Genomic DNA, 57,671 nt, shown 5'->3' with positions numbered 1-57,671 from the left:
GGGATTTTAAAAATCGAGATAAATATTTGAATCTCTGTCTGCAAATCTTAACTGAGCAATCTCAGATTGTCCAATCTATATTAGAGGTGTCAAAGTTGGATCTGATTCTAAAACCAAACCAAGATACCTTTTCTCTAAAAGAACTCCTAGAAGACATCTTGCCAACTTACGAAGGTATAGCTCTTGTCAATCATTTCCAATTTGACGTCCAACTGGAACCTTTAATGATTACTTCTCATCAGCTCTATCTCCAAAAAGCACTTAAAAATCTGTTAGATAACGCTTTTTGCTACACCCGTCCAAATGGGAAAATTCAGCTTCTCCTGAAAGAAGGGCAATTGAAAATTACTAACCAAGCAGAACAACTCCTTGAAGATGAACAGATTGAACAGGTGTTCCAACCTTTTTATCGTCCAGATTTCAGTCGCAATCGACAAGATGGCGGAACCGGACTCGGTCTTTATATCGTTGACCAAATTTTATCTAAACACCGACTCAACTATCATCTTAATCGTGAAGAAGATAGCATGGTTTTTACCATTGACTTTACGAATCTAATTACAGATTAGAACTTAACGAAGTTCAACGTTGTAAGTGAATCAATCATGTTATTTAGGTGCAGGATTAGTTGATAATACACTTGATTTAGATACACTTCTAGAAAAAAGTTACAAAAAAATAGATAAAAATGAGATGATGTTTAGTCCACCTTGATAATATCATGATAGACTTAAGATAAAAGTATTACAGTACTTGTTCAACTGTTGGTAGGGCAATCTCGCGTTCCTATAATAACAAACACTTGCTCTTACCATCAAAAAAGAATAAAGAGATTTTTTGATAGGAGGTTTCACCATGAAAACAATCAACTTAAAAACAATTATTTGGAGCGGATTAATTATCCTTAGCATTCGACAACTGATTCAAGAGCTTTTGGTGTTTCAAACACCACCTTTAAACACCGCCAGTACAATTTTTTCACTGATACAGCCTATTGCCCTGTTGCTCATAGGCTATGGAATTCCATTAGTCTCATTGGCTTATTTACTCAAAAAGAAAAAAGGCGTAGACCTCATTTGGTTTGGGGTTGCTGTTTTATTTGGTGCACTCGTTATCGGTCAACAATCTGGTCTTTTAAATTTTCATGTCACCAATTTACTGCATAGCCTTTTCCCAAACAATCAATTCATAACAACCTGGCAGCCTAGTATCGCACCGCCACTTGTCGAAGAGAGCCTCAAACTCCTTCTAGCCATGACCATTCTTTACCTATCTGGCCGTCAAGATGTCTGGCAAGCTGCTCTAATCGGTGGCGGTGTGGGCCTTGGCTTTCAACTATCCGAGGATTATGTGTATATTTTAGGTGCTATGATTGAAAAGACACATCGGCCACTAGAACAAGCTATACTACGATTTGAAACAGCTTATGCGGGGCACTGGCTATTAACCGCGATGTTCACCGGAGCATGCGCTCTTCTGCTTTACTATCACAAATCCGACAGACCTAAGGCGATGCCTATCTGGCTAGTCAGCCCTATCATTCTACATATCCTGTGGAACAACCCCTTTATTGATAACAACACCCCTATGAAAATTGGGATCACTGTTCTCAGTTGGGCATTATTAATACATTTTTGCCTTCAAAATCATCGCACAACCGCCCTTCCTAAGGGGAAAGTCTCCCCACTACAGGAGATGGATTAAAAAAATCACAGGGGAACTCCTCTAATGGATTACCCGTTCCTTAGAACCTGTATGTGAGAGGTTGTACCTATCTTAATATTGACTTTAGCTACTCATCGTTGACTATTTTGATAGTCGTCAGTATTTCGATACTACTTTTTCTTGCTTGGCTTTACATTCAGTGCCAAACTAAAGAACATCCTCTCAATACAGAACGTTAGATAAAAAACAGATGGTTAATAGGAACTAGTGAGACCTCTGTGGTAGGATAATAGAGTAAAAAATAAGACCGATTAGGAGAATACATACATGACAATTTTAGACAAAATCAGAGGTTCGGAAAAATTACAATACCTCAAATGGTGGGATATTTTTATCCTTACTCTCATCCTCTTCCTTCAAGCCATCCAAAGTTCATTTGCTGCCTTTTCGACATTGGAAGACAGCGCTGTTGCAGAGTTGCCCGAATTCACCAGCTCAGTGAATTGGCAGGCTTTTTCACATCAAGCATTCTTACTCTTATTAGCCTTTTTATATTTGTGGATACGGCATTTTGATTTTTCGGTATGGACATCCAAGATCCGCATAACTCCTAAAGCCGTTTTGATGGGAGTTGGTCTATTTTTGGGCCTAGCAATTTTGTTTGATCTCTACTTTATCGCCGCATCTTATCTCTTACCTCCAACACCTGTGGATTCTGTCTACTATGAAACCGAACAAATGATGCACCCTTTGCTTCAAAAACTATCTGAGATTGATCTTTCTCTCTTAGTTTACTCTGCTTTAAACGGTTTTTATGAAGAGATCTTCTTCTTGGGGATTTGTTTGACAGTCAAGCCAGAGCACAGACGCTGGGCCTTCCTCTATTCCTTATTGGTACGCTACTCCTTCCATACTTACCAAGGAAATGTCTCTGCTCTTGCGATCGGTTTTCTCTTGGGAACCATTTACTACGTGCTTTACACACGGATGAAAGAAAAAAATATGTTCCCATTTTTCCTTGCTCATGCTATTAGTGATGTTATGGGAGTTGGGATCCTCAGCTACTTTATTTTAGTCTAGCCAAAAGATAGTCCATCTATTTAATCACACGAAAGGAAAAAGAACATGACGCATAAAAAATCCGTCGCTGCTATTTCGATAGCCTATATTAGCATCATGCTAATCAGCTACTTATACACATTTCACCTGAAAGGTGTTGCCTACGGGGCTCCAGATTTCTTTAGGCATGAATTGCCTTTCTTAATCCTCTTAGCTGGTATGATGGTGATGTATGTTGTAAAGAAAGGAAAAGACCTTCCTCTCGTCACCCCTTTTCCAGCAAAACCCTCTTATTTTTTCTGGGGATTTGTGCCACTTATCCTAACTTTAATAGCTTTTTGGCTAGTAGGCTTTCAAGCTAGTTGGTCTTTTCTTCTCCCATTCTTAGCGACCTTGTGTGTCGGTATTGGGGAAGAATTTCTATTTAGGCGTGTGATTTTAACCTACTTCTTGAAGCATTTCTCTATCCATAAAGCTGTTGCTCTATCATCGATTTGCTTTGGGTTGTTTCACGCCATCAATGTCTTTGCAGGTAGTGATGTAAAAACTGTCCTACTACAGGTCATGGTTACCACTCTTTCTGGCTTTTACTATGCTTATCTCTATCTTTTTGCACAAAAGATTGCTTGGAGCGCTGTCGATCATGGGATATGGGACTACCTTGTTTTTAGCGGACCTGTTCAACATCATTCCTTATTTGTCACCGCTATCCTACTGCAACAAAGTTTACGGTTTGTTCTGGCCCTTTTTATGGCCTACCGTGTCAGCAAGCTCATTCGTAAAACCACATGCTAGATAAGGAGATCATAAACTATATGACTTATGAAAACATTATAGAGGCTAAAAAAGAGTCTCGCTACAATTTCAGCTGGTGGCTCGCTCCTATCATCGGTTTTGTACTCTTGCTTATCAGTGAAACACTGGGGCTCTTATGGGCAGAAATAACAAGACTTCTGACAGGAATAGAGAGCCAGATTTTAGAATTGTTCAGTTTCGCCTTTATCGCAAGTGCTCTTCTGTTATGGGCAAGAGTAGTTGAAAAATCTCCCTGGGCGGGACTGGGGATGTTCCGCAAAAATTTTTGGAAACAGTTTTCTCTCGGCTGGCTCTTAGGTGCAGGGTTACTGTTATCTTGTGTTGTACTGATGATGGTTTTGGGAGCTGTCAGAATTACTTCTTTTAACTTCTCGCCTAGTTTAGCCGGACGATTCCTTGTTCTCATTCTCGCTTGGTCCGTCCAGTCCACGACTGAAGAAATCCTCTGTCGTGGTTGGCTTTTTACTTCCCTTTCTACCAGGTATCCTATTTATTGGTCTATTTTTGTCTCAGCTTTCTTTTTCACCATTATTCACATTGGCAATGATGGTTTGAGTCTGATTCCTCTTCTGGATTTGTTTGCCTTTGGTGTCTTAGCAGCTCTGTGTTTCATCAAACTCGGCAATCTCTGGGTCATTAGTGGTATCCATGCTGCATGGAATTGTTTCCAAGGAAGTGTCTTTGCCTTTCCTGTCAGCGGAACGTCCACTGGTGCTGCCTTTGTAGATGTCAGCCTCCACGGTTCCGATTGGTTATCTGGGGGGCCGTTTGGTGTCGAAGGGAGCCTGATCAGTATTCTGGTCCAATTCATCCTCATTATTTGGTTGGTCTTTGATTTGTTTTATAAAAATCCTAAAAGTAAGCAAAATTTGTAAAAGTCAATCATTTCCTATAGTCTACCAACCCTCATCATATTACAAAGAAAAAAGAGTTTGGGATAAGACTAGTTTCTAAATAAAAAAATGAGGCTGTGACAATAATCTGAATACTAAAACAAAAAACTCTAAGCAGGCAACGCTGCTTAGAGTTTTTTGTCTTTCATTCCGATGAGTAATGTGGTATGATTGATGTGTTCCATAAGATACTTTCTAATGAGTTGTTTAAGCGCTTTTCATTATAAGTCTTATGGGACTTTTTGATACTCAAAAAGCCCTATAATCTCCATAGTGGATTTACCCACTACAGAAATTATAGAGCCAAAAGAGTTATCATCTCGATTTTGGGCGTAAGGTTTATTCACCTATTATGATGTTTAAGTATCTCTTGTTGAAAGATATTTATAAGCTATCAGATGTGATGTGGTGAAACGTTCCTTCTCAGATATGGCCTTTAAATTTTTTCTTGGTCTAGCTCCCGAGGATTCTGTGATTGAGCCATCATCTTTGACAAAATTTAGAAAGCTTCAAATGAAAGATACGAAACTACTGAACTTATTGATTCAGAAGTCTGTTCAAGTTGCTCTTGAACACAATTGGATTTACCAGCTGTTTCTCAAAAGTTCAATTACCTTAAAGAAGCTGTCGACGATGACCTAGAACACTTGGAAGCTTCTGTTAAGGAAGAGGCTAGGGTTGGGCACAAGACCTCAGATACTTCTTTTTATAGTTATAAAAGCCATATTGCTATGACGGATGAACGGATTATTACTGCTTGTGTCGTCACTTCTGGCGAACAAAGTGATGGGAAATATTTACTTGAATTATATGCCAAAACCAAGGAGAATAGTGTAGACATAGAGAGTGTTATTGGTGGTGCAGCTTATTCAGGAAAGGATAATATTCAGCTGGCTCGCAAAGAAAAGATTCATTTAGTGTCAAAACTGAATCCTTCTGTTTCAAAAAGGTTACTGTAAAGAAGAGGATTCGTTTGAATTTCATAAAGACGCTGGGCTATTTGTCTGTCCAGAAGGATATATGGCTATTCATAAAGCAAGGACAGGGAAGAAAAATCAAAAGAATAATCAAATCATTACGCATTATTTTGATATAGAGAGATGCAAAATATGTCCTTCCAAGGAGAGATGTTAGAAGGAGGGGCTAATTCTAAAACCTATTAAGATGCTTACTTTTTCAGTGGGCTCCGTACTTCCTAGCTTTCTTTGTATTTCTGTTTGAGAATTTTACCTGGCTAAGTCCTGATGGCTGTAGCAACTAAATAGAGAAGTACAATAGCAGAAGAACTGAATTCGTTTATCGATAGATTGATAAAGACAAAAAGAACGGGACAACATGGGAATTCCACTTGCTGTCTGGGGAGAAAATCCAACCATTAATTAAGTCAAAAAAATAAGAGGAATAAAAAGGTAGAACTGAAGAAACTGGTTAAAATTCTCAAAGGTAAAGTAAGGGTTTATTAAGAAGGTAGCTATGATGAAACAGGAGATGATATTTATCGCCAAGAGCTAAATTGGTCGTGTTTCCTGTTGTTTCTTTAAGAACCTCCCAATTAGTGTACCGACATCACCAAATCCCAAAACAAAACCCAGTGTTGGAAACCAAAGAGAGCAAAGGATTGGGAAAGAACAGCGAGAAAATAAAGTGAGTCAATCCAGTTATTCCTAGAAAGAGAAGAGGGGATTATACTATATGTCATGATAATGCCACATCCAAACAATAAAATTGCGATAAAAACTGCTGTGCAAAAAAACGGGGACAGTCCCCAAAATGAAAGCGGGATAGCAAAGGTGAGCGTTAGAACCATGAGGGTTCCTTTTTTTCTATTCTCATTATAAAAGAGAAAAGTGCTTACAAAAAATAATTACTCACCCTGTAACATGAAAAAAAATCAGAAGTTTGATATAATGAAAACAATAGCATCAAGGAGAAATGGCATGAAGAAAATTTTAATTGTAGATGATGAAAAGCCGATTTCGGATATTATTAAATTTAATATGATTCGGGAAGGTTATGAAGTGGTAACCGCTTTTGATGGGCGGGAAGCTTTAGAAGTGTTTGAAGCAGAAATGCCAGATATTGTCATTTTGGACTGGATGTTACCCGAGCTAGATGGGCTAGAGGTGGCACGTACCATCCGTAAAACGAGCAATGTGCCTATCTTGATGCTGTCTGCCAAGGACAGTGAATTCGACAAGGTGATTGGGTTAGAAATCGGTGCAGACGATTATGTAACGAAGCCTTTTTCTAATCGTGAATTACAGGCGCGTGTCAAAGCACTCTTACGGCGTAGCGAGTTATCTGAAACTCAGGTGGATTTAGAGACACCATCAGGGACGGAGATTGTTATTGGAGATTTGGTCATTTCACCGGATGCCTTCGTGGCCAAAAAACATGGCGAAGAACTAGATTTGACGCATCGAGAGTTTGAACTGTTACATCATCTCGCAAATCACTTAGGACAAGTCATGACACGTGACCATTTGTTGGAAACAGTGTGGGGCTATGATTATTTTGGAGATGTGCGGACTGTTGATGTGACTATCCGTCGCTTGCGTGAAAAAATTGAAGATGTCCCAAGTCGGCCAGAATATATTTTGACCAGACGGGGAGTTGGGTATTACATAAAGTCAAATGATTAATCAATTACGTTATTTAGTCACAACGACAGAGTTTTGGTTTGTTGCTATTCTAGTAGGCTTTGTGGTAGCTTTGTCATTTATGCTGATTGAGAATTACCGTGACAATAAACAAATCAAGATTTTAAATCAGAAGGTCAAGGAACTGATTGCAGGTGATTATTCAGATATATTGGATATGCGGGGAAGCCCTGAGATTACAGACATGACCAATTCGCTCAATGATTTATCAGAGGTGATTCGCCTGACTCATGATAGTTTGGAACAAGAAAAAACCAGACTGTCTTCTATCTTGGCTTACATGAGTGATGGCGTGATTGCAACCGATCGTATGGGTCGGATTATCATGATTAATGGTATGGCTCAGGAGCAGTTGGATATTGCTGCAAAAGAAGCAGAGCATCAGAATTTATTAGAAATTTTGGAGCTGTCAGATGACTATAGTTTTCGGGATTTGTTGGCGCAGACACCTGAAGTTGTGATTGATCATGAGGATAAGAATGGAGAGTACCTTCATTTACGAGCCAATTTTGCAACCATTCGGAGTGAGAGTGGATTGATTTCAGGTTTGGTAGTCGTTTTGCACGATATGACTGAGCAAGCCAAGGAGGAGCGGGAACGTCGCCTCTTTGTATCTAATGTCAGTCATGAATTGCGTACGCCACTAACCTCTGTCAAATCCTATTTGGAAGCATTAGATGAAGGTGCTCTGAATGATGCTGTGGCGCCTAGTTTTGTCAAGGTGTCCTTGGATGAAACCAATCGGATGATGCGAATGATTTCAGATTTGCTTAGCTTATCTCGGATTGATAATCAAGTGAAGACAATGGAAGTAGAGTTAATCAACTTCACGGCTTTTGTCACCTTTATTCTCAACCGCTTTGACCAGATGAAGAGTCAAGATAATGATAAAGAATATACCATTATCCGTGATTATAAGATTACTCCGATTTGGGTAGAGATTGATACGGATAAGATGACACAAGTGCTGGATAATATTTTGAACAATGCTATCAAATATTCACCAGACGGCGGTAAAATTACCTTTAGTATGAAGACGACGGATACACAGTTGATTGTATCGATTTCAGATGAGGGACTAGGAATTCCTAAAGAAGATTTGCCGAAGATTTTTGACCGCTTTTATCGGGTAGATAAGGCACGATCACGTGCGCAGGGCGGTACAGGTCTAGGACTCGCCATTGCCAAGGAAATCGTCAAGCAACATAAGGGCTTTATCTGGGCGAAGAGTGAGTATGGACATGGTTCTACCTTCACCATCGTGCTACCATATGCGAAAAATGTAGCAGTAGATGATTGGGAAGATGAGACAGAGGAAGAATAGGAGAAGATGACAGAAAAAGGTTTTCAATATAGTATTTTAGCTTCGGGTTCCAGTGGAAATTCTTTCTATTTGGAAACGGAGAAGAAAAAAATTTTGGTAGATGCGGGTCTGTCAGGTAAGAAGATAACCAGTCTCTTGGCTGAAATTAATCGTAAGCCTGAGGAGATAGATGCCATCTTGGTGACGCATGAACATAGTGATCACATCCATGGTATCGGTGTTTTAGCTCGGAAATATGGGATGGATATCTATGCCAATCAAGCGACATGGCAGGCCATGGACAGCAAAGTAGGAAAGATTGACCTTGCACAGAAACATATCTTCGAACGCGGAAAGGTGATGACGTTTGGAGATTTGGACGTCGAATCCTTCGGTGTGAGTCATGATGCAGCCGATCCGCAATTTTATCGTTTCATGAAGGATGATAAAAGCTTTGTCATGCTGACGGATACGGGTTATGTCAGTGATCGGATGGCAGGGATTGTGGAAAATGCAGATGCTTACTTGATTGAGTCGAATCATGATATCGAAATTTTACGAGCAGGTTCGTACTCTTGGAATCTCAAACAACGGATTCTATCTGATAAGGGACACCTATGCAATGAGGATGGTGCGGATGCCATGATCCGTTCAATGGGCAATCGGACAAAGCGGATTTACCTAGGGCATTTATCTAAGGAAAATAATATCAAAGAGTTGGCACACATGACCATGGTCAATGAATTGACGCAGGCAGGGCTTGGTGTTGGAGTGGATTTTCAAATTTACGATACCTCACCTGATGCTGCAACAGCATTGACTCGGATTTAATGAATACCAGGAAGCAATTGAGCCATGAGTCATCATGGCTTTTTGGCTCTTTATTTGTTTGATTTGGGAATCAATTTGGACATTGAAATGTGGGAGGCAAAAGATGAGAAATGACAAAACCGCATGAGTAAAATAGTATTTTGTGTTATAATGAAAAAGAAATTTTCTAGGACGAGGAATGGATTGTGGTAAAGAAAGATTATTCACGTGTTGGCAGAGAAGATAATATGATTCCCCGCAGATTGAATATATTATTTTCAATTGTCATTTTATTATTTTCAATCTTAATTGCGCGGTTGGCGTATATGCAGATTGTAGATCAGGAATTTTATACTAAAAAATTGGCAACAGCTAGCCAAAAAACGATTAAAAATAGTTCAGTCAGAGGGCAAATATATGACGCCAAGGGTGTTTCTTTGGTTGATAATCAGGTGGTACAAGTCATTTCATTTACGCGAACTAACACGATTACGGCAGAAGAAATCAAGAAAATTGCACAGCAACTCCTGCAGTATGTGACGGTTTCGGAGGTGCGTTTATCGACGAGGGACAAGGCGGACTACTATCTCGCTGATCCATCTGTCTATGCGGAAGTGGTGAGAAAACTTCCAAAGAAAAAGCACTTTGATGCCGACGGTAATTTATTGGCAGAATCCATTATTTATGCGAATGCAGCAGAGAGTTTAACGGATGACCAATTGAACTATTCAGAAGAAGAAAGTAAGGCTATTGAACTATTTTCACAAATGAATGGTGTGCCTTATTTTGAGACAGTGCACTTAGTAACAGATCCACTGACTGCAGAACAAATCGCCATGGTGGCGGCAAATGAAAAATCACTCCCCGGCATTTCTACAACAAATGACTGGAAACGAGTGGTGTTACCAACTTCTCTTGCTTCTATTATTGGGACGGTGACCTCAGAACAAGCTGGTTTGCCTGAAGAAGAAGCTGATGAGTATTTAGCAAAAGGTTACTCCTTGAATGATCGTGTTGGAACAGCCTACCTTGAAAAACAATACGAAGAAATGTTACAAGGGCAACGAGAAGTCAAAGAAATCTACCTTGACCGTGATGGCAAGATTGAAACCATCAAGACGATTCAGGAAGGTGATAAGGGAAAAAATATTAAACTGACCATTGATTTGCAATTTCAAAATAAGGTCAATGAGATTTTAAAACGTCATTTTGAGAGTGAACTTGCTAAAGGAAGTGCTTTGTATTCGGATGGTGTCTATGCAGTTGTGATGAAGCCAGAGGATGGTTCTGTGTTGGCGATGGCAGGTTATAAGCATGAGAAGGGGTCACCAAGTATTGCAGAAGATTCGCTTGGAACGATTACAAGTAACTTTGTTCCAGGTTCAATTGTGAAGGGAGCTACCATAACAGCTGGCTGGGAGTCAGGCGTTCTTGAAGGCAATCAGGTATTAACAGATCAGCCGATCCAGTTTGCGGGTTCTGCCCCAATTACTTCTTGGTTTACGGCTTATGGGAATCGGAACATCACAGCGATAGAAGCTCTGCAATATTCTTCAAATACCTACATGGTGCAGATTGCTTTGAATATGATTGGACAACCTTATGTACCTGGAATGTTTCTTAGTGAGACAGATGCAGTCACCAGGTCAATGGATCAGTTACGCGCAACTTTTGGTGAGTATGGCTTAGGGGTTTCAACAGGGATTGATTTACCACAGGAATCAAAAGGTTATATTCCTAATGAATATAGCATCTCCAATTACTTGACCAATGCTTTTGGGCAGTTTGATAACTATACCCCGATGCAAATGGCACAGTATGCTGCGACAGTGGCCAATGGAGGGACGAGAATTTCTCCACATTTGGCAGAAGGAATCTACAGTAATAAAGAAGATGGAAGTCTTGGGGAACAGGTCGAAAAAATTACTGGAAAACCAATGAACCAAGTAAACATTCCAGCTGAAAATATGGAGATTATCCGTGAAGGATTTTATCGTGTTGTCCACGGTACAAGTGGTTTAACGACAGGAACCGCAATGGCGAATGCAGCATTGTCAATCAGTGCCAAAACAGGGACTGCCGAAACTTTTGTAACGACTTCCGATGGTCAAGTCTTGCCTGCTGTCAATACCAATATTGTTGCCTATGCTCCAAGTGATCATCCACAAATTGCAGTAGCGGTTGTCTTGCCGAATTTGACAGATTTGGAGTCTGCAACCAGTAAGTCTATTATGACGGAAATCGTCAACCTCTACCATTCACTTTACCCTAAAAATTAAGGAATTTTATGTTATATCCAACCCCTATTTCAAAATTGATTGAATCGTATTCAAAACTTCCCGGTATTGGGATTAAAACGGCGACTCGTCTAGCTTTTTATACCATCGGTATGGAGGATGAAGTGGTCAATGAATTTGCTAAAAATTTGCTCGCAGCTAAGCGAGAACTAACCTATTGTACGGTCTGTGGGAATTTGACAGACCTAGACCCTTGTGCCATCTGTCAAGATGAGACGCGTGATCAAACGACGGTTCTTATTGTAGAAGATAGTCGAGATGTGTCTGCTATGGAAAATATCCAGGAATACCACGGTCTCTATCACGTTTTGCATGGTCTCATTTCTCCTATGAATGGCATCGGGCCAGATGACATTAATCTAAAAACACTGATTACACGACTGATGGACAGCGAAGTAGACGAGGTGATTGTGGCCACTAATGCAACGGCAGATGGTGAAGCGACAGCTATGTATATTTCACGTGTTCTCAAGCCTGCAGGTATTAAAGTGACGAGATTGGCACGTGGTTTGGCAGTAGGAGCAGATATCGAATATGCAGATGAAGTGACCCTTCTGCGTGCGATTGAAAATCGAACGGAACTCTGAAGAAAAAGCAAGGATTTCTTGCTTTTTCTTTTCTTTTATTGGAAATATGGTATAATATCCCTAAAAAATAAACGTTTGGGAGGAAGGATATGTTCTCTTCATTTTTGCCTATCATCTTCATTGTGATAGTGGTTGTCCTTGTGCTAGCTATTTTCCTAGCAGGTTTTGTGTCTGCATCGCCAGGTGAAATCAAGGTGATTTCAGGGCCTCGTGGTCAGCGGGTCATTCAAGGGAAGACTGGCTGGAAAATGCCGATTTTGGAACGTGTGGACTCTATGACAGCAGGGATGATTTCAGTGGATGCGAAGACAACAGATTTCGTACCGACCAATGACTATATCAATGTTAAAGTAGACGCTGCTGTTAAGGTTAAAATCGGGACGGACCGTCCGGAGCTATTCCAATCTGCGACTCGAAACTTCCTCTATAAGAAACAGGAAGAGATTGCGGATGAAGTACGTGATACCTTAGAAGGTCACTTACGTGCCATCATCGGTCAGATGAAATTGGAAGCTATCGTAACCAACCGTGCTAGCTTCTCTGAAAAGGTGCAAGAAAATGCAACCAAAGACTTGGAAGAAATGGGTCTGGAGATCGTTGCCTTCAATATCCAAGGTTTGATTGATGAAAAAGGAGTCATTGAAAACCTCGGGATTGACAATACAGAGCAAATTCGTAAGGAAGCTGCAAAGGCGAAGGCCCGTGCCCAACAAGAAATCGCAGAGCAACAAGCTGCTTCTGATAAATTAGCCAATGATGCCCGTGTGGCGGCTGATTTGGAAATTGCCCAAAAGCAAACGGAACTGGCAAAACGCCAAGCTGCTTTGAAAGCCGAAGCAGACACTGAAACTGCCAAAGCCGATGCCGCCTACTCTATCCAACAACAAATTCAACGTAAGGATATTGAGCGTGAAACAGCTGAAGCCAACATTGTCAAGCAAGAGCAAGAAGCGCTGGTCAAAGAGCAAGAAGTAAAAGTACGCCGTCAATCCTTGGAGGCAGAAATCAAGGCCCAAGCTGATGCGGAACGCTATGCTCAGGAGCAAAAGGCGCAAGCGGACCTCTTCAAACGCCAAAAGGAAGTAGAAGCGGAAGCTTATGAACGGACGCAACAAGCCCAAGCCGATAAGGAAGCTATGTTAGCTGAAGCTGACGGTATCCGTGCTAAAGGGGAAGCCGAAGCAGCAGCCATTGCAGCCAAGCTAAAAGCCGAGGCAGAAGGTCTTGAAAAAAAAGCTGAAGCTATGGCGAAAATGAACCAAGCTGCCGTCCTTGAAATGTACTTCAATGCGCTTCCTGATGTGGCGCGTGCGGTTGCAGAACCATTGGCACAAATCGATTCGATCACCATGTACGGTGAAGGAAATTCTGCCAAGATGGTAGAAGACATTACCAAGTCTATGACGCAAGTCCAAGCTGGTTTAAATGATGCAGTAGGGTTAGATGTCAAACAATTGATTAACACTTTGGTAGGAATTAAAACCAGCAGTCCTATCATTGAAAATGCGGTAGAAAAAGGAGTTAAAGACGCCATCGAATAATATTGGTGGTCATATGATTTACAACCAAAACACGCTATCTAATGTTGAAAAGATGGCGTGTGAAAGAGCTAGAAAATAAGCTTGTTCTCATTCTCTAAAGTGAGTGATAGATTAAACTAACAATTAAAAGAGCTAAAAACAGTCTCGACCTCATTAAAATGAGGTCGAGACTGTTTTATTATCTATTTTATAAGGAGTGGTTCAGTCAGACTACTTTTTTACTCAAGAGTAGCAATGTCCACCTTAATGAATAGCAGTTTCTATATCAATAGTAAATCATAATCAACAGATATTAAGTTTTTGAAATAAGTTTGATATACTTACTTTATCTCACAGGTTTGCTACTTATTTTTTGTCAAAAATATTTGAAGAGTTTTTACGACAACCATCAAACTAACGAATCCAATTGCTGAAAGATACATTAAACTATCAGGTTGACCATTTGTCAAGAAAGCACCTAAGCCATTTATTACAACTGGCGAAAGAAAAACTCCCATATTAATGCTCAATAGAGCTACTGTTGTTGCTAAGTTAATAGAATTTTTTTCTGCAACCTCACTAATCCAGTTATATCCAAACGGAACAGCTAATCCAAAACCAATTCCGTTAATAATTCCAGCTAAGTAAATTAACATTAAATTAGTTGTCATGCCCATCATTCCAAAACCAACGGCTAAACATAACAAACTGAGAGGGTAAAGATTTTGTCCAATTTTAGATTTTAAATAACCATAACCAATTGATACTGGGATGCCAATCAGAGTGAAGATACCATAGATTGTCGATGCATCACTTGCTGTACCGATTTCTTTACTGACGACTAGCTGAGGCATTTTATAACTCATTGGAACCAAAAAAATAAAGAAGAGAAATAAAACTGCTGCAATAAGAAAAACTGGGAGAGTTAATTTTTGTTTGGTTACAACTTTTTCTTCTGAAGTAACCTTCTCAGGAATTACTTTTTTATCAGAAGGAACAAATACTGCAAAAAGGATAATAGCTGGTATTGCTAAGAAATAGATTGAAAAGGCTGCTTGCCAGCCAAAAGTTAATAGATAACCAAGAGCTAGTGAGCAGAGTCCACTACCGACACTTCCCATCGCATTTTGAAAACCGAGCATGGATGATAACTCATCACCCTCAAAATAATCAGCAATCATACTGACTGCCAAAGAAGCAAATAGTCCCATTCCAATACCTAAAAATATACGAGAAATGAGAATTTGGAAGTAGCTCGTTGCTATCATGGGAAAGACCCCACTTATAAGAGCAAGTAGTAACCCTATTAAAACGGTTGTCTTTTTATTTGTCAAACGAATAAGGAATGGACTTACTAATAAACCAAAGAGAGTTCCAAAATTGGGAATTGTTCCCAACGTTTCAATTGCAGCAACGCTTTCATTTGGAAACGATTTATACATGGCTGGAAAAGCTGCTGATACAGCCTGAGCTAATGCTGATAAAAGGGAAATTGAAAGTAAAGATACTTTAAATAAAGAAGAGTGTTTTTTCATGTCATCCTCCTAATTATGAGTGATAAATTGTACGATAAATATTTCGTCTGAGAATCGGTTCTGCAAAATGAAGATCTTGCATCATAAAGACAATCGTCATATTAGTTACTGGATCAATTACCACAAAGTTACCTCCAGCACCGTCCCATCCGAATTCTCCAACATTCCCACTAACGCCAAGAACCTTCGCCTCATTTGGAGTTACAAGAATTCTTAGTAAATTATGATAAGTATAACCAGGAATGCCACTTCCAACAGGTTTTTCATGTCGTTCAGAATAAAATGGATCTTCATCTGGTATTTGGGTCATTCTTCTGATTGTTTCTTCTTGAAGTAACTGACCACCAGAATATTTTCCAAAATGTAATAAACATTGTGCTAATTTACTGAAATCTTGGGCGGTTGAATACAAACCACCACCACCTGATAAGAATTGAGGGTCAACAGTATGCACATCATAAGTAAAGGGTAATGTCAAATAATTCATCACATTGGTCTCTAATCCTACCCTATCGAAAAGTTCTACAAACTGTAATTCAGGGTGGCGCCTTGTGATGACACTTACTCTGTCCAATTTCTCTTTCGGAACAGAAAATCCTGTATCAGACATACCCAAAGGATTAAAAATTTGTTCTTTAAAAAATTGACTCAACGTTTGTCCAGTAACAGTCTCAATCACACCACCTAGAATGTCTGCTGAAATACCATAACTCCATTGGGTTCCCGCTTCAAACTCTCCAGGAACAGATGCGACTAAATTCATCAATTCTTTAGTCGAGTACTGTATTCCTGATTGCATTTTCAGAGTTACCTCTTGCTCGAATTCTTTCATTCTGATAGCGCTCGGTGAGTCTAATCCAGGATAGGTCATGCCAGAAGTCATATCCAGCAAATCTATTATGGTGATTTCTTTACCAAGGGCTAATTCTCGATTTTTATCATAGTGAACATGATTTTTAAATGCAGGCAAATAGTCTGCCACAGAATCTGTCAATTGCAACAAACCTTTTTCAATTAGTTTGTAAACAGCAACAACTGTTACCACCTTCGTCATCGAGTAAATCCTATAAATACTATCGAGTTTATCGTGACCAAAACCTGCATTCAAGACTATTTCATCATCCTTGATAATTTGAATTGATGCACCAGCAATAACTTGGTTATCAACAGCATTTTGAATATGTTGTTGAACAGTCTCCCATTTTGTCATGAGTGAACCTCCTTTTGTAAACGTTTTTACAACTTTATTGTAAGCGATATATGCTTTAAATAAAGGATATTTTCATAGGAAATTTGGGCGTACAGTCCGATGATTTTTCATAAATTAAAAAAATCACAATTTCTTTGAGAAATTGTGATTGAATTGTGTTGATTAAAATAAAAATTAGTCGTTGAAAGAGAGATACTAATCAAGTGAGAAATATTATCCTGCGATGGCAGTTCCTATTATACTATATTTTGTAACTGATATTTTTCTTACAACATATTAGTTATGCGATTCGTGTGATATAATCTTTTTCTCAAGAGATCTTGTGAATAGATGAGTGAGTGTAATAATTGATGATAGATGATTCTTTGAGTTTTTTAAATCTATCATGATTTATCTTCTGGGTTAGATATTTCAAGCAAATTTTTAACAGTTAGTCTATTTTCTGATATAGCTGACGAAATTGCTTTGCCGTCAAACCAAAATGTTGAACAAGCTGGCGGTTCATTGTTCTTAGACCAGAAAAACCATGTCGTTGTGCAATCTCTGTTTGAGTTAAAGACAGATTAAGTAAATCCTTTCTAGCTTTTTGGCAGCGTATAAATGCTACGTATTCTCCAAGAGTCATTCCAAGATTTTCTTTTAGCATTTGTGCAGTATACCCTCTTGAGAGGTGTAATAATTGAGCAATATCTTCAAGTGAAATATCACTATTATAATAAACATCTACAAAATCAACAACTGCATGGATACGGGTCACCATTTCATCGTTTAAAGCTACTTTTGCCAAAGGAACGCTCTTTGTAAAAAAATATTTCAGAAGATAATTTAAAATCTCTAAAATGATTACATGGACCTGGATACGATAAAAATCTATTTTCTTTTCATAAAGATAATAGATCGTCTCCATTCGTGGAAAGAGTTCTGTGCGATAAATATCCCATTGCTCTTTTGTGAAGTTTTCTTGATAATTTAATATGAAACTTCCTTTCTCAATATCAGGATACAGACTTTTAACAAAATAAAAAGGATATTGTATCGAGACTGCCGTCGTTCTCCAACAGATGTCAAGCTCTGGTTGAAATGTGGAGACATACTATTTGCCATCCAAATTCGTCCTGTCTCTGCTTCAAATATCTTACCAGATACTCCAATCTTACTCAAAGGCCACTCAAGCATAGCATTTACTTCTATTGATCTATGCCAATGAGGAGGAGTATTTGCAGGCATTTGATTATTATGAATGATAATTTTTACAGGTAGAAAATCATCTGTAACAATTGTTTCATGTTTCATTTGTACCTCTTTCAAAATTTGGATTCTGTGAGAAAGGGAGCACAGCTATTTAATACTGAATAATTTTAGGACTGGTTGCCTTGTACTGAATTTATTATAAGTATAACATACTTTTACATTCTACCAATTTTTTGATATTTAAATTGAATATCTTTGTTGTAAACTAGTAACTTTAGATTGCGATTTTTTCTGTATTTAACTTTCATTTCTTTGTAATGGCCTCGAGCTTTTTGGAGAATTAATAGGAATAATAAAACAGCGTGTTTTTCTTTGTCTGTCTTTGAATCTTCCTTCCTTTTATGGTATGATAGACGAAGAATAAATGAGACAAGAAAAGAGACGTTATGAAACAGACCTTGATTTTATTATACGGTGGACGTTCAGCAGAGCGGGAAGTGTCCGTTTTGTCAGCTGAGAGTGTCATGCGAGCAGTCAATTATGATAAATTTTTGGTAAAAACCTATTTTATCACGCAGGCAGGAGACTTTATTAAGACACAAGAATTTACCAGTCAACCAGCTGCTGCTGAAAAACTCATGACCAATCAAACGGTTGTTGTAAGTCAAAAAATACAACCGAGTGCTATCTACGAAGAAAATGCAGTGGTTTTCCCTGTGTTACATGGTCCGATGGGAGAAGATGGCTCCATCCAAGGCTTCCTAGAAGTATTGAAAATGCCCTATGTTGGGACAAATATTCTCTCTTCTAGCGTAGCTATGGACAAGATTACCACCAAGCGTGTTCTTGAATCAGCTGGTGTTCCTCAAGTAGCCTATACGGTGTATATTGAGGGAGAAGATTTGGAAGCGAAAATTACAGAAACAGCTACAAAACTGACCTATCCAGTCTTTGTCAAACCTGCCAATATGGGGTCTTCAGTGGGGATTTCTAAGGCAGAAAATGATGAAGAATTGCACACATCAATTGCACTTGCCTTGAAGTATGATAGCCGAATTCTGATTGAGCAAGGGGTTGTTGCACGGGAGATTGAAGTGGGAATCCTTGGAAATCAAGATGTGAAAACCACTCTACCGGGTGAAGTTGTAAAAGATGTGGCCTTTTATGATTACGATGCCAAATACATTGACAACAAGATTACGATGGATATTCCAGCCAAGATTGATGAAGCCATCATGGAGCAAATGCGAACCTATGCCAATCAAGCCTTTCGTGCACTAGGCGGATGTGGTTTGTCACGCTGTGATTTCTTCCTAACCGAAGATGGACAGATTTATTTGAATGAGCTCAATACGATGCCTGGTTTTACTCAGTGGTCGATGTACCCTCTTCTTTGGGAAAATATGGGACTTTCATACAGTGACTTAATTGAAACATTGGTTGATTTGGCGCAAGAAATGTTTGACAAACGTGAGAGTCATCTGATATAAAAAGAAAAAACACCAGAGGTGGGATGTGCCCATCTGGTGTTTATTATTTTATTTAGAAATACCGACTAACTTACGGAGTTCGGGAATCCGTTGTAGTTGTGGAATAATCAGCATTGTTAAGATCACACGAATTGGAATTTCAAAGATTTTTAGCCAACGACCAGCGATAAACTGAGCGATAATTGGTGTTCCATAATAGATTTGAATCAAAAGAGGAGTAAAGATGAAGGTTCCAATGAGCATAATGACGATGGTAGCAAGGCTGACGTGAACCCAGTCTTCTTTATTGTGCCAATCCAATTTTTTATCATGGAAAAAATAACCATAGAAAAATCCTTGGACAGCTTCCATCAAAGTCCACCAAATAATAAAGATTCCTGAGCCTCCTAATAAATTATCAACAATGTCGTAGAGACCAAGTGTGATAAAGGACCAAATAGGACCCGCTGCCATCCCAATCATGGTGTTCACAATAAATGTTAAGCTCACCACCAATTGCTGAGGGATAATGGAAATCGAAAACTTTCCGACGATAAAGCTAAGAGCAATTAGCATGGCTAATGTAACCAAGCGCTGCACACTTAACTTAGGGAATGAAAAAATAGTTTTCATGAAAAAAGCTCCTTAAAAGAATTTGGAGCTGTTTACTCAAGACTTCTTGAGAACAGCGGATGCAATGATTCACCGCACCAAAGGTTTCGTTGTATGACAACATCCCATTCATACACACTTAACGCGAATCATTTACTCTGTGCCGGGAAATTCCTGCCTTTTCATTATACCATAAGTTCTATTACAAAAATAGTCCAAATAGATCGAATTATGCTATAATAGTATGGATACTGCTCTGGTATCTTAAGATGACAATGAGAATAGGGAAATCATGAATGAGAAACCATGCGATGCTGACTCAGAAAAAGACCCCATTCCATGATGATAAGGAAAGAAAAAATGAAAGTTACACTACATGAAGTCGCCAAAGTTGTTGGTGCTAAGAATATCATTTCGGATTTTGAAGATGTTCCCCTGCGACAGGCTGAATTTGACAGCCGAAAAATAGAAGCAGGAGACTTGTTTGTACCACTCAAAGGAGTGCGCGATGGACATGAATTTATAGATACAGCTTTTGAAAATGGGGCAGTCGCTACCTTATCTGAGCACGAAGTGGAAGGTCATCCTTATTTGTTAGTGGATGATTGCCTCAGTGCCATGCAAAAGTTGGCTCAATATTACTTAGAAAAACTGAATGTAGATGTGATTGCCGTGACAGGTTCTAATGGTAAGACAACCACTAAGGACATGATTGCAGCAGTACTTGGAACAACATATAAAACATACAAAACACAAGGGAATTATAATAATGAAATTGGACTGCCTTATACAGTCCTTCATATGCCAGACGATACTGAAAAACTGGTTCTTGAAATGGGACAAGATCATATGGGAGACATTCATCTGCTTTCACAAATTGCCAAACCAAGAATTTCAGTTGTGACCTTAATTGGTGAAGCACATCTGGAATTTTTTGGAAGCCGTCAAAAGATTGCACAAGGGAAAATGCAGATTGCAGATGGAATGGATTCCGATGGGATTTTGATTGTGCCAGATGATCCAATTATCGAAGAATTTTTGCCTGATAATCTAATGGTGATTCGGTTTGGCGGGGATGAGGAGATCCAGGTCTTTGATTTAGAAGAGAAAAAAGATTCGTTGACCTTCCGTACCACTGTATTGAATCGTCCGATTACCCTACCAGTCCCTGGCAAATACAATGCCATGAATGCTGTAGTTGCAGCCTGTGTAGGGAAATTGCTAGCGATTGAAGAAGCTGATATTTTAGAAGCTTTGGCGATAATAGAATTGACTCGTAATCGGACAGAGTGGAAAAAAGCAGGAAATGGAGCAGACATTCTTAGTGATGTCTATAATGCCAATCCAACAGCTATGCGCTTGATTTTAGAGACTTTTTCAGCCATTCCAGCCAACAAAAATGGAAAGAAAATTGCTGTATTGGCCGATATGAAAGAGTTGGGGGCAGATTCTATTCAACTTCATAATCAGATTCTATCTAGCTTGTCATCTGAGGAAATTGATACTCTAGTCTTTTATGGAGATGATATTGCAGAATTAGCTCAATTAGCCATCCAAGTCTATCCACAAGGACAGGTACGATATTTCAAAAAAACAACAACTGAGGATCACTTTGAAGAGATGACTCACTTTGTTCGTGAGATCCTGCAACCAGAGGATCAGATTTTGCTCAAGGGATCAAATTCGATGAATCTCGCGAGACTAGTTGAGCAATTAGAGGATTAGATTGCTATTAAGGAGAGTAAATGTCAGTATTCTTTTCATTTTTTACCAATCAAGAAAGTAGTCCTCCTGATGTGACTCCTGCACTCATTTTTTCCTGTTTTGCCGTGCTATTGCTGCTAACGTATACCAGTTTACGTTTTTATCGTCATAAAGTATATCGCTCTTTCTTCAAGGGTGTGCAATTGTTGCAAATGAGTTTGCTCTATAGTTGGTACCTATTAATGGCATTCTCGTTGACAGATAGTTTGCCGTTTTACCATTGTCGAATGGCTATGTTTGCCATTGTGTTTCTTCCGGATCGTCATCCCTGGAAGCGATACTTTGCTCTGATTGGTTTTGTCGGTTCTATTTTGAGTTTTGTTTCACCTGTTTTTGACAATTATCCTGTTGGACATGTGACGATTTTTAGTTACATTATTGGTCATTTTGCACTATTTGTTAACTGTCTTGTGTATCTGTTACAAGATGATGAGGAACAATTGACTCTCGAGGGGATTGTTCTCGGGACCTTGTCGTTAAATACCTTTTTGTCTATCGTCAATGTAGTGACGGGAGGGAATTATGGCTTTCTCCGTGTTACGCCATTAATTGGGGGAGTATCCGCTCCTGTAAGATTTGTGGCTGTTTCTGCAGTATTGATCTTGTTAGTTTCTCTCTTAAATCATTTTTTTGCCATCAAAGGCAAGCAAGTTCGAGAGTCTGTAATGAAGAAAATTGCTGATATGCGATAAAAAAAGGTATCTGCTTTCTTATCATTGAAAAATCCTTTCTTTTCGGCTATAATGGAAGAGTTGTGAAAGCAGCTCTTTTTGCTGTTTTATCGAAATAGGAGTATAGATAGATGTAAGAACGATAATAGATAGATTCGAAAAATGAACTTGTAGGAAAAGAGAAAGAGGAGACTATGACATTACAAGACGAAATTAAAAAACGCCGTACCTTTGCCATCATCTCTCACCCGGATGCGGGGAAGACGACCATTACTGAGCAGTTGCTCTACTTTGGTGGAGAGATTCGTGAGGCAGGGACGGTAAAAGGAAAGAAAACAGGAAACTTTGCCAAGTCTGACTGGATGGATATTGAGAAACAACGTGGTATCTCTGTTACTTCATCTGTCATGCAGTTTGACTATGCTGGTAAGCGTGTCAATATCTTGGACACACCAGGACACGAGGACTTCTCAGAAGATACTTACCGAACCTTGATGGCGGTGGATGCTGCTGTCATGGTGGTTGACTCAGCTAAGGGTATCGAGGCACAGACTAAAAAACTCTTTGAGGTTGTGAAACACCGCAATATTCCTGTCTTTACCTTTATTAACAAACTGGACCGTGATGGACGTGAGCCATTAGATTTGCTGGAAGAATTGGAAGAAGTGCTTGGCATTGCTTCTTATCCAATGAACTGGCCGATTGGTATGGGGAAATCATTTGAAGGTCTTTATGACTTGCACAACAGTCGCTTGGAACTTTATCGTGGGGACGAACGCTTTGCAACGATTGAAGAAGGGGATGATCTGTTTGGAAGCAATCCATTCTATGCGCAAGTACTGGAAGATATTGAACTGCTACAAGAAGCTGGAAATGAATTCTCACAAGAAGCCATTTTTAATGGAGAATTGACTCCTGTCTTCTTTGGGTCAGCCCTTACCAATTTTGGAGTGCAGACTTTTCTTGATACCTTCTTGGAATTTGCGCCAGAACCTCACGGTCATAAAACGACAGAGGGAGAAGTGATTGACCCGCTCAATAAAGATTTCTCAGGCTTTGTTTTCAAAATCCAAGCCAATATGGACCCTCGTCACCGTGACCGTATTGCCTTTGTGCGCGTGGTATCAGGTGAATTTGAGCGTGGTATGGCAGTTAATCTTCCTCGTACAGGAAAAGGGGCGAAGCTCTCTAACGTGACCCAGTTCATGGCAGAGTCTCGTGAAAATGTTGAAAATGCTGTCGCTGGAGACATTATTGGTGTCTATGATACAGGAACGTATCAAGTGGGTGATACCTTAACAGTTGGTAAGAATAAATTTGAATTCGAACCCCTACCAACCTTTACACCAGAAATCTTCATGAAAGTTGCAGCCAAAAATGTCATGAAACAAAAATCCTTCCACAAAGGAATTGAACAATTGGTACAAGAAGGAGCAATTCAGCTCTACAAAAACTATCAAACAGGAGAGTACATGCTTGGTGCGGTGGGTCAACTCCAATTTGAAGTCTTCAAACACCGCATGGAAGGGGAGTACAATGCCGAAGTCGTGATGACCCCAATGGGTAAAAAGACGGTACGTTGGATTAAGCCAGAAGACCTTGATGAGCGCATGAGTTCAAGTCGGAATATCTTGGCGAAAGACCGTTTCGATCAACCTGTATTCCTATTTGAAAATGACTTTGCCCTTCGTTGGTTTGCGGACAAATATCCAGATGTGGCATTGGAAGAGAAGATGTAATCAAATAATTGAAAAAAAGAATTTTGAGCATTTCAAAATTCTTTTTTTGTTTGACTTGTGGCACAAAACCATAGTTGAATTCTTACATGTTCCTTTCTTTTTGGTAAAATAAAGAAAAAAGGAGTTCAACGATGGGAATTTTTTCAGGGTTATTGGGCAATGCCTCACAAAAAGATACCGATAAGGTGGAGGAGCAATTACGGGATATTTTAATTCCTGGCGAACAGGTGGAATTAGCCTTTTCTTTGGTTCGTGATTTAATCGTATTTACCGAAAAACGGCTGATTTTGGTAGATAAGCAAGGGATGACGGGTAAGAAAAGTGCCTACAAGTCTCTGCCTTACCGCTCCATTTCTCGTTTTACAGTCGAGACATCCGGACATTTTGACTTGGATGCAGAATTGAAAATTTGGATTTCCTCTGCAGTTGAACCAGCTGAAATTCTGCAATTCAAGAGTGACCGCAACGTAGTCGAAATTCAGCAAGCCTTGGCAGCAGCTGTTCTGAAATAGTTGATTTGAGAGAGGAAACTCTCTCTTTTTTATGAAAACGTGTTTATCATGAAAACAGTTGCTGTGCCTATCTTTTTCAGAGGCTTTGTGTTACACTAGATAAGTTGTTACTCAATGACAAAAAATGAAAGCGTGATAAGACAGCTTCGCACTGTCTTCTAGAAAAGGAAACAAATTGAAATTTACTGAATTAAATCTATCTGCTGAACTGTTAACAGAAGTTGTAAATGCTGGCTTTACAGAGCCATCTCCCATTCAAGAGCAAACCATCCCATTGGCACTTGCTGGAAAAGATGTGATTGGACAAGCACAGACTGGAACAGGAAAAACAGCAGCATTTGGATTGCCAACTTTGGAAAAAATTAACACTGAAAACCAAGCTGTTCAGGCCTTGGTGATTGCACCAACACGTGAATTAGCGGTTCAAAGTCAGGAAGAGCTCTTCCGTTTTGGTCGTGCTAAGGGCGTCAAAGTTCGTTCTGTATACGGTGGTTCTTCCATCGAAAAACAAATCAAAGCCCTTCGTTCAGGTGCCCATATCGTTGTTGGGACGCCAGGTCGTCTGTTGGATTTGATTAAACGTAAGGCGTTGAAATTAAACGCTGTTGAAACACTCATCTTGGATGAAGCAGATGAAATGCTTAACATGGGCTTCTTAGAAGACATTGAAGCCATTATCCAGAGTGTACCGGTGGAACGTCAAACCTTGCTCTTTTCTGCAACTATGCCGGATGCGATTAAGCGCATTGGGGTCAAGTTCATGAAAGAGCCTGAGCATGTGAAGATTGCGGCGAAAGAATTGACGACAGACCTTGTAGAACAATTCTATCTCCGTGTAAAGGAAAATGAAAAATTTGATACCATGACCCGTCTCATGGATGTGGATCAACCGGAATTGTCAATTGTATTTGGTCGTACGAAACGTCGTGTGGATGAATTGACGCGTGGTCTTAAAATCCGTGGCTTCCGTGCAGAAGGTATTCATGGTGACCTTGATCAGAACAAACGTCTCCGTGTCCTCCGTGATTTCAAGAGTGGTAATCTCGATGTTCTTGTGGCAACAGATGTAGCGGCACGTGGTCTGGATATTTCAGGTGTCACTCATGTTTACAACTACGATATTCCACAGGATGCTGAAAGCTATGTTCACCGTATTGGTCGTACAGGACGTGCTGGCAAGACAGGTCAGTCGATTACCTTTGTCTCTCCAAACGAAATGGGCTACCTACAAATTATCGAAAATCTCACTAAGAAACGTATGAAAGGCCTTCGTCCAGCAACAGCAGAAGAAGCCTTCCAAGCCAAGAAAAAAGTGGCTTTGAAGAAGATCGAACGTGATTTTGCCAATGAGTCTATCCGAGCGAACTTTGCGAAATTTGGGAAAGATGCGCGTGAATTAGCAGCGGAATTTTCTCCAGAAGAGTTAGCCATGTACATCTTAACACTGACTGTTCAAGATCCAGAAATGCAAGAAAAAGTAGAGATTGCGCAAGAAAAACCATTGCCGTTCAAGTACTTTGGAAATAAATCTGGCGGACGTGGTGGCAACCGTGAACGTCGAGGCAATCGAGACCGTCATGACCGTGGGGGTCGTCGTGGTGGAGACCGTAAGCGTGGAGATCGTGACTTCAATCGCCGTGACAGAGATAGTCGCTTCAAAAACGATAACCGCCGTCAGGACAATAAAAAACCTCACAAGAACACCTCAAGTGAGAAAAAAACAGGCTTTGTGATTCGTAACAAGGGCGAAAGATAAGAAAAAAACAGGTACAAAGTGCCTGTTTTTAGTTTGTATATAAACCTAAATTAAAAAGCTAGAAAAGATAAGAAAGGAAAGTATCAAGAACAAGACTTTCTGTGGTATGATAGCGGGAAAAAGGAGTTCCTATGATTCGGTATCAAGAAGAAAAGAAATTAGAAGTCGCAAAAGTTCTTCCACTCTATCATGCGGTTGGCTGGACGAATTATACAGAAAATCCAGATATGTTGGATCAAGCATTGCAACAGAGTCTCTATGTGTTAGTAGCTTATGATGGGCAGGATGTAGTTGGATTATTACGCGCAGTTGGAGATGGTGTATCCATTTTATTCATTCAAGATATTCTTGTACTTCCTTCCTACCAACGGCAGGGGATTGGACGTCAGTTAATGGATGATGTGTTGGAAAAATATAAAAATGTTTATCAGCTTCATCTTTTGACAGATCAATCAGAGAAGATAGCTGCTTTTTATCGTGCTCTTGGATTTCAACCGGTCGAAGAGATTAGGTGTACTGCTTTTACATATGTAAAAAGGAATGATTGACAAACAAATCTGATCAACATTTGAATAACAGTTTAGAAATGGACCATCATTGTTAGATGGTTTTTTATATTTCAAATGAAAACGTTTCATCATCTTGCAATATTTAGGGAACGTAGTAAGATAATAGTAAAGCATGGAAAGGAGATTTCAGATGAAGCTATATGTCCAATTTATGATTATTTTGTTATTCTCAATTGTTGGTGAGGTGATCTCAGTCCTCTTTCATTTACCAGTTCCTGGCAGTATTATCGGACTGATTTTGTTGTTTATTGCACTTCAATTAAAGATCATTCGCTTGCGGCATATTCATACAGTTGGTACCTTTTTGTTAGACAATATGACCATTCTATTTCTACCAGCAAGTGTCGGTGTGATGCAGTATGTGGATGTAATTGTTCCTAATTTATTTCCACTTGTATTAATTGTTTTAGGGGCATTGATCATCAATCTAATGACGATGGGACTGGTTGTTTCCTGGATAAAACATCAATTTGAAGGAAATTACGAAGGATAGGAGGAGAAAATGGAAACAATTGTTAGCAATCCAATGTTTGGCTTATTCGTGTCCATTTTGGCCTATTTGATTGGTTTATTGGTATTTAGACGCTTTCCGCATCCAGTGACGACTCCGCTCTTAGTAGCGACTGTTGTCCTGATTATGTTTCTTAAGGTTTCGGGCATTTCCTATCAAGATTATTACAAGGGTGGGGCTTATTTAAATAGTCTGATTGTTCCTTCAACGGTGGCTTTGGCAATCCCTCTGTATCGGAATTTTCATCTGATGAAACACCATTATCGTAGTATCTTATTTGGTACCTTGGTTGCCACAGTGATCAACACAAGCTATACAGCCTTGATTGCGAAATGGTTTGGTCTAGATTACTTTTTTGCGATCTCCTTATTTCCAAAATCAGTGACAACAGCTATGGCAGTTGGTATCAGTGAAAAGATGGGAGGATTGATAACCATCACATTAGTAGTAGTTGTTGTAACTGGTGTACTAACGAGTGTGATAGGTCCTTCATTTTTAAAATGGTTAAACATTGACGATCCTGTCGTTATTGGATTGGCCTTAGGTGGAACAGGTCATGCTGTTGGGACAGGAGCAGCCTTGAAATATGGACAAGTAGCTGGAGCTATGGCGGGTCTAGCTATTGGAGTGACTGGTATGGTATATGTTTTTATTAGTCCTATTATTGCGCAGCTGATTTTACAGTAGGAATCTGATGGTGAAAAGGCAATGGAAGAGAGGAAGATGGTATCTCTTCTCTTTTTCTATAAAAAAATCTCTGCTATTTCTGCTTTGTAATAACAAAGCAGAAATTAGTGATATTGCGCTTCGAATTTTGTCTGAATATTTCTTAAATATTCAGCATATTTTTCATATTGCAGTTTTTTAATAGCATCACTGATTAAGTCTTTATGGAATTTCTTGAGATTGATAGAAAGGTTTATGACAATATGTTGGGGATTATGCAAGTAGGAATCGAGATAACTGTGGTATTGTTGGTCACAAAGCAAAATTGCTCCTTCCTTATCTATACTTTCAGGAATGATGTCAGTATGTGTGTTTAGGATATGGATTTGGCATAACTTATCTGAAAAGTTTCTCTGAAGAATAGATTGGATGGAAAGGAGGTCAGCTATATTGTTTTGGCAAATATAGACAGGAATTGGTTTCAAGTTTGACTTTATGATTTCTTGCAATTGCAAGGTCAGAAGAGAAAGGGAGTTTGGATTTAAATGACTACCGATATGATTTTCAGTCATCCAATCCAAGAGGAGCGTCTGAATAATTTTTCGCAGTACAGGATTTTCGAGATCATCTTGAGGAGTGAAGAAGTAGTAGTTTGGTATTAGTCCTTGTAAATCAAATAGAAAGTTTTTGGCTGTAAAAACAACGGCTGAACGAAACATACGGGAATACACAATGTCTTTACCAAATAAATTCTGATACCTTTTAATTAATCCCTTTGCCCGACTAGTGGAGCTGATTAAATCATACAGAGAATCTCGTGAATAATCTCTCCACTTATCTTTGCAAAAAGCACTATGTGATATGCAGTAAGATAGCATAAAATAATCCAAGTCATCTTTTGAAAATTGTGTATTGTATGCTGGCTCGATGATTTGTGTTGTTAAGTCACATAATTGTTGATAAATAAATATCTGTTTTAATGAATTAAATAAAGCTGTTTTGGGGATGTTGACATTTTCGTTTTTTCGTTTCAATCCTATAGCAATCAATGTAGCAAAAAATAAATAATCATCAGGTGTTTTTTCCAAAGACGCTCGAGTTAAACAATCATTAGAAGCGACAATCAATTCCAAAACAATATCAAGGCTCCCATCATGGAAATCGTAGAGTTGGTATCCGTAACGATAGTCTAACAATGCAATTAAGCACCGGATGCGGTATTCAGGACCAACAATTCTATTTTTACGTAAGGACAATCCGACAATCTTCAAAAATGATTCGCACTTTGCTTTTAGACGATAGGCAGTTGCGCGAGAGATGTAATGTTTCAGGGCGAATGCAGAAAAACTTTCTTTCTTTGGGCTTGCAAAATAAGATACTAACTTTAAAAATGAAGATTGCTGATAGATTTTATGGTAGTACTGTAGCTTGTTAATAGCGATTATATCTTCAATATAGACATAATCGGTCCGTAAGTTGATAGTGAGTTCGGAACCAAATAGGTCCTGAAGCGACAAAAGAATCTGTATGGCAGTTTTATCAGATAGTTTGGTAATATTCAACAATTCTTTGATGGATAGTTCTTTAAATTCTAGCAAGGCATTCAGCACGGTCACCTGGTTCTGAATTTTATCTTCCAAGTAACTATTCAACATCTCTCTTATCCTCCATATATGTCATTGTGCATTAGCCATTTTTCCATAATTTATCCATATTGTCAATTATTATTTTTTATAATTTAGATTTTCAAGAAAAATGTCAGAATATTTAGAAAAAATCTCTGGAACGACTTTAAAATAATAAAAAAATGATACAAGAATCACTTGTCGAAAAATTTTATTATCGCTACAATAAAAGAAGTAAAATATAATAGGTACATTGTACCGGATTGGAGAAAATATGTCGAAACGTAAAATATCGATATTTGTTAAGTTTTCTAGTATTTTTGCTGTTTTTCTAACAGTATTAGGACTAGGAGTATCAAGTACGTTAAGGGCAGATGAAAAAGATCATTATGGCGTTGTTGGTGGATATGAAGCATATTCGATTAAGAAAGATTTGTATGAAAGAGGACAGAAACTTCTTACTGGAAATGAGATGATATATATACGAGGAAATCAGTCGGCTAAAGTAATAGAGAATTCTATTATTGCTTACTGTTTTAATGCAGAATTATCTGTACCAGATATTGATGTAACAGGGGATGGTAAACCTTTTTCTGATGAAAATGTTGGTGAAAATGGCTTTTTCCCAACCTATACAAAAGTAGCATCAAATGAAAAATTGTTTACTAAACTAGCTAAGAAGCCTAAGTCTGATGCGAAATTGATGGAAGCTGTTCTTAAAGTTGTGTATAATGGTTACCGTGAAGGAAATGATACACGTATTCAAGAAATTCGTGATGCCTTTAAAAATTCTGGAAGAGCTGAATTAAATTCTATCAGTGATGAAGAATTGTATGCTGCAACGCAAAAAGCAGTTTGGTATTATACGGATAGCACCGCAAAACAAACAATAAACCCGAAAGATTTAGCAATAGATGAGATTGGAAAAGCAGCAACCATGGATGAAAAAGCATGGTATGTCTATCGTTTTTTGCTCGGTGATAAGAATGTTCCAGATAGTCCTTTAAACAAATTAACTTTAAAAGACTATCCAAAAGAATCGATTCTTGATTTGTATCAACCAAATCGCGTAAGTTCCATTGGAACTAACTATCAAAATCTTTTGTCGGCTAAGTTTGTAAAACCGACAACAGGTAACTATAAGAGCTTTGAACTAACAATCAAAAAAATCGCAACAGATACCAATAAAGAGTTAGCAGGAGCGGAAGTTAATGTTAGCACAAAATCTGGTACAGCTCTTTATAGTTGGAAAACTGGTGAAAGTAACCAAAACAATAATGTAAAATTTTATCTTCCTGAAGGTGAGTATATTTTCGAAGAAAAATCTGCACCAAGTGGCTATTTAAAAGCTAAACCAATTAATTTTAAGGTTACTCTAACTGGTGAAGTCATAGTGGATGGAGAACCCAAGGCAGACAAAACGATTGTGATGGAAGATAAGCCCACGAAACATTTTACGATTAAAGTAACGAAATTATGGCAAGACAAAGTTGGACAAGAAGTTCCAGCAGATACAAAAGATTTTCTATTGGCAACAATAAAGCTAAAGGCGAACGGGGAATCGGCAAAAGATGTATCTGGAAACGAAGTTGAACCAATCACATTGACTAGGGTAAATCAGTGGTCTGGTGAGTTTAATAACTTGCCAGTTACCGATGAGCAAGGTCAAAAAATTGAATATACGTTTGAGGAAGAGAGTGATCCGAATTATTCACTCGTAGAGAATCCAACGATAACAGTGGATGGAGCTACGGCTAACCAAGATGTTAAAGAAGTTACTTTAACAAACAAAGAAAAAGGTAAAGAAAAATCAACCATTTCAGCAACGAAAAAATGGGTAGGACTTAAGCCAGCCGGTGAAGCCTCAACGGTTACATTGATTTTATTGAAAGATGGTCAAGCAGATCCAGAAGTTAAAAAAATCAAAGAGGGTGAAAGTGCAACTTGGACAATTGATAAAGCTGATCTAGATAAGTATTCTGTAGTTGAAGTTAACGAGAAAAATCAACCATCTCAAGACAATATTATCGTTCTTTTTGGAAAAAAATACGATGTTGACGTTAAGGAAAACAAAACAGCGGACGGTAAATCATACATTTTCACAAATACATACCATGTTCCTAAAATGACATTGAAGGTCGAAAAAAATTGGAATGAACGACCAGAAAATGCTCCTGCTGTTTACTTTAAACTTGTACGCAAAGTAAAAGGTGTAGATAAGTATGAAGATGTTGATCAGAAAGAATTACTAAAAGGCGAAAAAACAGTAATTTTCTCTGGTTTAGATGTGACTGATTTATCTGGTGTTGCTTATGAATACAAAACGATAGAAGTCAATAAAGATGGATCAGTGTGGGAACATAGTGCTGATGGATATAAGTCTGAAAAAACTAAGAAATTAGATGTTTCAAAACCATATGGTGTTGGGAATGACACTGAAGTATGGACAAATACATATACTAAACCAACCGCTAAAGTTGAAAAAACAGTCCGTTTCAGTAAAGTTGCTGTTAATAGTACGGAAGAACTTGAAGATGCTCATTTGAAAGTAGTTGAGGGGACAAGCGATAAAGGTAAAGTTGCTATTGATTCTAAAACAAAAGAAGCATTAACTTGGATTTCTGGACAGAATCAAAAAGAATTTACTCTGGAAGCTGGAACCTATACAATGGTAGAGACGCAAGCGCCAGCTGGATTCTTGATTGCAGATCATATTACATTTACAATTGATGCAAATGGTCGTATTACTCGTGCAGATCAAGTCGCTCTTGAAAATGACACGATTGTCATGAAAGATGACTACAAGCGTCACTCAATCGAAATCAGTAAACAAAATCTTGGTAGTCAAGAATTAGAAAATGCGGAAATTGAACTCTTCAAGTCAACTGCTGATGGAAAGAGAGGTACACGTGTTGATAAGTGGATTTCTAAAAAAGAGGTTCATCAACTAACACTTGAAGAAGGGGACTATATCTTTGTAGAAAATACAGCGCCAGCTGGTTATGAAAAAGTTTCAGACATTCATTTTAGTGTCAAAGATGGTAAAGTGACTGTAACTAAAGTTGGTAATTCAACTGAAAAGGATGAAATTTCTAAAACAGCTAAAGTTGATAATCAAAAAGATAATAAGCTAATTGTCATTGACCAAGCTAAAAAACACAGTATCGATATTTCAAAAGTTGGTCTTGGAGGTCAAGAATTAGTTGGTGCCGTGATTGAAATCCGCGATGAAAAAGGAAAAACTATCACAGATGCACGTACCAATGAACTTCTTCGCTACACTTCAACTGATCAAGCAAAAACAGTAAGCTTGACTGCAGGAACCTACGTCTTCCATGAAGAAACAGCTCCAGAAGGGTACAAAGTTGTAACAGATATTACCTTCACAGTAGATGACAATGGCAATATTGAAGTGACTAAGAATACAACAACAGGTAATGCCGAAGTGAAAGATGGCAAGCTTGTTGTGACAGATGAAGTTACTAGTCACCCAGTTGTGTTTAGTAAGGTTGCTTCACTTGGTGGTGAAGAATTGCCAAATGCACAAATCATCATCTACGAAGAAGAAGGACGTAAAGAAGTTACTCGCTTTACTTCAACAACAAAAGCGCATGAATTTAATTTGCCAATGGGAACCTACATCTTCCATGAAGAAGTAGCACCAGAAGGCTATCATGTCGTGACAGATATTACCTTCACAGTTGATGCCAAAGGTAAAGTAACTGTTACAAATGTCAATGGGAATACAGTAGAGGTTACTGACAATAAATTGCAAGTAGTAGATACTGCGAAAGTAGTTGAACCAAAAGCATCTGATGTTCATTTCAGTAAGCAAAATCTTGGTGGTGAAGAGATTGTAGGAGCTCAGATTGAGATTCATAATGCTCTTGGTGAAGTGATTAATAAGTGGACATCAACTGGCACTGTTCAAACTATTTCTCTCCTTCCAGGAGTATACACTTTCCATGAAATTGCTGCGCCAACAGGATATGTGAAAGTGACAGCTATTACTTTTGCTGTTGGTCAAGATGGTCAAGTGTATATTTTGAATGGTGATGGTAATAAAGTGTCATCTGATAATAATACAATGACAGTTATTGATGAAGCTGTTGCACAGCCACAAGAAGCACCGAAAGGTTCTTTAATGATTCAAAAAGTAGATGTAACAACAAATGTTGTTTTAGAAGGTGCGGTCTTCTCTGTGACAGGAATGATTACAGAAACAACTTCTACAATTGATTCGAGCGAAATTGATTTAGAATTGACTCGTTTAAACGAAGAAATTACTTCACTTCAAGATCAATTAACTACGTTGCAAAAAGCTGAAGAGGTTGATGAAACACTGGTAAATGAATGTCAAATTGAGTTAGGTCTTTTGAATAATAAGGTTGCTGATTTACTTGTTCAAAAAGGCAATCTGAAACCAGAAGTCACTTCAACAGTGGTCGCTAAAGACTTTGGAACTGTTACAACAGCGAAAAATGGTCAGGCTATGCTGTCAGAATTACCAGATGGTGAATATACCATTACAGAAATTCAGGCTCCAGTAGGTTATGATTTAGATGCAACTCCTCGTAAAGTTGTCATTAAAGATGGTCAAACAGACGTTGCTAATAATATTGTAGTTGTGACCAATACGAAAACAGTTGTTCCAGAAGTGAAATTTGATATTTCAATTAGTAAAGTTGATCTAGGTGGTGCTGAGTTAGCAGGAGCACAGATTCAACTGAAACAAGGTGATACAATCGTTCACGAATGGATTTCGACTCATACAACTCACGTTGTAAGCTTGTTAGCAGGTCGTTATACTTTCCATGAAGTTACGGCTCCAACAGGTTACAAAGTTGTAACAGATATTGAATTTACAGTTGATGAAAAAGGTCAAGTTGCCATTATTTCGGCCAAAGGTGACGAGGCGAAAATTGTAAACAACACGTTGGTAGTAACAGACCATAAAGTGCCAACAGATGGACCTAAGAATACTCCAAAAGATGATCCTAAGGATGGTCCAAAGGATGAACCGCAAGATGAACCAAACGACAGAGATAAAGTTACTTCTCAAGTGACAATTCCAGGTCAATCAACTTCTACATCGAAAAAAATTCTTCCAAAAACAAATTCAACCGAATCAATGGAGTACCTTGTCGCGGGGGCTATACTATTGATGATAACACTAGGTCTTTTCTACAAAGGGAAGAAAAAGCATCATGTTTAATTTATACATGTAGAAAATATGATTTTCAGGAGCAATAGCAGTAGCTGTTGCTCTTTTTTATGAGTAACAAAAGTACGAGGAGATCAAGCCTACATTTTACAGTTTCTATACAAAATTATCATATACCGAATGCAACTGATAAAATGGACAATATAGTGCAATCTTTTGGAGAATCTAATTAAGATAATGAGAGAGAGGTTCTAAGGAAATACAATAGTAAAAAACCACCACACAATTAATCTCTCGTGTGATAGTTAATATAATCCAGTTTCTGCTGGCGTGTCTTGCGTTTTTTAAAGAGGGCTTCGGCTCGCATGGCTTCCTGCTTATTGGGAAATTCTTCTTGATAGAGAAGGGTGACAGGTAAGCGAGCACGGGTGTATTTGGCCCCTTTTCCAGCATTATGAGTCGTTAGACGACGTTTGACATCGGTTGTATAGCCAGTGTAAAGCGTGCCGTCCGCACATTCCAAGACGTACATATAGGCCTTATTTTCCATAATAAATCTCGTGTATTTCCTTAGTATAATCGCCATTTTCTTCGTGGACAACTAGTGGTGGAAGGATTTTTAAACCATCGGTTGAACCGTCTTTGATGGCTTCAACAAGCAGCATATTGGCTTCCTTGCTGGCCTTGGGATAGACAAATTGGATACGTTTTGGGGCAAGTTTGTATTGTCTTAGTGTATCTAAAATATCTAAAAAGCGGTCAGGGCGATGAACCACAGCAAGGCGGCCATTAGATTTGAGAACCTGCTGGGCTACGCGACAAATACTATCCAAATTCGTCGCGATTTCATGACGAGCTAATAGGTAATGTTCACTCTCATTGAGATTGGACTCTTCATCGACTTTAAAATAAGGCGGATTGCAAAGGATGAGGTCAACCTTGGAGTGTCCAATATGCTCAGGTAGATGTGACAAGTCATCATTGATGACGGATACTTGATGTTCCAATTGATTGAGCTGGATGGAGCGACGATTCATGTCTGCTAGACGTTCCTGTAACTCTACTTGGATGATGTCAGTCTTTGTCATGGTCGAAGCAAAGAGTCCAACAGCTCCATTTCCACTACATAGATCCACAATCAATCCCTTTTGAGGCAATCTAGGAAAGCGAGATAGGAGCACACTGTCAATGGAATAGCTGAATACCTCACGATTTTGAATAATCTGGACATCGCTTGAAAAGAGCTGGTCAATCCGTTCGCCAGCTTGTAATATTGTTTGAGTCATAGGATTATTATAGCATATTCAACTGTGACAATGGATAGAAAATTGGCAGGAGAAGTTAGAAATATGATATAATAAGGTATTCTGACAGAGGAGAGAAGCATGTTTTATACCTATTTACGAAATCTATTAGTCGTTGTCCTATGGGCAGTAAATGGCAATATCCACTACCATGATCGTGAAAAGATGTTACCGAGTGATGAGAATTATATTCTGATTTCCCCACATCGGACCTTCTGGGATCCCGTTTTTCTTGGTTATGCGGCAGCACCCAAGCAATTTATCTTTATGGCGAAGAAAGAACTCTTTAAGGACAGAGGTTTTGGCTGGTGGATTCGCAAGTGCGGAGCTTTTCCGATTGATCGTGAGAACCCAGGGACGGCAGCCATAAAATATCCAGTGAAAGTGTTGAAAAAGAGCAATCGTTCTTTGGTAATGTTCCCATCGGGAAGTCGTCATTCGACTGAAGTTAAGGGAGGAGTAGCCGTCATTGCCAAGACTGCAAAAGTCAAAATAATGCCAGCTTCTTATATTGGACCAATGAAGTTGAAAGGTCTCCTTGCAGGCCAACGAATAGATGTTGCTTTTGGAAATCCAATTGATATTTCAGACATCAAGCGTTTGGATGATGCGGGAATGGCCGAAGTGACAAGACGGATAGAAACAGAGTTTAACCGTCTAGATGAGCTCAACAAATCCTTCCAAACTGGGAAACAGTTTGCAAATCCGTTAACATTGATTTATCGCTTGCCCGTTCTTTTATTGGTTGCGATTGTCTTGGGATTGACCTACCTTTTTAGCTTTCTAGCAAGCTTTGTGTGGAATCCTGAAGCTGACATTAATGAATTGTAAAAAGTCAACCTTTGTTGGCTTTTTTTATCGACTTCACAGATAGTTCTATTCAAAGATTTATAGTGGGTATGTCCTAGAAAAATGTTTATTTTATGTTTGTTAAATAAACAAATATTGTTGCCTCTTTATATAAAATGAGATATAATATTTGCGAAAAGGGGGTATATCCATGAATAAATTTCAACGACTCGAGGAAATTACAAAATTAGTCAATAAAAAAGGGACAGTAAGAATTTCTGAAATTATGGAGTCCTTTGGCGTTACTGATATGACAGTGAGAAGAGATTTGCTTGAATTGGAAAAGCAAGGATTACTTAAAAAAATTCATGGAGGTGCTCGTAGTAATTCAGCTTTCCAATATAGAGAAATTCCCCATGAAGAAAAACATACTCATCATATGCAGGAGAAACAGCAGATTGCAAAGTTGGCTGCAAGCTTAATTGAAGAAGGCGATACTCTCTTTTTAGGACCTGGAACGACGGTTGAAAGTTTTGCAGAAGAAATTACAAATCTTAGTCTAAGCGTTGTAACAAATTGTTTACCTGTTTTTAACATACTTCTTAATAAAAAATCTGAAACATTTAAAGTATTTTTGTTAGGAGGAGAGATGCGTCGTGTGACGGAGTCTTTTGTTGGCGAGATAACAAATACGAGCCTTGAAAAAATGCATTTTAGTAAAATGTTTTTTAGTGCAAATGGTATTCGAGGAAATGATGTAATGACATCAACTGTAGAAGAAGCATATACGCAACGTTTAGGACTGAGTCGCTCAGTTGAAAAATATTTGTTACTAGATAGTTCCAAAATTGGAAAAGAAGATTTTTCGGTTTTTTCGAACTTATCTGATTTAACGGCAGTTGTAACGGATAAAAATGATGAAGAAAAAATTGCACACTTAGCAAAGTGGATTGAAGTGATTAATTGAGTTTTAAGAATGATTGGAGACAGTGTTTGAACTGTCTCTTTTTTTATATAAATAAACAATAATAAAACAAAATTAGATAAAAAGTGTTGACATTGTGTTTTATAATGTTTATAATATGGTTGTTCCAAATAAAAAACAACATTTTTTAAACAGAACTCTACGTAGATAATCATTTCTAAAAAGGAGAAATCAAATGGCAGTTATTATTGGTGCAGATGCACAGGGACTAGAACTAAAAGATGTCATGAAAAACTATCTTTTAGAACTCGGAAAAGAAGTAGTGGATGTCAGCAATCCAGAAAAGGATTTTGTAGACAATACCTTGGCGGTTGCAGCGGCTGTCAACCAGTCAGAAGATAATCTGGGGATTATGGTGGATGCCTACGGAGTAGGACCATTTATGGTAGCAACAAAAATCAAAGGTATGGTGGCCGCAGAAGTGTCAGATGAACGGTCAGCCTATATGACACGCGGTCATAACAATGCCCGTCTGATTACGGTGGGATTAGAAATTGTGGGTCCGGGGGTTGCCAAAAATATCGCCAAGGGATTTGTTGAGGGGGCTTACGATGGTGGTCGTCACCAAATTCGTGTCGATATGCTCAACAAAATGTGCTAAGTGGAAGTGAGGAAATCAGAATGAAAATTGCAATTGGTTGTGACCATATCGTTACCTATGACAAAATCGCAGTCGTTGATTATTTAAAAACAAAAGGCTATGAAGTGATTGATTGTGGGACCTACGACAATGTTCGTACCCATTATCCTATCTTTGGTAAAAAAGTGGGAGAAGCAGTAGCCAGTGGTCAAGCAGATCTTGGTATCTGTATTTGTGGTACGGGTGTAGGAATTAACAATGCCGTTAATAAAGTACCAGGTATTCGTTCAGCACTCGTTCGTGACATGACTTCTGCCATCTATGCCAAGGAAGAACTCAATGCCAATGTTATTGGTTTTGGTGGAAAAATTACAGGTGGTCTATTGATGACTGATATTATTGAAGCTTTTATCGATGCAGAATATAAACCAACTGAAGAAAACAAAAAACTGATTGAGAAGATTATGCAGGTTGAAACTCATAACGATCATCAAGCTGATGCTGATTTCTTTACAGAATTCCTTGAAAAATGGGATCGTGGAGAATACCACGACTAAGGAGTGTGTGCGATGATTCTAACGATTACCATGAATCCGTCTGTAGATATTGCCTATCAATTAGAGACCTTCCAACTTGATACTGTGAATCGAGTAAGGGAAACACATAAGACACCGGGCGGTAAGGGGCTCAATGTGACACGTGTCTTGGCACAATTAGATGACAGTGTAGTGGCTAGTGGTTTATTGGGTGGTAAAATCGGTGAGTTTATCCAAGTGGAATTGGACAAGGTTGCTATCCAACATGATTTTTATCCGATTGCAGGAAATACGAGAAACTGTATCGCTATCTTGCATGAAGGACAACAGACAGAAATATTAGAGCAAGGACCAACAATCTCTGAGGCAGAAGGAGAGGGTTTCTTGAAGCATTTTGAAACACTCGTGCAGGAAGTCTCTATTGTCTCCATTTCTGGCAGCCTCCCCAAAGGACTAGCAACAGATTTCTATCTTAGGATGATTGCCATCTGTCAAAAGTATCAAAAACCTGTGGTTTTAGACTGTTCGGGAGAGGCTTTATTGTCAGTATTAAAAGGCGATTATAAACCAACGGTTATCAAGCCGAATACGGAAGAATTATCACAATTATTACAAAAGGAAGTGACAGAGGATGTGGCGACTTTAAAGGAAGCTCTCTCTAGAGACATCTTTTCACATGTTGATTGGATTATCGTCTCCTTGGGTGCTAAAGGTGCATTTGCCAAGCACGGAGACACCTATTATCGTGTGACGATTCCAAAGATTGAAGTGGTAAATCCAGTCGGTTCAGGAGATTCAACTGTAGCTGGGATTACATCAGCCTTGTTCCATGGAGAATCAGATACTGAACTACTCAAGAAAGCCAATTGCTTGGGTATGCTAAACGCTCAAGAAAAGCAGACAGGACATGTCAATCTAGCTAATTACGAAAACTTATTCAACCAAATTAAAGTAGAAGAGGTATAAGATGGCACTAACAGAACAAAAGCGTCGCTATATGGAAAAGTTGAGTGATGAAAATGGCATTATCTCAGCCCTAGCCTTTGACCAACGTGGAGCTTTAAAACGCTTGATGGCGCAACATCAATCAGAAGAACCGACCGTAGCCCAAATGGAAGAGCTAAAAGTCTTGGTGGCTGAAGAGTTAACTCCCTTTGCATCGTCTATGTTGCTCGACCCAGAATATGGTCTGCCTGCCACAAAAGTCTTGCATCATGATGCTGGGCTCCTTCTTGCCTATGAGAAAACGGGTTATGATACCACCAGTACTAAACGCCTTCCAGATTGCTTGGATGGCTGGTCTGTCAAACGCCTGAAAGAAGAAGGTGCAGATGCGATTAAATTCTTGCTTTACTACGATGTGGATAGCGATGAAATCACCAATTGTCAGAAACAAACTTATATTGAGCGTATTGGTTCTGAGTGCGTGGCAGAAGACATTCCTTTTTATCTAGAAATTTTAGCCTACGATGAAACCATTTCGGATGCAACAAGTGTAGAATATGCCAAGGTGAAACCTCGTAAGGTCATTGAAGCCATGAAGGTCTTTTCAGCAGAACGTTTTGGTATTGACGTCTTGAAGGTAGAAGTGCCAGTCAACATGAACTTTGTGGAAGGGTTTGGAACTGGAGAAGTCGTATACACCAAGGCAGAAGCGNCAGCATACTTTAAGGAGCAAGATGGGGCGACCACTCTTCCTTACATCTACTTGAGTGCTGGAGTGTCTGCGAAATTGTTCCAAGATACCTTGGTCTTTGCCAAGGAATCTGGTGCCAACTTCAACGGTGTCCTTTGTGGTCGCGCTACATGGGCAGGTAGTGTGAAAGATTATATTGAAAAAGGGGAAGACGCTGCTCGCGAATGGCTTCGTACCACTGGATTCCAAAATATTGACGGATTAAACAAGGTCTTGAAGGAAACAGCAACACCGTGGACAGAAAAAATGTAAACAAAAATGAACAAAAAATGAACAAAAAGGTTAAAAATGTTATATTTTTTTAAACAGAAAAGGTTTACAAAGCAGAAAAAATTTGCTATAATCTATTTATCAATTGAATAAGGGTAGATCGTGACTATTACGGATAGGCGAGACTACAAATGGACGAGGGATAGGATTATCCTAGGTTTGTTTGTGGTCTCTTTTCTTTGCCATGAAACCATAAGAAAAGGAGGAATCACATGTATCGTGTTTTACAGGCACTCAATAATAATGTCGCTCTTGTAAAAGATGAGCACGATCAACAATTTGTTGTTATGGGTTTAGGTATTACCTTTCAAAAAAGAAAGGGGGACCTAATTGTTGAGAGCAAAATTGAGAAGATCTTTTCGCTCAAGAACACAGAGTCTAAAGAAAACTTTATGACTTTGCTGAAGGATATTCCACTGGATTTTGTCACTGTGACCTATGATGTCATTGAAACCTTATCTAGTAAATATGACTATCCTGTTCAAGAATATCTTTATGTGACATTGACTGATCATATTCATTGTGCCTACAAAGCAGTTCTAGAAGAGAATTATCAAGAAAGTAGACTTCCTAATATTTCGCAAGAATATAGTATTGAATATGTCATTGCAAAAGAAGCTCTTGCTATTTTTCGGCAGAAATTATTGAATGAATTACCAGATGATGAAATAGGACGAATAGCTCTTCACTTTATTAATGCTAAAAGTGTTGCAGGTGTAGAGAAATCATCAGAAGCTAGTATTACTCGGTCAGTAATTAGTAAGGTACAAAAAGAATTAGAAAATTCAGGAATTAGTAGAACTAAAGAAAATAGTAATTTTTATGATCGGTTAATGATACATTTAACCTATTTCTTACAGTATCTTAATCGTAGTAATAGCCATAATGAAGCTCTATATGAAATGAGAAAACATATTCAATTAGCGTATCCAGAAGCTTATCATGTTGGTAGTAAAATTTACGATATTATTGCAACAGAAACGGGAGTTGCAATAGAAGAAAGTGAAAAGTTCTATATCATTTTACATATTCAACGTTTACTCTAAAAATAATATAAAGGAGATTTTACTTATGAATAGAGAAGAAATCACACTATTGGGCTTTGAAATTGTATCATATGCTGGTGAAGCTCGTTCTAAATTGTTGGATGCCTTGAAGGCTGCGCAAACTGGTGAGTTTGATAAAGCAGAAGAACTGGTCGAGTCTGCAAATTCTAGTATTGTAGAAGCACATCATGCTCAAACTAGTTTACTGCAAAAAGAGGCGACAGGTGAGGATTTAGCTTTCAGTGTCACCCTAATGCATGGTCAAGATCATTTGATGACAACATTGTTGCTAAAAGATTTGATGAAACATATGATTGAACTATATAAGAGAGGAGTAAATTAATGAATAAACTTATTGCTCAAATTGAGAAAGGAAAACCATTTTTCGAAAAAATTTCTCGCAATATCTACTTGCGTGCCATCCGTGATGGTTTCATTGCAGGGATGCCAATTATTCTCTTCTCAAGTATCTTTATCCTAATTGCTTATGTTCCAAATGCGTGGGGATTCAAGTGGAGTGCAGATGTTGAGACGCTTTTAATGACCCCCTATAATTACTCAATGGGTATTTTAGGATTATTTGTCGCTGGTACAACTGCAAAAGCGTTGACTGATTCTATGAACCGATTATTGCCAAGCACTAACCAGATTAACTTCATTTCTACTATGCTAGCTGCGATTGTTGGATTTTTGTTGATGGCAGCAAATCCAGCGAAAGACGGTGGATTCTTAACAGGATTTATGGGAACAAAAGGGTTACTTACTGCCTTCATTGCCGCCTTTATCACTGTTAATATTTATAAAGTATGTGTGAAAAATAACGTGACGATTCGTATGCCCGAAGAGGTTCCACCGAATATTTCACAAGTTTTTAAAGACTTAATTCCATTTACACTTTCTGTTGTATTACTCTATGCTATTGAGTTGATTGTGCATAATACTTTGGGTGTTAATGTTGCAGAATCTATTGGTAAACTTTTAGCCCCCCTTTTCCAAGCGGCAGATGGTTATGTTGGCATTACCATTATCTTTGGTGCTTTTGCCTTCTTCTGGTTTATCGGGATTCATGGACCATCCATTGTGGAACCTGCAATTGCAGCTATCACTTACGCTAATGCAGAAGCAAATTTGCAACTGCTTCAGGCTGGTGAGCACGCAGATAAGATTTTAACTTCTGGTACTCAAATGTTCATCGTTACGATGGGCGGTACGGGTGCAACTCTTGTTGTTCCATTCATGTTCATGTGGTTGACCAAATCAAAACGTAACCGTGCTATCGGACGCGCTTCAGTTGTTCCAACATTCTTCGGGGTTAATGAACCAATCCTGTTTGGGGCACCACTTGTTTTGAATCCTATTTTCTTCATTCCGTTTATCCTAACGCCAATTGCCAATGTCTGGATTTTCAAATTCTTCATTGATGGTTTAGGCATGAATAGCTTTACCGCAAACTTACCTTGGACAACTCCAGCACCTCTTGGTCTTGTCTTGGGAACGAATTTCCAAATCTTGTCATTTATCTTGGCTGCAGTCTTGATTGTTGTTGACGTAGCTATCTATTATCCATTTTTAAAGGTTTATGATGGGCAAATTCTTGAAGAAGAACGTACAGGAAAATCTTCAGATGACTTAAAAGAAAAAGTTGCTGCAAACTTTAATACAGCTAAAGCAGATGCTATTCTTGAAAAAGCAGGTGTCACCGAAGCTAAAGAAATCACAGAACAAACAAATGTCCTTGTTCTCTGTGCTGGTGGTGGAACCAGTGGTCTTTTGGCAAATGCATTAACCAAGGCAGCTAAAGAGTATGGCGTGCCGGTAACAGCGACAGCTGGTAGTTATGGTGCTCACCGCGAAATTTTACCAGAATATCAATTAGTAATTCTAGCACCTCAAGTGGCTTCCAACTATGAAGATATGAAACTTGAGACGGAAAAACTGGGAATCAAACTGGCTAAGACCGAAGGAGCTCAATATATCAAATTGACTCGCGATGGTCAGGGCGCTTTAGAATTTGTTAAACAACAAATGGAAAATTAAGAAATCATTTAAGGAAGGATGGAGGCAACTCAATCCTCCCTTTTGTGTTTTAGATAAAGAGGATGATTACATGACAAAAACATTACCTAAAGATTTTATCTTTGGTGGCGCGACAGCCGCCTATCAAGCAGAAGGAGCAACAAAAACAGATGGGAAAGGACCAGTTGCTTGGGATAAGTACCTAGAAGATAATTACTGGTACACAGCTGAGCCAGCTAGTAATTTTTATAATCGCTACCCTGTTGATTTGAAATTAGCTGAAGAATTTGGGGTCAATGGGATTCGGATTTCGATTGCTTGGTCACGTATTTTTCCAACAGGATTTGGCCAAGTAAATGCCAAAGGCGTTGAGTTTTACCACAAACTCTTTGCAGAATGTCACAAGCGTGGAGTTGAGCCCTTTGTGACTTTGCACCATTTTGATACGCCTGAGGCGCTACATTCAAATGGGGATTTCTTAAATCGTGAAAATATTGACCATTTTGTAAACTATGCAGAATTTTGCTTCAAAGAATTTCCAGAAGTAAATTATTGGACGACCTTTAACGAAATTGGTCCAATCGGTGATGGTCAGTACTTGGTCGGTAAATTTCCTCCAGGGATCCAGTATGACTTGGCTAAAGTTTTTCAATCCCACCACAACATGATGGTTTCTCATGCGCGTGCGGTTAAGCTGTTTAAAGATGGTGGCTATTCTGGTGAAATTGGGGTTGTTCATGCCCTGCCAACTAAATATCCTTACGATAAAAATAATCCAGCAGATGTTCGCGCAGCTGAATTGGAAGATATTATCCATAATAAATTTATTCTTGATGCGACTTATTTAGGTCACTATTCAAAAGCGACTATGGAAGGTGTGAATCGTATCCTTTCCTTAAATGGTGGTCAACTAGATTTACGTGATGAAGATTTTGTAGTTCTAGAAGCAGCTAAAGATTTAAATGACTTCCTTGGCATCAACTACTACATGAGTGACTGGATGCAAGCCTTTGATGGCGAAACGGAAATCATTCACAACGGTAAGGGGGAAAAGGGTAGCTCTAAGTACCAAATTAAAGGTGTCGGACGTCGTGAAGCACCAGTTGATATACCAAAAACTGACTGGGACTGGATCATCTACCCACAAGGACTATATGACCAGATTATGCGTGTTAAACATGATTATCCAAACTACAAAAAAATCTACATCACAGAAAATGGTTTGGGCTATAAAGATGAGTTCGTTGATAACACGGTTTATGACGATGGGCGTATTGATTATGTGAAGAAACATTTGGAAGTGATTTCTGATGCGATTGCGGAGGGTGCAAATGTCAAAGGCTACTTTATCTGGTCCTTGATGGATGTATTCTCATGGTCAAATGGCTATGAAAAACGATACGGCCTCTTCTATGTAGACTTTGAGACTCAGGAGCGTTATCCTAAGAAGAGTGCCTATTGGTACAAGAAAGTAGCAGAAACTCAAGTTATTGAATAGAGTAGAGAAGATTTCCCTACGGTTTTCCGTTATCTTAAAACCATTTCCTTGCGAAGTGAGAATGCTGGTCAATACCTACCAGATGATATCCGAGAGTTGATAAGTGAAAAATGGCAAGCAGAAAAACAGTTTGCACTACTCTATAGCAGTACAGAACATAAGAAAACTATGCTAAAGGGAAGAAGTACAGCGGCATATTTTGCCATGGCTTTCTCAGACGATCATAAACTATTGATTTATAGGAAGCAACAGACTAATCGAGAAGATGTCAATGGCAATGCTGTCATCTTTATCCAAATCTTTGGCTCTAAACGGGCTTATTAAGAAACTATTGTAAGAAACTGGTAAATCTTAAGGATTTGCTGGTTTTTTTGTTTTATTCTTGACAACAGTTATATACTGTTTATATAAAGTGAGGTGGAAAAATGAAACTCATCATCAGTACACATAGTAAGGTTCCGATTTACGAGCAAATTGTGGACCAGATCAAGAAATTGATTCGACAGGGGAAGTTGATTGAAAATGACATTCTACCTTCTGTTCGAACTCTGTCCAAAGAGCTAAAAATCAGTGCGTTGACGGTGAAAAAAGCTTATGATGTCTTGGAAGAGGAAGGATTTACAGTCACAGTACACGGGAAAGGAACCTATGTTGCTGCTGTCAGTCAAGAATTGTTGTTAGAGGAACAGAAGCAAGAGATAGAATTTGCCTTGGAACAAATCGTAGAAAAGGGTAGGCGCTATGGTTTAGCTGATGAAGATTTGCAATCCTTATTTCAGTTAGTGATGGAGGAGTAAGTGATGATTAAATTAGATAGATTGAAAAAACAATACAAAGATTTTTCACTAGATTGTTCATTGGAGGTCAAATCGGGATATATTACGGGTCTAATTGGAGCAAACGGCGCAGGAAAAAGCACGACATTTAAAGCGATTCTTGGGCTCATCAAACCAGATAGTGGCTCTATTCGGCTATTTGGAAAAGAGATTGGGGACTTGTCTATTACTGAAAAGGGACAGATAGGTGCTGTATTATCTGATTCAGGTTTTAGCAACTATCTTCAGATTCGAGATTTGGTACCCATTTTACAGGGATTATACAAAGGCTTTAACGCCACTTGGTTTATTGAACAGGTCCGGCATTTTCGTCTACCAGAGGACAAACAAATCAAGGATTTTTCGACAGGAATGAAAGCAAAACTGAAAATACTAGTTGCTCTGTCCGGTCAGCCGAAATGTTTGATTTTAGATGAACCAACTGCTGGTTTAGATGTGCTTGCGCGCGACGAAATTTTAGACTTGTTGCGAGATTTTATGGAGCAAGATGAAGAACGTTCTATCTTGATTAGTTCCCATATTTCTAGCGATTTAGAAACTATCTGTGATGATTTGTATTTCATCGAAGATGGAAGGGTGATATTGCACGCAGATACGGATATATTGTTAGACAATTATGGAATCATAAAGGTGGAAGTGGATGACTATAAAGAGCTAGACCAGAATTACATTCTTCGTTCTGTCAAAACATCCTATGGATATCGTTGTTTAACAAACGAAAAAGCCTACTATCTGGAAAATTCACCTCAACTTGTCGTCGAAAATGCTTCGATAGACGATGTGTTAGAGTTAATGATAAAGGGGGTGAGGTCATGAAAGGGCTATTGATCAAAGATGTGAAAATCATATTATTGCAAAAGAAATTTTTCTTCTTGCTCCTATTGGTTACCGTTGGTTTACTCATTTCCTCAGAAGACATCACTTTTCCATTAGGATTTTTCCCAGGAATCCTTTCCTTGTTTGCACTGACGACCATTAGTTATGATGAACTGGACAATGGGCAAGCTTTCCTCTTTACGTTGCCAATCACGCGAAGAATGTATGTGATGGAGAAATATGGCTTGGGATTGTTATTGACTATTCCATCGCTATTGGTGACAACTGTATCTGCAGCTATGATTAGCTGGTTGAAGGGAAATGTACAGTTGTCAGGCCTGTTCCTATTTACAGTACTCCTCTTTCCTGTTTTTCTAATGATCCAAGCCTTGATGTTTCCTGTTCAATTAAAATATGGGGCTGAGAAAGGAAGAATCGTCCTAATGGGAGGAATGGGACTTTTGATGTTTCTTGCGATGGGACTAAAAGCTCTGCTAAAGAATGAATGGAATCAGCTTTTCCAAGGGTTCTCGATTATTCCTATGAAAGGGCTATTGGTCTTTTGGTTACTGAGTGGTGGCTTGCTTTTCTTCTTGTCAATGAAGTGGAGTGTGGTGATAATGGAACAGAAAGAATTTTGACAACGTAGCTGTATTGATGAGGTCTGAGTATTAGAAATGGTATTCAGATTTTTCTTTTTCTTTACCAGAATGAGATGCGACAATTTCTATAAAAAAAGGTATAATAAAGATAGTTGAAAACGCTTATACGGTTAATGCCATGGTAATTGGCACAGTCGTTCTGTAACCAAAAGGAGGAGTATATGGGATTAGTGAAAGCAGGGGCAGGTGCCCTAGGAGGTGTATTGGCCGATCAGTGGAAAGAGTTTTTCTCTTGTGATGCCTTAGACAATGATGTCTTAGTTGTAAAAGGGCAGAAAAATATTTCTGGTCGTTCTTCCAATACAAAAGCCAGTGACAATGTTATTTCAGATGGTTCAGGAATCATTGTTGCAGATGGTCAATGTATGATCATCGTTGAGCAAGGAAAAGTCGTTGAAATCTGTGCTGAACCAGGTCAATATACGTATAACACCGCTATTGAACCAAGTATTTTTTCAGGAAACCTTGGGGAAGCGATTTTAAAAACCTTTAAAGAAATTGGGAAACGCTTTACATATGGTGGAGAGGCTCCTAAAGACCAACGGGTCTATTATTTCAATACCAAAGAATTGATGGACAATAAATTTGGCACACCTAATCCAATTTTATTCCGTGTGGTAGACCGCAATATTGGTTTAGATTTAGATGTCAGTCTGCGTTGTTCAGGTTTGTATTCATACCGAATTACCAACCCAATCCTCTTTTATACCAATGTTTCTGGTAATGTAGAACGCGAGTATTTGAGAGAAGAGATTGATGCGCAGCTCAAGACAGAGTTTATTAGTGCCTTGCAACCAGCTTTGGCAAAAATTTCTGAAATGCAAGTTCGACCAAGCGCCTTACCAGCTCATGCTGAGGCATTATCAGTAGCCATGAACGAAGCTCTTACTCAAAAATGGGCTGAAAAACGTGGGATTTCTGTTGTCTCTGTCGCGATGAACCCAATCACTCTGACAGAAGAATACGAAGAAATGATTCGTCAGGCACAGGGCGCAGCGATTTACCGTGACCCAAATATGGCAGGTGCAGCCATGACAGCAGCAACTGCGGATGCCATGCGCTCTGCTGCTGAAAATCCTAATGGTGCCTTCATGGGCTATATGGGCATGGGAATGGCGCAACAAGCTGGTGGCATTGATACCAAAGCACTGTATGAAATGGGCCAAAAACAGGCACAAGAGGCAGCTTCTCATCAAACAAGCCCTCAAACTACTGCGAGCGCTTGGACTTGTCCAGATTGTCAGAGTGCGAATACTGGCAATTTCTGTAGCAATTGCGGGAAGGCAAAGCCAGCCGTAGCCACAGCCAAATTCTGCAGTAATTGTAGGTGGAAGGTAGCGGATCTTACGAATCCACCAAAATTCTGTCCAGAATGTGGCAATGCCTTTTAAGAACAGATCTATTCTGTCATTGACAAGGGGGGTGATGCCATGGCAGAAGTGATTGAATACAAATGTCCCAACTGTGGTGGGGCGATTGCCTTTGATTCCCGCATTCAAAAAATGAAATGTCCTTACTGTGACTCCGAGTTAGAGATGGAGAGTCTTAAACATCTGGATGAGCAATTACAGGACTTACCAGCTTCAAAGGAGCTCACATTGGAGGAGCAAAAGGAGAACCAATGGGAAGGCACAGATGAAGAACCTATGAATCTTTACGTCTGTGAATCCTGTGGCGGTCAGCTAGTGGCTGATGAAAATACAGCAGCGACTTCCTGTCCCTATTGTGACAATCCGATTGTACTGAAAGAGCGTCTGGCGGGCGCCTTAAGACCAGACGTGGTCATTCCTTTCAAATTGGATAAAAAGGCTGCCAAAGCAGCACTCAGCAAACATTTAGTCGGAAAACGTCTGTTGCCAACAGTTTTCAAAGATGAAAATCATATCGATGAAGTGAAGGGACTATATGTTCCCTTCTGGATATTTGATGCAGATGTTGAAGCGGATATGCGCTACAAGGGGACAATGGTACGGACATGGAGTGATAGCAACTACACGTATACGGAAACCAACTTTTTCTCCTTACTACGTTCGGGGACGATGCAGTTTGAGCATATACCTGTAGATGGGTCTAGTAAATTGGATAACCGATTGATGGAGGCCTTAGAACCCTTTGATTTTTCAGAAGCGGTTGATTTTCAAACGGCCTATCTAGCAGGTTATTTAGCAGATAAATACGACCAGACATCCGAAGAGAGCATTTCTTCTGCCAATACACGGGTTAAAACAACCACAGAAAAGATGTTTCTGGGAACAACTTCTGGTTATTTAAATGTTATCCATGATGAAGATAGTATCCGGCTTCATAACGATGAAGCTATATATGCACTTTATCCAGTTTGGCTTTTGAATACGACTTGGCAAGGGAAAAAATATACCTTTGCCATGAATGGACAAACGGGTAAGTTCGTAGGAGATTTGCCACTAGACAAAAGCGCCTATTGGAAATATTTCTCTATTACGGGTTTTAGTGTGGCCTTGATTTGCTTTGCCTTAGCTTGGCTATTTTACCTGATGTAAGAAGGAGGTCTGATATGAAAAAATTAGGTTTCGTTTTAATCGCCTTCTTACTTAGTCTGGTAGTGATCATGCCAGTATATGCAGATGAAACTGGCTATATCCGTGATTGTCTAACTGTCCTTGACGCAACAGAAGATGCATTTTATGAAAAAGAGGCACAACGACTCGCCTCTGATCATCAGTTACACGTCTATTTTCTCGCTATGGAGACTTCTGCGGAAAACATGGAAGCGACGATTTCTCGTCTCTATGAGGAAATTGGTTCGCAGAAAGACGCTGTTATTTTAGCGCTTAACTATGAAACGAATGTCGGAGAAACGTACTTTCTTGGAAGCAGTAAGGAACGTTTGAAGTTGGACGATGACCAATTCTTGTGGAAGGCTTATCATGCAGAACATACCATTCAAGATGGAATTGAAAGTTATTTCGCCACTATTCAAGCACGGTTTGAAGTACCGCCACGTTTAGTAGATGAAGCAGATTTGCTGTCACAATCAGAAGAAGAAGAGCTTTTGACAACATTAGACGAAATCAGCACGCGCCAAAAAATGGATGTGGTGGTCGCAACGGTCAATGGTCTAAGAGGAAAAACGGCAGAAGCTTTTGCGGATGATTTTTTTGACTATCATAACTATGGTCAAGGTGATGATCATGACGGGATTCTACTCTTAGTCAGTATGGAGGATCGTGACTGGCATCTATCAACTTCTGGAACGGCCATTCGAACCTTCACAGATGCAGGTTTGAACTATATGTCGGACAGCTTTCTCCCGTTTTTGAGTAGCGGTGATGTTGCTCAAGCTTTTTCAACCTATGCTGGTTTGGCAGATCAATTTATCACTCAAGCGAAGACTGATAAGCCTTATGATGTGGGAAATTTACCAAAGGAACCCTTTAACGTGCTGTTATGGGGAGGTGCCTCATTGTTAACAGGAATCGTAGTAGCTTGGGGCTATACAGCATGGTTAAAAGGGCAGTTGACATCGGTTCGACCACAAATAGGAGCTCAACGCTATGTAAAAGAGGGAAGTTTTCGGTTGACGAAGTCACAAGATCTCTTCTTATACCGTACAGTGAATAGACATGCAAGGCCTAAATCTTCCAATCAGTTCGGTGGTGGAAGTGGAGGGTCAAGCATCCACATTTCTTCTTCTGGTCATTCACATGGCGGTAGCGGAGGAAAATTTTAAACAAGGGAAGGCACCGTATTTCATCGTTACAGATGGAAAGCGGTGCCTTTTCGTATGTGGAATATTCTAAAACGATGTATTAGGGTGAGATTGGGGAGCGTGTCTCTCGATAGCCATGTTGTCCAAATTTTGTTATAATGAATGTATGATTTTGTATGTAACATTTTTGAGCCATCTACTTTTTATTTATATGGCTTATCAGCTCTTAATCAGTGTGGTGGATTGGAGTAAGTTTCTAAAGGGAGCAGCAGAAAATCGCTTAAAAATTCAGTTATTGATGCTCTTTTTAGCGATTGGGATGGGGTATATGGTTTCGACCTTTTTCTTAGACATCCTTGTCATGAGTCGTCAATTTGCACAGCTATTCACACAATAAAGAAGGTAAAAAGGAAAAAACATGGACACAATTATAGTAAAAGGTGGTCAGGCTCGTCTTACAGGTGAGGTGACTATTGAAGGAGCAAAAAATGCGGTATTGCCACTGTTGGCAGCAACTATTTTAGCTAGCGAGGGGCATACTGTATTGTCAAATGTTCCAATTTTGTCGGATGTTTTCACGATGAATAATGTCGTTCGTGGTTTGGATATTGATGTGATCTTTGACCAAGACCAAAATACGATTACAGTGGATGCAAACGGAACGATTGGGAGTAAGGCTCCATATAAGTATGTGAACCAGATGCGGGCCTCTATCGTAGTGCTAGGTCCGATTTTAGCCCGTAACGGATATGCGCGTGTTTCGATGCCAGGTGGTTGTACCATTGGGAGCCGGCCAATTGATCTCCATTTAAAGGGCTTAGAAGCTATGGGCGCAAAGATAAGCCAAAAAGCTGGATATATTGAAGCGCGGGCAGAGCGTCTCCAAGGAGCTCATTTTTACATGGATTTCCCAAGTGTTGGTGCGACTCAAAACCTAATGATGGCCGCGACATTGGCAGAGGGAACGACTGTGATCGAAAATGCAGCGCGTGAGCCTGAGATTGTTGACTTGGCTATCCTGCTCAATAAAATGGGGGCTAATGTCAAGGGGGCTGGTACAGAAACCTTGACGATTAAGGGTGTATCAAGCCTTCATGGTGCAGAACATCAAGTAGTACAAGACCGTATTGAGGCGGGAACCTTCATGGTGGCTGCTGCCATGACTGGTGGTGATGTATTAGTGAAAGATGCTATCTGGGAGCACAATCGTCCCTTGATTTCAAAAATGATGGAAATGGGTGTCGAAGTGACAGAAGAAGATGCTGGGATTCGTGTTCGCTCAGATGTCTCTAAGTTAAAGCCTGTTATGGTAAAGACATTGCCACATCCAGGTTTTCCAACAGATATGCAGGCGCAATTTACAGCACTGATGGCTGTGGCAAATGGTGAATCAACCATGATTGAAACAGTCTTTGAAAATCGTTTCCAACATTTAGAAGAAATGCGTCGGATGGACTTGCACTCAGATATTCTACGTGATACTGCGATCATATCAGGTGGCAAGCCGCTTCAAGGGGCAGAGGTAATGTCAACAGACTTACGTGCCAGTGCCGCCTTGATTTTAGCTGGGCTTGTAGCAGAAGGAGAAACCATCGTGGGCAAGTTGACCCATCTGGACCGTGGCTACTATCGTTTCCACGAAAAATTAGCTGCTCTTGGAGCAGATATCAAACGAGTGAATTACGAGGAAGAAGATGACTAAAGAAAGTTTATACTATGTAGGACGACAACTACTATTTGTACTTTTGATTTTACTCCTTGCTTGCGTGATCTTTGCCTTAGGTTTGATCGTAGGGTATAGTGTAGTCGGAAATGGAGAAAATGGTTTGTCTATTTTATCAGTAGATAAATGGCAGGACATTATCAGTAAATTTACAGGAAAGTAGGGAGACCTACTTTTTTCTTAGGAGAGAAAATGTCGCAGAAAAAAATTAACAAACAAACGACAAGTTTGCTTAGTCTAATAGTAACAGCTCTGCTATTACTAGGAGGCTACTTGTATCCACAGATTCATGATGGAAGTCTAGAAAGTTCTCAAGTTACCTATTTTGCCAATGATTCCAAGACGAGTGAGGTCACGCCAAGCAAGGAGTTAGCGTCAAGTGTTTTGGTAGAGTCGGTCCGTAAACAATTAGGAAATAACGTGGTTTGGAATGGTGCCGGAGCTTTTATTGTGAATGAAAATCAGACAAATTTGAAGGCAGACGTAGCCAGTGTTCCTTACGCAGAGAATAAAACAAAAAACGTGCAGGGAGAAATGGTGCCTACAGTTGCAAATGCCCTTCTGAGCAAGGCCACTCGCCAATACAAAAGCCGTGAAGAAACGGGACAAGGGTATACGGAATGGAAACCCGCAGGTTGGCATCAAGTACATGATTTACCAGGGGAATATGACCATGCAGTGGACCGTGGTCACTTACTTGGTTATGCCATTATTGGAGGGCTTTCTGGCTTTGATGCATCGACAGGAAATGCGAAGAACATAGCCGTCCAGACAGCGTGGTCCAATCAGTCAGATGAGCAGTGGTCCACGGGTCAAAACTATTATGAAACACAAATTCGACGAGCTTTAGACCGCAACAAGCGAATTCGCTACCGTGTGACCTTGATTTATGCACAGGATAAGGACCTAGTGCCTGTCGGTTCTCATCTGGAAGCCAAGGCAACAGATAACAGTTTGCAGTTTAATGTCTTTATTCCCAATGTCCAGTCTGGTCTTAGCATCAATTATACGACGGGAGAGGTGACGGTGAATGACTAGGATTCTTTCAGTCCGAGAAACTATTCGCTTGCGTCCTTTTTCAGAAAGGGATGACCTCGGAGTTGCTTTTGAATGGTATCAAGATGAGGAGCTAGTGTATCTGGTCGATGGAGTTCGAGAGGCCTATTCAATGGAAAAATTGAAACGGATGTATCGTTATCTAGCCAACCACGGACAGCTCTATTGGATTGAGGTTAATATGGATTCTGTGTGGGTGCCGATTGGGGATGTGGCACTTTGCGATGACAATCTGCCTATGGTAATTGGTCACCCTGATTTTCGAGGAAAAGGTATTGGCAAAGCTGTGCTGTTCACTTTAGTAGCAGAAGCACGGAAAATGGGAAAGGCAAGCCTGTTCGTTCCTGAAATCTACCACTACAATCGTGCCTCACAGGCTTGTTATGAAAGTGTCGGGTTTGTAAAAATCTCTGAAAATAACCATGCCGCTGCCTATCGCTTAGTAAGTGGTAAGAGTTTTTAGAATAGAAAATAATCCTGTATTTATGAGGAGAACGGAGAAATCTGTTCTCCTTTTTGTTCGCTTAAAATCTTGTAAGAGGGAGGGATTACCATGGAGAAATTGAAAATTTTAATATATATTGGACAATTAGAGTTTTATAAATTCATTTAACATTTCTTGAGTGGTGATTAATAAATGACACAATCAGGAGGATATGATGACTAGAAATGAATTTTACAATCAGTTAATCAATAGTGATCCATTGGGTTTTATCGATCCTCTGACCGATCTAGGAGAATTTGATTTTGTTCAGATGAAATTCAAAGAGCCTGTTCATCAGTTAATCAATAAGTACTCTGGTCAACCTTATAATCCTAACTGGCAGAATAAGATTGAACAGATGAGGGGATTATATATCCAGTATCATAAAAGTATAACGCTAGAGGATGAGAGTATTCGTCATAGAGTTAGAAACCAAGAATCTAAAGAATATGTCCATAAAATTGTTACAACTTATTTGGCTTTGGGCTTTAAATTTAAAGAGATTGAAAAACGTTTGCCTTTATCTTATAAGCAACTAATACGAGGTCGTAAGAGAAGTGATTTTGTAACCGCATCAAGCCCTGAATTTTATTTGAAAAGAGACTTACACGATGGTTACTGTATGCCAAGATTTTCTCTCCCTAAGAGTATGAAAGTTAATTAAAGGAGCTGTTATGAGACAAGAAGCAATAGGAATTTGTAAGGAGTGTGGTTGTACATGGACAACTCCATGTGTTGATCAAAAATTTGATCCATGCTGGTGGATGGAAGACAGTAACCAAGATTTATGCAGTCATTGTTATTATGGCTTGAATGAGGAGGAGATCCAACTATGAAGGTCTATTATTGTCCAGGATTTGATTGGTTAGAACGAGATGAAGATTTTGGAAAACAAACAATGGAGAACCCAGAAACTCACTGGGTGAAGGATAAGGAGAAAAATGTTTTATGTGTGATTGGCCCAGGTAATCATATAGGAGCTGTATTGTTTATCTTGAAAAAATTCTATGGCCTCCATTTTATTCATGAGGAGGAATTACCAAAGTGGCGAGAAATTATTTCTAAAAATATGATTTTTCATAATGCTTGGGTCAACAATCCGGATCATTATGCAGAGTATTTGCCGAAGTGGTAGGAGGTTATCTCATGTCTGAAAAAATAATTGAAAAAGTCAAAAACTTACTAGACTTAGCTTACGACGCTCCGAATGATGAAGAAGGCCAGACTGCCCTTCTGATGGCCCAGAAGCTCATGGTGAAGCACAATCTGTCCTTGCACGATGTCAATGCTCAAAAGAAAAATGACAATATAGGCGAGACGGTTGGCCACAGGGCGTATAGGATGTCTTGGTGGAAAGAAGAACTTGCTGCTATTCTTGGAGAAAATTTCAGATGCCAAACGATTAGAAGACGTAAGTGCAAAGAAGGAATTACTCAGATGATTTTCTTCGGATATGAAGCAGATGCTGAATTATGTACCAAGGTTTATGAGGGTGCAATTCTATATCTAGAATATCGAATTAAGCGCCTTTTTCCTACCGTACCTAAGTCTCGCTGGTTAGACTATAAAAAATCGTATTTATTGGGTTTCTTGCAAGGTATAGGACAACGGTTTCGAGCTCAAAGACAAGCTTCAGAAGAATTTGCTTTGGCTGTTCAGGTTCCTGCTGAAGTCCTTGAAGAGGAACGTAAACGGTTCGGAGAACTGGGGGGCAGATCGATCAAAACACCAATTGAAACGATTGATTTTGAAGCTTATGCTGAAGGGCAGAACCATGCGAAAGAAACAAAACTGATGCCAGAGGAGTTAGTAGGATGAGAACAATCACAGCACAAATTGAAGCCTGTATGACAGAGTTAGAAAATTACAGTCCATCTCTCGCGGAACTTTCTAAGAGTCAGTATTATCTCCTGAAGCAAACGAATGCTGCGCTGTCAGACTATGAAGATTTTTTGAGTGATTTGGAAGGAACGATCACGATTTTTAAGAAAGGAGTATAGAAAATGTTCGAATTGTTTTGTAACCATTGCTTGGAGTGGTTTTCCAGTGATGATGAAATAGATGATTGTGTAGATTGCGGAGCAGAATGCTGTGTATATGAGTTCGGAGATGTAGATTAACTATAACAAGTGAGAAGGAATCAGATGAATCTAACAGACATTCACAACTTAATTCTACGAGATAGCCTAAGAAACTATAAGTTTAGAAACAGCCATCTAAAACCTGTCTCTTCAGCTGAAGAAGGAAAACGTGGAGCTATCTTTGCCTACCGTTCTAAGGCCAATATGGTCAAGGCACGTGGCCTTGTTCTAACATCGATGGAAGCCATTATGGAGAACCAGGATAGTTTTACTCACTGGACACCCAACGCTTATCGGTTTGGCACCTACAGTGACGAGAAACGCCAGATTACACGTGGCCATGCGGAAGAGAATCTAAGACAGATTAACACCTTTTACATTGACTTTGACATAACCTCTTCAGCCGATGAGATCACCTCTGGAGATATTCTGACAACGGCCATTGATTTAGGATTTATGCCTACGCTTATCCTGAAATCAGATAAAGGCTACCAGGCTTATTTTGTCCTGGAAGAACCAGCCTACGTGACCACTCATTCACAGTTTAGAGTGGTAAAGGTGGCCAAGGCGATTTCCCAAAATTTGAGAAATTATTTTGGCCAACATCTGCCAGTAGACATGACCTGCAATCACTTTGGGATTGCACGAATGCCACGGACAGATAACGTCGAGTTTTTCCATGCGGAATATACGTATTCCTTCCAGGAGTGGTTGGACTGGTCNATGAAACAGTCNGAGTTACCATTTCCAAGTAAGAGNCCAAATTTAACGGTTATTTCCGGAACAGAAGGGATCAAACAANTCGATGAACCCTGGTATCNATTACTGCTGAGAGAAGCAAACATCAAGGGTTCTAAGGCATTGATGGGCAGAAACAACGTGCTATTTACTCTGGCTCTGGCNAACTTCTCATCTGGTGTTTCTCAGAGCGATTGTGAGAGTGTTTTAGCTGAATTTAATGGGTACTTGGCCGAACCACTCTCTCAAAAGGAGTTTTCAAA

General features: G+C 39.3%; 56 protein-coding genes, 1 pseudogene and 1 riboswitch (1 of these 58 running past the window's edge). Of the genes and pseudogenes, 49 read left to right on the top strand and 8 right to left on the bottom strand.

The window, feature by feature from the left end; all coding sequences use genetic code 11:
• The 12 genes and pseudogenes from A3I9_RS0112160 to A3I9_RS0112095 form a co-directional block, all read left to right on the top strand.
• On the top strand, positions 1 to 569 hold the final stretch of the coding sequence (locus A3I9_RS0112160; protein ID WP_018379302.1) for a sensor histidine kinase. The gene continues 799 nt to the left of window position 1, outside the view; 569 of the gene's 1,368 nt are visible here — the last part of the coding sequence; the start codon falls outside the window, past its left edge; it ends in the stop codon at positions 567 to 569.
• Between the two features lie 286 nt (positions 570 to 855).
• Complete coding sequence (locus A3I9_RS0112155) at positions 856 to 1,704, top strand: PrsW family glutamic-type intramembrane protease (RefSeq protein ID WP_018379301.1); 849 nt, start codon at positions 856 to 858, stop codon at positions 1,702 to 1,704.
• 288 nt (positions 1,705 to 1,992) lie between these two features.
• Positions 1,993 to 2,745, top strand: coding sequence for a CPBP family intramembrane glutamic endopeptidase (locus A3I9_RS0112150; RefSeq protein ID WP_018379300.1), 753 nt, complete (start codon positions 1,993 to 1,995; stop codon positions 2,743 to 2,745).
• A gap of 45 nt (positions 2,746 to 2,790) precedes the next feature.
• Complete coding sequence (locus A3I9_RS0112145; RefSeq protein ID WP_018379299.1) at positions 2,791 to 3,519, top strand: CPBP family intramembrane glutamic endopeptidase; 729 nt, start codon at positions 2,791 to 2,793, stop codon at positions 3,517 to 3,519.
• A 20-nt stretch (positions 3,520 to 3,539) separates the two neighbouring features.
• On the top strand, positions 3,540 to 4,415 hold the full coding sequence (locus A3I9_RS0112140) for a CPBP family intramembrane glutamic endopeptidase (protein WP_018379298.1): 876 nt from the start codon (positions 3,540 to 3,542) through the stop codon (positions 4,413 to 4,415).
• 322 nt (positions 4,416 to 4,737) lie between these two features.
• Positions 4,738 to 5,593: pseudogene (locus A3I9_RS13915) on the top strand (transposase); the annotation flags it as partial.
• Positions 5,594 to 6,370: 777 nt separating this feature from the next.
• Positions 6,371 to 7,075, top strand: coding sequence for a response regulator YycF (yycF, locus tag A3I9_RS0112125; protein WP_018379296.1), 705 nt, complete (start codon positions 6,371 to 6,373; stop codon positions 7,073 to 7,075).
• Positions 7,068 to 8,417: a cell wall metabolism sensor histidine kinase VicK gene (gene vicK / locus A3I9_RS0112120; RefSeq protein ID WP_018379295.1), complete on the top strand. Its 1,350-nt coding sequence runs from the start codon at positions 7,068 to 7,070 to the stop codon at positions 8,415 to 8,417. Before yycF ends, vicK begins: the two co-directional genes overlap by 8 nt.
• 6 nt (positions 8,418 to 8,423) lie before the next feature.
• The gene (locus tag A3I9_RS0112115; protein WP_018379294.1) at positions 8,424 to 9,227 is read left to right on the top strand and encodes an MBL fold metallo-hydrolase; all 804 of its coding nucleotides are present in this window, start codon (positions 8,424 to 8,426) and stop codon (positions 9,225 to 9,227) included.
• A 185-nt stretch (positions 9,228 to 9,412) separates the two neighbouring features.
• Complete coding sequence (gene pbp2b, locus A3I9_RS0112105) at positions 9,413 to 11,485, top strand: penicillin-binding protein PBP2B (protein ID WP_018379292.1); 2,073 nt, start codon at positions 9,413 to 9,415, stop codon at positions 11,483 to 11,485.
• Positions 11,486 to 11,493: 8 nt separating this feature from the next.
• Positions 11,494 to 12,090: a recombination mediator RecR gene (gene recR, locus A3I9_RS0112100; RefSeq protein WP_018379291.1), complete on the top strand. Its 597-nt coding sequence runs from the start codon at positions 11,494 to 11,496 to the stop codon at positions 12,088 to 12,090.
• A gap of 89 nt (positions 12,091 to 12,179) precedes the next feature.
• Positions 12,180 to 13,631 (top strand): flotillin family protein, encoded by a 1,452-nt coding sequence (locus A3I9_RS0112095; RefSeq protein WP_018379290.1) that lies wholly within the window; start codon positions 12,180 to 12,182, stop codon positions 13,629 to 13,631.
• Positions 13,632 to 13,972: 341 nt separating this feature from the next.
• Here A3I9_RS0112095 and A3I9_RS12915 read toward each other — a convergent pair whose 3' ends face one another.
• The 4 genes from A3I9_RS12915 to A3I9_RS0112075 form a co-directional block, all read right to left on the bottom strand.
• The gene (locus tag A3I9_RS12915; RefSeq protein WP_018379289.1) at positions 13,973 to 15,145 is read right to left on the bottom strand and encodes an MFS transporter; all 1,173 of its coding nucleotides are present in this window, start codon (positions 15,143 to 15,145) and stop codon (positions 13,973 to 13,975) included.
• A gap of 13 nt (positions 15,146 to 15,158) precedes the next feature.
• Positions 15,159 to 16,355 (bottom strand): serine hydrolase domain-containing protein, encoded by a 1,197-nt coding sequence (locus A3I9_RS0112085; RefSeq protein ID WP_018379288.1) that lies wholly within the window; start codon positions 16,353 to 16,355, stop codon positions 15,159 to 15,161.
• 430 nt (positions 16,356 to 16,785) lie between these two features.
• On the bottom strand, positions 16,786 to 17,142 hold the full coding sequence (locus A3I9_RS0112080; protein WP_169333665.1) for a helix-turn-helix transcriptional regulator: 357 nt from the start codon (positions 17,140 to 17,142) through the stop codon (positions 16,786 to 16,788).
• A gap of 182 nt (positions 17,143 to 17,324) precedes the next feature.
• Positions 17,325 to 17,648 carry a hypothetical protein gene (locus A3I9_RS0112075; RefSeq protein ID WP_018379286.1) on the bottom strand — a complete coding sequence of 108 codons (324 nt, stop codon included), beginning with the start codon at positions 17,646 to 17,648 and terminating at the stop codon, positions 17,325 to 17,327.
• Between the two features lie 344 nt (positions 17,649 to 17,992).
• Here A3I9_RS0112075 and A3I9_RS0112070 point away from each other — a divergent pair, with 344 nt between their 5' ends.
• On the top strand, positions 17,993 to 19,036 hold the full coding sequence (locus A3I9_RS0112070; protein WP_018379285.1) for a D-alanine--D-alanine ligase: 1,044 nt from the start codon (positions 17,993 to 17,995) through the stop codon (positions 19,034 to 19,036).
• 48 nt (positions 19,037 to 19,084) lie between these two features.
• Here A3I9_RS0112070 and A3I9_RS0112065 read toward each other — a convergent pair whose 3' ends face one another.
• Positions 19,085 to 19,648: a folate family ECF transporter S component gene (locus tag A3I9_RS0112065; protein WP_018379284.1), complete on the bottom strand. Its 564-nt coding sequence runs from the start codon at positions 19,646 to 19,648 to the stop codon at positions 19,085 to 19,087.
• 51 nt (positions 19,649 to 19,699) lie between these two features.
• Positions 19,700 to 19,790: riboswitch (THF riboswitch) on the bottom strand.
• Between the two features lie 197 nt (positions 19,791 to 19,987).
• Here A3I9_RS0112065 and A3I9_RS0112060 point away from each other — a divergent pair.
• From A3I9_RS0112060 to A3I9_RS0112025, 8 genes are all read left to right on the top strand, one after another.
• Positions 19,988 to 21,352, top strand: coding sequence for a UDP-N-acetylmuramoyl-tripeptide--D-alanyl-D-alanine ligase (locus tag A3I9_RS0112060; RefSeq protein WP_018379283.1), 1,365 nt, complete (start codon positions 19,988 to 19,990; stop codon positions 21,350 to 21,352).
• Between the two features lie 20 nt (positions 21,353 to 21,372).
• Positions 21,373 to 22,083 carry a YwaF family protein gene (locus A3I9_RS0112055; RefSeq protein WP_018379282.1) on the top strand — a complete coding sequence of 237 codons (711 nt, stop codon included), beginning with the start codon at positions 21,373 to 21,375 and terminating at the stop codon, positions 22,081 to 22,083.
• Between the two features lie 173 nt (positions 22,084 to 22,256).
• A complete protein-coding gene (locus A3I9_RS0112050) occupies positions 22,257 to 23,801 on the top strand; it encodes a peptide chain release factor 3 (RefSeq protein WP_018379281.1) in 1,545 nt (514 codons plus the stop codon).
• Between the two features lie 131 nt (positions 23,802 to 23,932).
• Positions 23,933 to 24,313 (top strand): PH domain-containing protein, encoded by a 381-nt coding sequence (locus tag A3I9_RS0112045; protein WP_018379280.1) that lies wholly within the window; start codon positions 23,933 to 23,935, stop codon positions 24,311 to 24,313.
• Between the two features lie 175 nt (positions 24,314 to 24,488).
• On the top strand, positions 24,489 to 26,069 hold the full coding sequence (gene cshA / locus A3I9_RS0112040; protein WP_018379279.1) for a degradosome RNA helicase CshA: 1,581 nt from the start codon (positions 24,489 to 24,491) through the stop codon (positions 26,067 to 26,069).
• Between the two features lie 131 nt (positions 26,070 to 26,200).
• A complete protein-coding gene (locus tag A3I9_RS0112035; RefSeq protein ID WP_018379278.1) occupies positions 26,201 to 26,617 on the top strand; it encodes a GNAT family N-acetyltransferase in 417 nt (138 codons plus the stop codon).
• Positions 26,618 to 26,768: 151 nt separating this feature from the next.
• On the top strand, positions 26,769 to 27,131 hold the full coding sequence (locus tag A3I9_RS0112030) for a CidA/LrgA family protein (RefSeq protein WP_018379277.1): 363 nt from the start codon (positions 26,769 to 26,771) through the stop codon (positions 27,129 to 27,131).
• Positions 27,132 to 27,140: 9 nt separating this feature from the next.
• Positions 27,141 to 27,836 carry an LrgB family protein gene (locus tag A3I9_RS0112025; RefSeq protein WP_018379276.1) on the top strand — a complete coding sequence of 232 codons (696 nt, stop codon included), beginning with the start codon at positions 27,141 to 27,143 and terminating at the stop codon, positions 27,834 to 27,836.
• 104 nt (positions 27,837 to 27,940) lie between these two features.
• On the opposite strand, the gene A3I9_RS0112020 is transcribed toward A3I9_RS0112025, so the two are convergent.
• Positions 27,941 to 29,470: a helix-turn-helix domain-containing protein gene (locus tag A3I9_RS0112020; protein WP_018379275.1), complete on the bottom strand. Its 1,530-nt coding sequence runs from the start codon at positions 29,468 to 29,470 to the stop codon at positions 27,941 to 27,943.
• Positions 29,471 to 29,714: 244 nt separating this feature from the next.
• Between A3I9_RS0112020 and A3I9_RS0112015 the strand changes: the two genes are divergently transcribed.
• A complete protein-coding gene (locus A3I9_RS0112015) occupies positions 29,715 to 34,655 on the top strand; it encodes a SpaA isopeptide-forming pilin-related protein (RefSeq protein WP_018379274.1) in 4,941 nt (1,646 codons plus the stop codon).
• A gap of 235 nt (positions 34,656 to 34,890) precedes the next feature.
• Here A3I9_RS0112015 and A3I9_RS0112010 read toward each other — a convergent pair whose 3' ends face one another.
• Both A3I9_RS0112010 and A3I9_RS0112005 read right to left on the bottom strand, forming a co-directional pair.
• Complete coding sequence (locus A3I9_RS0112010) at positions 34,891 to 35,154, bottom strand: GIY-YIG nuclease family protein (RefSeq protein ID WP_018379273.1); 264 nt, start codon at positions 35,152 to 35,154, stop codon at positions 34,891 to 34,893.
• Positions 35,144 to 35,890, bottom strand: coding sequence for a tRNA1(Val) (adenine(37)-N6)-methyltransferase (locus A3I9_RS0112005; protein ID WP_018379272.1), 747 nt, complete (start codon positions 35,888 to 35,890; stop codon positions 35,144 to 35,146). Before A3I9_RS0112005 ends, A3I9_RS0112010 begins: the two co-directional genes overlap by 11 nt.
• A 99-nt stretch (positions 35,891 to 35,989) precedes the next feature.
• On the opposite strand from A3I9_RS0112005, the gene A3I9_RS0112000 reads away from it, so the two are divergent.
• The 27 genes from A3I9_RS0112000 to A3I9_RS0111865 all read left to right on the top strand — a co-directional run.
• Positions 35,990 to 36,739: a lysophospholipid acyltransferase family protein gene (locus tag A3I9_RS0112000; protein ID WP_018379271.1), complete on the top strand. Its 750-nt coding sequence runs from the start codon at positions 35,990 to 35,992 to the stop codon at positions 36,737 to 36,739.
• A 169-nt stretch (positions 36,740 to 36,908) separates the two neighbouring features.
• Entirely contained in the window at positions 36,909 to 37,664 is a 756-nt protein-coding gene (locus A3I9_RS0111995) for a DeoR/GlpR family DNA-binding transcription regulator (RefSeq protein ID WP_018379270.1), read from the top strand.
• 193 nt (positions 37,665 to 37,857) lie between these two features.
• Positions 37,858 to 38,283: a galactose-6-phosphate isomerase subunit LacA gene (lacA, locus tag A3I9_RS0111990; protein ID WP_018379269.1), complete on the top strand. Its 426-nt coding sequence runs from the start codon at positions 37,858 to 37,860 to the stop codon at positions 38,281 to 38,283.
• Between the two features lie 20 nt (positions 38,284 to 38,303).
• Positions 38,304 to 38,819, top strand: a complete 516-nt coding sequence (gene lacB / locus A3I9_RS0111985; protein ID WP_018379268.1) for a galactose-6-phosphate isomerase subunit LacB — start codon at positions 38,304 to 38,306, stop codon at positions 38,817 to 38,819.
• Positions 38,820 to 38,831: 12 nt separating this feature from the next.
• Positions 38,832 to 39,764 (top strand): tagatose-6-phosphate kinase, encoded by a 933-nt coding sequence (gene lacC, locus A3I9_RS0111980; protein WP_018379267.1) that lies wholly within the window; start codon positions 38,832 to 38,834, stop codon positions 39,762 to 39,764.
• A gap of 1 nt (position 39,765) precedes the next feature.
• Entirely contained in the window at positions 39,766 to 40,746 is a 981-nt protein-coding gene (gene lacD / locus A3I9_RS0111975) for a tagatose-bisphosphate aldolase (protein ID WP_018379266.1), read from the top strand.
• Between the two features lie 230 nt (positions 40,747 to 40,976).
• Positions 40,977 to 41,810 (top strand): PRD domain-containing protein, encoded by an 834-nt coding sequence (locus tag A3I9_RS0111970; RefSeq protein WP_018379265.1) that lies wholly within the window; start codon positions 40,977 to 40,979, stop codon positions 41,808 to 41,810.
• Between the two features lie 25 nt (positions 41,811 to 41,835).
• Positions 41,836 to 42,153, top strand: coding sequence for a PTS lactose/cellobiose transporter subunit IIA (locus tag A3I9_RS0111965; protein ID WP_018379264.1), 318 nt, complete (start codon positions 41,836 to 41,838; stop codon positions 42,151 to 42,153).
• Positions 42,153 to 43,847 (top strand): lactose-specific PTS transporter subunit EIIC, encoded by a 1,695-nt coding sequence (locus A3I9_RS0111960; protein WP_018379263.1) that lies wholly within the window; start codon positions 42,153 to 42,155, stop codon positions 43,845 to 43,847. Before A3I9_RS0111965 ends, A3I9_RS0111960 begins: the two co-directional genes overlap by 1 nt.
• A gap of 70 nt (positions 43,848 to 43,917) precedes the next feature.
• Positions 43,918 to 45,324: a 6-phospho-beta-galactosidase gene (gene lacG, locus A3I9_RS0111955; protein ID WP_018379262.1), complete on the top strand. Its 1,407-nt coding sequence runs from the start codon at positions 43,918 to 43,920 to the stop codon at positions 45,322 to 45,324.
• Between the two features lie 168 nt (positions 45,325 to 45,492).
• Positions 45,493 to 45,648 carry a hypothetical protein gene (locus A3I9_RS13640; protein WP_169333664.1) on the top strand — a complete coding sequence of 52 codons (156 nt, stop codon included), beginning with the start codon at positions 45,493 to 45,495 and terminating at the stop codon, positions 45,646 to 45,648.
• A gap of 101 nt (positions 45,649 to 45,749) precedes the next feature.
• On the top strand, positions 45,750 to 46,121 hold the full coding sequence (locus A3I9_RS0111945; RefSeq protein ID WP_018379260.1) for a GntR family transcriptional regulator: 372 nt from the start codon (positions 45,750 to 45,752) through the stop codon (positions 46,119 to 46,121).
• A gap of 3 nt (positions 46,122 to 46,124) precedes the next feature.
• The gene (locus tag A3I9_RS0111940; RefSeq protein ID WP_018379259.1) at positions 46,125 to 46,976 is read left to right on the top strand and encodes an ATP-binding cassette domain-containing protein; all 852 of its coding nucleotides are present in this window, start codon (positions 46,125 to 46,127) and stop codon (positions 46,974 to 46,976) included.
• The gene (locus A3I9_RS0111935) at positions 46,973 to 47,617 is read left to right on the top strand and encodes an ABC-2 transporter permease (protein ID WP_018379258.1); all 645 of its coding nucleotides are present in this window, start codon (positions 46,973 to 46,975) and stop codon (positions 47,615 to 47,617) included. The genes A3I9_RS0111940 and A3I9_RS0111935 overlap by 4 nt, the downstream gene beginning before the upstream one ends.
• A 182-nt stretch (positions 47,618 to 47,799) precedes the next feature.
• Positions 47,800 to 49,029, top strand: coding sequence for an SPFH domain-containing protein (locus A3I9_RS0111930; protein WP_018379257.1), 1,230 nt, complete (start codon positions 47,800 to 47,802; stop codon positions 49,027 to 49,029).
• A 39-nt stretch (positions 49,030 to 49,068) separates the two neighbouring features.
• On the top strand, positions 49,069 to 50,157 hold the full coding sequence (locus A3I9_RS0111925; protein WP_018379256.1) for a TFIIB-type zinc ribbon-containing protein: 1,089 nt from the start codon (positions 49,069 to 49,071) through the stop codon (positions 50,155 to 50,157).
• Positions 50,158 to 50,171: 14 nt separating this feature from the next.
• The gene (locus A3I9_RS13085; RefSeq protein ID WP_018379255.1) at positions 50,172 to 51,347 is read left to right on the top strand and encodes a TPM domain-containing protein; all 1,176 of its coding nucleotides are present in this window, start codon (positions 50,172 to 50,174) and stop codon (positions 51,345 to 51,347) included.
• A gap of 145 nt (positions 51,348 to 51,492) precedes the next feature.
• Complete coding sequence (locus A3I9_RS0111915; protein ID WP_042361698.1) at positions 51,493 to 51,723, top strand: DUF1146 family protein; 231 nt, start codon at positions 51,493 to 51,495, stop codon at positions 51,721 to 51,723.
• 21 nt (positions 51,724 to 51,744) lie between these two features.
• On the top strand, positions 51,745 to 53,028 hold the full coding sequence (gene murA, locus A3I9_RS0111910; protein ID WP_018379253.1) for a UDP-N-acetylglucosamine 1-carboxyvinyltransferase: 1,284 nt from the start codon (positions 51,745 to 51,747) through the stop codon (positions 53,026 to 53,028).
• Positions 53,021 to 53,212 carry a DNA-directed RNA polymerase subunit beta gene (locus A3I9_RS0111905; protein ID WP_018379252.1) on the top strand — a complete coding sequence of 64 codons (192 nt, stop codon included), beginning with the start codon at positions 53,021 to 53,023 and terminating at the stop codon, positions 53,210 to 53,212. Before murA ends, A3I9_RS0111905 begins: the two co-directional genes overlap by 8 nt.
• 29 nt (positions 53,213 to 53,241) lie before the next feature.
• Positions 53,242 to 54,087 carry a DNA/RNA non-specific endonuclease gene (locus A3I9_RS0111900; RefSeq protein WP_018379251.1) on the top strand — a complete coding sequence of 282 codons (846 nt, stop codon included), beginning with the start codon at positions 53,242 to 53,244 and terminating at the stop codon, positions 54,085 to 54,087.
• A complete protein-coding gene (locus tag A3I9_RS0111895) occupies positions 54,080 to 54,568 on the top strand; it encodes a GNAT family N-acetyltransferase (RefSeq protein ID WP_018379250.1) in 489 nt (162 codons plus the stop codon). Before A3I9_RS0111900 ends, A3I9_RS0111895 begins: the two co-directional genes overlap by 8 nt.
• Positions 54,569 to 54,764: 196 nt before the next feature.
• A complete protein-coding gene (locus A3I9_RS0111890) occupies positions 54,765 to 55,253 on the top strand; it encodes a hypothetical protein (protein WP_018379249.1) in 489 nt (162 codons plus the stop codon).
• A gap of 168 nt (positions 55,254 to 55,421) precedes the next feature.
• A complete protein-coding gene (locus tag A3I9_RS0111880; protein WP_018379247.1) occupies positions 55,422 to 55,724 on the top strand; it encodes a hypothetical protein in 303 nt (100 codons plus the stop codon).
• A gap of 11 nt (positions 55,725 to 55,735) precedes the next feature.
• Positions 55,736 to 56,407 carry a DUF2786 domain-containing protein gene (locus A3I9_RS0111875; RefSeq protein WP_018379246.1) on the top strand — a complete coding sequence of 224 codons (672 nt, stop codon included), beginning with the start codon at positions 55,736 to 55,738 and terminating at the stop codon, positions 56,405 to 56,407.
• Positions 56,404 to 56,589 (top strand): hypothetical protein, encoded by a 186-nt coding sequence (locus A3I9_RS0111870; RefSeq protein ID WP_018379245.1) that lies wholly within the window; start codon positions 56,404 to 56,406, stop codon positions 56,587 to 56,589. The genes A3I9_RS0111875 and A3I9_RS0111870 overlap by 4 nt, the downstream gene beginning before the upstream one ends.
• A 144-nt stretch (positions 56,590 to 56,733) precedes the next feature.
• On the top strand, positions 56,734 to 57,671 hold a 938-nt coding region (locus tag A3I9_RS0111865; protein ID WP_018379244.1), incomplete at its 3' end, for a primase C-terminal domain-containing protein.

Source organism: Streptococcus ovis DSM 16829, from assembly GCF_000380125.1.
Classification (GTDB): Bacteria; Bacillota; Bacilli; order Lactobacillales; family Streptococcaceae; genus Streptococcus; species Streptococcus ovis.
This window is presented reverse-complemented; position numbering and strand designations above follow the sequence as displayed.

Coding starts and splice junctions, on each gene's coding strand:
- A3I9_RS0112115 (WP_018379294.1), top strand. CDS start 8,424: ATGACAGAAAAAGGTTTTCAATATAGTATTTTAGCTTCGGGTTCCAGT.
- A3I9_RS0112010 (WP_018379273.1), bottom strand. CDS start 35,154: ATGGAAAATAAGGCCTATATGTACGTCTTGGAATGTGCGGACGGCACG.
- A3I9_RS12915 (WP_018379289.1), bottom strand. CDS start 15,145: ATGAAAAAACACTCTTCTTTATTTAAAGTATCTTTACTTTCAATTTCC.
- A3I9_RS0112085 (WP_018379288.1), bottom strand. CDS start 16,355: ATGACAAAATGGGAGACTGTTCAACAACATATTCAAAATGCTGTTGAT.
- A3I9_RS0112000 (WP_018379271.1), top strand. CDS start 35,990: ATGTTTTATACCTATTTACGAAATCTATTAGTCGTTGTCCTATGGGCA.
- yycF (WP_018379296.1), top strand. CDS start 6,371: ATGAAGAAAATTTTAATTGTAGATGATGAAAAGCCGATTTCGGATATT.
- A3I9_RS0112050 (WP_018379281.1), top strand. CDS start 22,257: ATGACATTACAAGACGAAATTAAAAAACGCCGTACCTTTGCCATCATC.
- A3I9_RS0111905 (WP_018379252.1), top strand. CDS start 53,021: ATGACTAAAGAAAGTTTATACTATGTAGGACGACAACTACTATTTGTA.
- A3I9_RS0111995 (WP_018379270.1), top strand. CDS start 36,909: ATGAATAAATTTCAACGACTCGAGGAAATTACAAAATTAGTCAATAAA.
- A3I9_RS0112035 (WP_018379278.1), top strand. CDS start 26,201: ATGATTCGGTATCAAGAAGAAAAGAAATTAGAAGTCGCAAAAGTTCTT.
- A3I9_RS0112070 (WP_018379285.1), top strand. CDS start 17,993: ATGAAACAGACCTTGATTTTATTATACGGTGGACGTTCAGCAGAGCGG.
- A3I9_RS0112015 (WP_018379274.1), top strand. CDS start 29,715: ATGTCGAAACGTAAAATATCGATATTTGTTAAGTTTTCTAGTATTTTT.
- A3I9_RS0111970 (WP_018379265.1), top strand. CDS start 40,977: ATGTATCGTGTTTTACAGGCACTCAATAATAATGTCGCTCTTGTAAAA.
- A3I9_RS0112020 (WP_018379275.1), bottom strand. CDS start 29,470: ATGTTGAATAGTTACTTGGAAGATAAAATTCAGAACCAGGTGACCGTG.
- lacC (WP_018379267.1), top strand. CDS start 38,832: ATGATTCTAACGATTACCATGAATCCGTCTGTAGATATTGCCTATCAA.
- A3I9_RS0111900 (WP_018379251.1), top strand. CDS start 53,242: ATGTCGCAGAAAAAAATTAACAAACAAACGACAAGTTTGCTTAGTCTA.
- A3I9_RS0112025 (WP_018379276.1), top strand. CDS start 27,141: ATGGAAACAATTGTTAGCAATCCAATGTTTGGCTTATTCGTGTCCATT.
- A3I9_RS0111930 (WP_018379257.1), top strand. CDS start 47,800: ATGGGATTAGTGAAAGCAGGGGCAGGTGCCCTAGGAGGTGTATTGGCC.
- A3I9_RS0111890 (WP_018379249.1), top strand. CDS start 54,765: ATGACTAGAAATGAATTTTACAATCAGTTAATCAATAGTGATCCATTG.
- A3I9_RS0112140 (WP_018379298.1), top strand. CDS start 3,540: ATGACTTATGAAAACATTATAGAGGCTAAAAAAGAGTCTCGCTACAAT.
- lacG (WP_018379262.1), top strand. CDS start 43,918: ATGACAAAAACATTACCTAAAGATTTTATCTTTGGTGGCGCGACAGCC.
- A3I9_RS0111965 (WP_018379264.1), top strand. CDS start 41,836: ATGAATAGAGAAGAAATCACACTATTGGGCTTTGAAATTGTATCATAT.
- A3I9_RS0111935 (WP_018379258.1), top strand. CDS start 46,973: ATGAAAGGGCTATTGATCAAAGATGTGAAAATCATATTATTGCAAAAG.
- A3I9_RS0112075 (WP_018379286.1), bottom strand. CDS start 17,648: ATGAAACATGAAACAATTGTTACAGATGATTTTCTACCTGTAAAAATT.
- A3I9_RS0111925 (WP_018379256.1), top strand. CDS start 49,069: ATGGCAGAAGTGATTGAATACAAATGTCCCAACTGTGGTGGGGCGATT.
- A3I9_RS0111945 (WP_018379260.1), top strand. CDS start 45,750: ATGAAACTCATCATCAGTACACATAGTAAGGTTCCGATTTACGAGCAA.
- lacB (WP_018379268.1), top strand. CDS start 38,304: ATGAAAATTGCAATTGGTTGTGACCATATCGTTACCTATGACAAAATC.
- A3I9_RS0112095 (WP_018379290.1), top strand. CDS start 12,180: ATGTTCTCTTCATTTTTGCCTATCATCTTCATTGTGATAGTGGTTGTC.
- recR (WP_018379291.1), top strand. CDS start 11,494: ATGTTATATCCAACCCCTATTTCAAAATTGATTGAATCGTATTCAAAA.
- A3I9_RS0112155 (WP_018379301.1), top strand. CDS start 856: ATGAAAACAATCAACTTAAAAACAATTATTTGGAGCGGATTAATTATC.
- A3I9_RS13085 (WP_018379255.1), top strand. CDS start 50,172: ATGAAAAAATTAGGTTTCGTTTTAATCGCCTTCTTACTTAGTCTGGTA.
- A3I9_RS0111875 (WP_018379246.1), top strand. CDS start 55,736: ATGTCTGAAAAAATAATTGAAAAAGTCAAAAACTTACTAGACTTAGCT.
- A3I9_RS0112065 (WP_018379284.1), bottom strand. CDS start 19,648: ATGAAAACTATTTTTTCATTCCCTAAGTTAAGTGTGCAGCGCTTGGTT.
- A3I9_RS13640 (WP_169333664.1), top strand. CDS start 45,493: ATGCTAAAGGGAAGAAGTACAGCGGCATATTTTGCCATGGCTTTCTCA.
- A3I9_RS0111870 (WP_018379245.1), top strand. CDS start 56,404: ATGAGAACAATCACAGCACAAATTGAAGCCTGTATGACAGAGTTAGAA.
- A3I9_RS0111960 (WP_018379263.1), top strand. CDS start 42,153: ATGAATAAACTTATTGCTCAAATTGAGAAAGGAAAACCATTTTTCGAA.
- A3I9_RS0112030 (WP_018379277.1), top strand. CDS start 26,769: ATGAAGCTATATGTCCAATTTATGATTATTTTGTTATTCTCAATTGTT.
- A3I9_RS0112145 (WP_018379299.1), top strand. CDS start 2,791: ATGACGCATAAAAAATCCGTCGCTGCTATTTCGATAGCCTATATTAGC.
- A3I9_RS0112005 (WP_018379272.1), bottom strand. CDS start 35,890: ATGACTCAAACAATATTACAAGCTGGCGAACGGATTGACCAGCTCTTT.
- A3I9_RS0112045 (WP_018379280.1), top strand. CDS start 23,933: ATGGGAATTTTTTCAGGGTTATTGGGCAATGCCTCACAAAAAGATACC.
- lacA (WP_018379269.1), top strand. CDS start 37,858: ATGGCAGTTATTATTGGTGCAGATGCACAGGGACTAGAACTAAAAGAT.
- A3I9_RS0111895 (WP_018379250.1), top strand. CDS start 54,080: ATGACTAGGATTCTTTCAGTCCGAGAAACTATTCGCTTGCGTCCTTTT.
- A3I9_RS0112055 (WP_018379282.1), top strand. CDS start 21,373: ATGTCAGTATTCTTTTCATTTTTTACCAATCAAGAAAGTAGTCCTCCT.
- A3I9_RS0111940 (WP_018379259.1), top strand. CDS start 46,125: ATGATTAAATTAGATAGATTGAAAAAACAATACAAAGATTTTTCACTA.
- vicK (WP_018379295.1), top strand. CDS start 7,068: ATGATTAATCAATTACGTTATTTAGTCACAACGACAGAGTTTTGGTTT.
- A3I9_RS0111915 (WP_042361698.1), top strand. CDS start 51,493: ATGATTTTGTATGTAACATTTTTGAGCCATCTACTTTTTATTTATATG.
- A3I9_RS0112060 (WP_018379283.1), top strand. CDS start 19,988: ATGAAAGTTACACTACATGAAGTCGCCAAAGTTGTTGGTGCTAAGAAT.
- murA (WP_018379253.1), top strand. CDS start 51,745: ATGGACACAATTATAGTAAAAGGTGGTCAGGCTCGTCTTACAGGTGAG.
- A3I9_RS0111880 (WP_018379247.1), top strand. CDS start 55,422: ATGAAGGTCTATTATTGTCCAGGATTTGATTGGTTAGAACGAGATGAA.
- A3I9_RS0112150 (WP_018379300.1), top strand. CDS start 1,993: ATGACAATTTTAGACAAAATCAGAGGTTCGGAAAAATTACAATACCTC.